At 59.9% G+C, this 57,671-nt stretch carries 35 protein-coding genes (1 of these 35 running past the window's edge); 21 read left to right on the top strand and 14 right to left on the bottom strand.

Going from position 1 to position 57,671, the window contains the following annotated elements; all coding sequences use genetic code 11:
• Nucleotides 1–228: 228 nt before the first annotated feature.
• A complete protein-coding gene (locus tag JNN07_04560) occupies nt 229–546 on the bottom strand; it encodes a heavy metal-binding domain-containing protein (protein ID MBL9166992.1) in 318 nt (105 codons plus the stop codon).
• Between the two features lie 180 nt (nt 547–726).
• Between JNN07_04560 and JNN07_04565 the strand changes: the two genes are divergently transcribed.
• Nucleotides 727–3,378 (top strand): HYR domain-containing protein, encoded by a 2,652-nt coding sequence (locus JNN07_04565; protein MBL9166993.1) that lies wholly within the window; start codon nt 727–729, stop codon nt 3,376–3,378.
• Between the two features lie 107 nt (nt 3,379–3,485).
• Here JNN07_04565 and JNN07_04570 read toward each other — a convergent pair whose 3' ends face one another.
• Genes JNN07_04570 through JNN07_04580 form a run of 3 tightly spaced genes read right to left on the bottom strand, consistent with a single transcriptional unit; the run spans nt 3,486 to nt 6,746 of the window.
• Nucleotides 3,486–4,439, bottom strand: coding sequence for an NAD(P)-dependent oxidoreductase (locus tag JNN07_04570; protein ID MBL9166994.1), 954 nt, complete (start codon nt 4,437–4,439; stop codon nt 3,486–3,488).
• A 13-nt stretch (nt 4,440–4,452) separates the two neighbouring features.
• Nucleotides 4,453–5,424, bottom strand: coding sequence for a C-terminal binding protein (locus JNN07_04575; GenBank protein ID MBL9166995.1), 972 nt, complete (start codon nt 5,422–5,424; stop codon nt 4,453–4,455).
• Nucleotides 5,421–6,746: an MFS transporter gene (locus JNN07_04580; protein ID MBL9166996.1), complete on the bottom strand. Its 1,326-nt coding sequence runs from the start codon at nt 6,744–6,746 to the stop codon at nt 5,421–5,423. The genes JNN07_04575 and JNN07_04580 overlap by 4 nt, the downstream gene beginning before the upstream one ends.
• Nucleotides 6,747–7,116: 370 nt before the next feature.
• Between JNN07_04580 and JNN07_04585 the strand changes: the two genes are divergently transcribed.
• Complete coding sequence (locus JNN07_04585; protein ID MBL9166997.1) at nt 7,117–11,337, top strand: DUF1592 domain-containing protein; 4,221 nt, start codon at nt 7,117–7,119, stop codon at nt 11,335–11,337.
• A 39-nt stretch (nt 11,338–11,376) separates the two neighbouring features.
• Nucleotides 11,377–12,681, top strand: a complete 1,305-nt coding sequence (locus JNN07_04590) for a DUF1552 domain-containing protein (protein MBL9166998.1) — start codon at nt 11,377–11,379, stop codon at nt 12,679–12,681.
• Nucleotides 12,682–12,996: 315 nt separating this feature from the next.
• Here the strand turns inward: JNN07_04590 and JNN07_04595 are convergent, their stop codons facing one another.
• The gene (locus tag JNN07_04595; GenBank protein MBL9166999.1) at nt 12,997–13,494 is read right to left on the bottom strand and encodes a hypothetical protein; all 498 of its coding nucleotides are present in this window, start codon (nt 13,492–13,494) and stop codon (nt 12,997–12,999) included.
• 826 nt (nt 13,495–14,320) lie between these two features.
• Here JNN07_04595 and JNN07_04600 point away from each other — a divergent pair.
• Nucleotides 14,321–16,975, top strand: a complete 2,655-nt coding sequence (locus JNN07_04600; protein MBL9167000.1) for an immunoglobulin domain-containing protein — start codon at nt 14,321–14,323, stop codon at nt 16,973–16,975.
• A gap of 119 nt (nt 16,976–17,094) precedes the next feature.
• Here JNN07_04600 and JNN07_04605 read toward each other — a convergent pair whose 3' ends face one another.
• Nucleotides 17,095–19,704: a hypothetical protein gene (locus JNN07_04605; protein MBL9167001.1), complete on the bottom strand. Its 2,610-nt coding sequence runs from the start codon at nt 19,702–19,704 to the stop codon at nt 17,095–17,097.
• Nucleotides 19,705–19,834: 130 nt separating this feature from the next.
• Here JNN07_04605 and JNN07_04610 point away from each other — a divergent pair, with 130 nt between their 5' ends.
• The 7 genes from JNN07_04610 (at nt 19,835) to JNN07_04640 (ending at nt 33,318) form a co-directional block, all read left to right on the top strand.
• On the top strand, nt 19,835–25,531 hold the full coding sequence (locus tag JNN07_04610; protein MBL9167002.1) for a CotH kinase family protein: 5,697 nt from the start codon (nt 19,835–19,837) through the stop codon (nt 25,529–25,531).
• Nucleotides 25,532–25,638: 107 nt separating this feature from the next.
• The gene (locus JNN07_04615; GenBank protein ID MBL9167003.1) at nt 25,639–26,163 is read left to right on the top strand and encodes a response regulator transcription factor; all 525 of its coding nucleotides are present in this window, start codon (nt 25,639–25,641) and stop codon (nt 26,161–26,163) included.
• Nucleotides 26,164–26,175: 12 nt separating this feature from the next.
• The gene (locus JNN07_04620; protein ID MBL9167004.1) at nt 26,176–28,434 is read left to right on the top strand and encodes a hypothetical protein; all 2,259 of its coding nucleotides are present in this window, start codon (nt 26,176–26,178) and stop codon (nt 28,432–28,434) included.
• Nucleotides 28,431–30,272 (top strand): hypothetical protein, encoded by a 1,842-nt coding sequence (locus tag JNN07_04625; protein MBL9167005.1) that lies wholly within the window; start codon nt 28,431–28,433, stop codon nt 30,270–30,272. The genes JNN07_04620 and JNN07_04625 overlap by 4 nt, the downstream gene beginning before the upstream one ends.
• Nucleotides 30,273–30,279: 7 nt before the next feature.
• Nucleotides 30,280–31,098: a hypothetical protein gene (locus tag JNN07_04630; protein ID MBL9167006.1), complete on the top strand. Its 819-nt coding sequence runs from the start codon at nt 30,280–30,282 to the stop codon at nt 31,096–31,098.
• A 1-nt stretch (nt 31,099) separates the two neighbouring features.
• On the top strand, nt 31,100–32,377 hold the full coding sequence (locus tag JNN07_04635) for a hypothetical protein (GenBank protein MBL9167007.1): 1,278 nt from the start codon (nt 31,100–31,102) through the stop codon (nt 32,375–32,377).
• A gap of 122 nt (nt 32,378–32,499) precedes the next feature.
• Nucleotides 32,500–33,318, top strand: a complete 819-nt coding sequence (locus JNN07_04640) for a sugar phosphate isomerase/epimerase (protein MBL9167008.1) — start codon at nt 32,500–32,502, stop codon at nt 33,316–33,318.
• A gap of 7 nt (nt 33,319–33,325) precedes the next feature.
• Here JNN07_04640 and lhgO read toward each other — a convergent pair whose 3' ends face one another.
• From lhgO to JNN07_04655, 3 genes are all read right to left on the bottom strand, one after another.
• On the bottom strand, nt 33,326–34,528 hold the full coding sequence (gene lhgO, locus JNN07_04645; protein ID MBL9167009.1) for an L-2-hydroxyglutarate oxidase: 1,203 nt from the start codon (nt 34,526–34,528) through the stop codon (nt 33,326–33,328).
• Nucleotides 34,529–34,626: 98 nt separating this feature from the next.
• Nucleotides 34,627–35,610: a hypothetical protein gene (locus JNN07_04650; GenBank protein MBL9167010.1), complete on the bottom strand. Its 984-nt coding sequence runs from the start codon at nt 35,608–35,610 to the stop codon at nt 34,627–34,629.
• Between the two features lie 98 nt (nt 35,611–35,708).
• Nucleotides 35,709–37,166, bottom strand: a complete 1,458-nt coding sequence (locus tag JNN07_04655; GenBank protein ID MBL9167011.1) for an MFS transporter — start codon at nt 37,164–37,166, stop codon at nt 35,709–35,711.
• Nucleotides 37,167–37,273: 107 nt separating this feature from the next.
• Between JNN07_04655 and JNN07_04660 the strand changes: the two genes are divergently transcribed.
• From JNN07_04660 to dnaN, 3 genes are all read left to right on the top strand, one after another.
• Nucleotides 37,274–37,921, top strand: coding sequence for a sulfite oxidase-like oxidoreductase (locus JNN07_04660; protein MBL9167012.1), 648 nt, complete (start codon nt 37,274–37,276; stop codon nt 37,919–37,921).
• Nucleotides 37,922–37,959: 38 nt separating this feature from the next.
• Nucleotides 37,960–39,123 carry a cysteine desulfurase gene (locus tag JNN07_04665; protein MBL9167013.1) on the top strand — a complete coding sequence of 388 codons (1,164 nt, stop codon included), beginning with the start codon at nt 37,960–37,962 and terminating at the stop codon, nt 39,121–39,123.
• Between the two features lie 210 nt (nt 39,124–39,333).
• Nucleotides 39,334–40,443, top strand: coding sequence for a DNA polymerase III subunit beta (gene dnaN / locus JNN07_04670; GenBank protein MBL9167014.1), 1,110 nt, complete (start codon nt 39,334–39,336; stop codon nt 40,441–40,443).
• A 169-nt stretch (nt 40,444–40,612) separates the two neighbouring features.
• Here the strand turns inward: dnaN and JNN07_04675 are convergent, their stop codons facing one another.
• Both JNN07_04675 and JNN07_04680 read right to left on the bottom strand, forming a co-directional pair.
• Nucleotides 40,613–41,218 carry a cupin domain-containing protein gene (locus JNN07_04675; GenBank protein ID MBL9167015.1) on the bottom strand — a complete coding sequence of 202 codons (606 nt, stop codon included), beginning with the start codon at nt 41,216–41,218 and terminating at the stop codon, nt 40,613–40,615.
• A gap of 9 nt (nt 41,219–41,227) precedes the next feature.
• Nucleotides 41,228–41,920 (bottom strand): sigma-70 family RNA polymerase sigma factor, encoded by a 693-nt coding sequence (locus tag JNN07_04680; protein ID MBL9167016.1) that lies wholly within the window; start codon nt 41,918–41,920, stop codon nt 41,228–41,230.
• A gap of 327 nt (nt 41,921–42,247) precedes the next feature.
• Here JNN07_04680 and JNN07_04685 point away from each other — a divergent pair, with 327 nt between their 5' ends.
• From JNN07_04685 to JNN07_04715, 7 genes are all read left to right on the top strand, one after another.
• A complete protein-coding gene (locus JNN07_04685) occupies nt 42,248–43,864 on the top strand; it encodes a DUF4331 domain-containing protein (protein MBL9167017.1) in 1,617 nt (538 codons plus the stop codon).
• A gap of 131 nt (nt 43,865–43,995) precedes the next feature.
• Nucleotides 43,996–45,285, top strand: a complete 1,290-nt coding sequence (locus JNN07_04690; GenBank protein ID MBL9167018.1) for a hypothetical protein — start codon at nt 43,996–43,998, stop codon at nt 45,283–45,285.
• A 53-nt stretch (nt 45,286–45,338) separates the two neighbouring features.
• Nucleotides 45,339–46,463 (top strand): HupE/UreJ family protein, encoded by a 1,125-nt coding sequence (locus JNN07_04695; protein MBL9167019.1) that lies wholly within the window; start codon nt 45,339–45,341, stop codon nt 46,461–46,463.
• A gap of 348 nt (nt 46,464–46,811) precedes the next feature.
• Entirely contained in the window at nt 46,812–48,038 is a 1,227-nt protein-coding gene (locus JNN07_04700) for a hypothetical protein (GenBank protein ID MBL9167020.1), read from the top strand.
• Between the two features lie 24 nt (nt 48,039–48,062).
• Nucleotides 48,063–48,626, top strand: coding sequence for a hypothetical protein (locus JNN07_04705; GenBank protein ID MBL9167021.1), 564 nt, complete (start codon nt 48,063–48,065; stop codon nt 48,624–48,626).
• Between the two features lie 3 nt (nt 48,627–48,629).
• Nucleotides 48,630–51,326 (top strand): hypothetical protein, encoded by a 2,697-nt coding sequence (locus tag JNN07_04710; GenBank protein ID MBL9167022.1) that lies wholly within the window; start codon nt 48,630–48,632, stop codon nt 51,324–51,326.
• 1 nt (nt 51,327) lies between these two features.
• Complete coding sequence (locus tag JNN07_04715; protein ID MBL9167023.1) at nt 51,328–52,176, top strand: hypothetical protein; 849 nt, start codon at nt 51,328–51,330, stop codon at nt 52,174–52,176.
• Between the two features lies 1 nt (nt 52,177).
• Here JNN07_04715 and JNN07_04720 read toward each other — a convergent pair whose 3' ends face one another.
• The 3 genes from JNN07_04720 to mnmG form a co-directional block, all read right to left on the bottom strand.
• Entirely contained in the window at nt 52,178–53,359 is a 1,182-nt protein-coding gene (locus JNN07_04720) for a Gfo/Idh/MocA family oxidoreductase (GenBank protein MBL9167024.1), read from the bottom strand.
• Between the two features lie 452 nt (nt 53,360–53,811).
• The gene (locus JNN07_04725) at nt 53,812–55,650 is read right to left on the bottom strand and encodes a Na+:solute symporter (GenBank protein MBL9167025.1); all 1,839 of its coding nucleotides are present in this window, start codon (nt 55,648–55,650) and stop codon (nt 53,812–53,814) included.
• A 713-nt stretch (nt 55,651–56,363) separates the two neighbouring features.
• Nucleotides 56,364–57,671, bottom strand: partial view of a tRNA uridine-5-carboxymethylaminomethyl(34) synthesis enzyme MnmG gene (gene mnmG, locus JNN07_04730; protein MBL9167026.1) — the 3' portion only. Its footprint extends 714 nt past the window's final position; the window shows 1,308 of its 2,022 coding nt (coding positions 715–2,022); its start codon lies beyond the right edge, outside the window; its stop codon occupies nt 56,364–56,366.

Consider the following 57,671-nt stretch of genomic DNA (forward strand, 5'->3'; position numbering starts at 1 on the left):
ATCCAATGGAGTTCAGAGTTCAGATCTCCTCCCATGTCCCACATCGCGTCCTTTGCGTCCTTTGCGTTTTAAAGTCCGGGCTCCCTCCCCCACGGCTGGAGTTTTCCTCCGTGTGGTCTGCGTGGTCCGCGGGCAACAACCTCTGTCTCCCTTCCCTCCGGAAAGCTTCGTGAGCTTCGTGCCTTTGTGAGAGGCAATCGGCCGTTCGCTTCGCGGTGTCCCCGCCACCTAAAACTTCACGGCGGTTCCGCTCGTGGTCACCATGAGCATGCCGTTCTGGGCACCGAGCACCTCGTAATCCAGGTCGATGCCCACCACGCCGTCAGCTCCCAGTTCCCGAGCCTGTCGTTCCATCTCTTCCATGGCAGCACGACGGGCGTCTCCCAACACCTTCTCGTAGGAACCCGAACGACCGCCCACGAAATCGCGGATCCCGGCAAAAATGTCCCGGAACACGTTGGCGCCAATAATCGCCTCACCAGTCACAATGCCCAAGTACTGGGTGACCGGTCGGCCTTCAATAGTCGGTGTCGTCGTTAATGTCATCACGAAGTCACAACCCACGCCCAACGCTGAAGGTTTCAAAAATCAGCAGCAGCTCGCCTCCTTGGTCGGAATGAAAATGTCGAGCCGTCGATTTTGGTGTAATGCCGGGGAGCGAATCTGTAGACACTCCATGTGGAAAGCTAGGTGGGTTCCATCACCCGGCCAATCCATCTCGAACCCATGAACCATCACCCAACCATCGGCCTGGCCTGGCGAGTCGCCGTCGCCCTACTGTTTGCAAGCCTCCTTCCTTCGAACGCGGCAGACCTGCCACCGTCAGGGACGAATCGCATCGACGGCTTCGTTCGCTTCACCAACGCCGACAGCGAAATCCGCGAACGCCTCGGCCCTCCCGGAAATGAAGGCATGTCCGACCTGGTCATCTTTGCCTACACCGAAGCGCCTCAGGCGTTGACGTCCACGAAATACTTCAGCAACACGGATCCGCTGAGCGAGCCCTACAGCCTGACCATCGCTGCCAACGATGTCCCACTCACCTACCAAGTCTATGCCGCACTCTCGCTCGACTCACAGACCGAGGAATACTGGACGTCACCCCGACCCAGCAGCCCGCTGATGAGCAATTCTCCTCCCGCAACGGTCGATCTCGACGAGTGCGTTGCCTTACTCGAAATCCGCTATGTCGACGCTGCGGGCACGCCAGTGGCCGCCCTCGGTGGTCGCGCCTTGGTCGTGGAAACCGGGCCGCCTTACTCCTGGCGCGCCCGCTATCTCTCCCAGCCGCCGGGACGAACCAGCAACTTTCTCGTGGTTCCCAGCGGGGTCGAACTGGAGGTGGCGGTGGAGGTCGATCTCGGCACTGACCTCTATCTCGACCGGATCACCTACTCCGAACGTCACGTGGTCACGTATGCGTGCGATGAGAAACCAGTGCTGACCATGACGCTCCCCGACACCGGTGCGTTAGGAAAACTGGTGGGCAACGTCAATATGGTGGGCGAAATCGAGCTACCCACCGATGGCTATGAAGAGCTGCTCGGGCGCCCCGTGGTCAAAGGCGCCGGTCCATCCGGCAACCAGCGCTATGCCAGCCTGAGTGCCGAATATCCGGGTCCCGACAGCACCCGAGCTTTTAGCCTGGAAAACCTCGTGCCCTCCGCCGTTGGCAAGAATTGGAACCTCTGGACTGAAATGCACCTTGGACAAGGCTATCGCTTTGAATCGTTCCGTTCCCCCGGCCTCGGGGAAGGAGAATCCAACGCAGGCGCAGTGGTGGATCCGGGAGCAACCACCGACATCGGTGATGCCTTTGTCATGACTCCAGCTTGGTTGACCGGAACCATCACACTGACCGGACCGCCCGAGCTGCCAGGCATCCAGTCGGGACTACGCGGACTGGTGCGTTCCTCCGACTACGACGCCGACACTGACAACATTCCCGATGCCGTCGGCGCGACCGGCATCAACGGCAGCTATGTGGTGGTCAAGGGGGTGGATGAACTGGCCCGCGGCTCGACTTACACCACCGCCGGAGGCCAAGCTGCTGCATCCTTCGAAGGTGCCTTCAACCCTCTGACGTCGACGTTCGAGGGAGACTACGAAGCCATCGTGGGCATGATTTATGATCAGCCAGGAATTTGGGCCATGGAGGGAATCAACCTTCGAATCGCTCACCCAGGCACCAACGGTGCTCCTTTCGTAGAACAGTTGCTCTACATCACGGAAGCCGATCCGTGGCGTGGCCTTCTGACACCCGGTGATCGTCAGGTTAATCCTCTGAACTACAACCTGGCGGAAGTCTGCCTGCGCATCCAATCGCCCGTGAAGTTCTACTATCCCCGGGTGATCAACAGCTACGGGGGCATCACCAATCTCGACTCTCACAACGTCTTCCGGTCTTACCAAGCAATCCTCAGCAATGCGTCGGGACAACCCTACTACGCCAGCGAAGCCACGAATGAAGCCGTGATCACCTTCTACGTGCCTGAAGGAAGCTACACGCTGCAGCCAGCGATCACGACTGTGGACCCCGATGGCAACGTGTCGGAAGTCGCGCTTCCGCATCTGGCAATTTCCGTGATCGCTGGCGAGCGCTACTGCCTGGTCGATTGTCTCACCCTCGCGATCACCCCGCCGATGTGCACCACCAACTTTGGATTCCTCGCTTCGGCTGAGGCGCAATCCTGTGATGGCACGCTGACCAACTTGAGTCTCACCGCCACTTCCCTTAAGGATCCAACCGTTCGGCTGGGCTATTCCGACATACGGATTTTGGTCGGATCCCGAACCAACCTCCAAACTGCCAACGGCCTCTTCCCCGAATTTGATGGATTCGACAAGAGCCTCTACGAGGATATTCTCTACACTGCGGTGGCTATGGATGCCAACGGCCGCACGGCGACGCGTCAAATCGTAGCCCACTATGACTTCACCGCTCCGACGATTGTCTGTCCCGCGGATATCGACGTCACTTCTCCCGATGGAGCGGGTGTGGTTGTGAATTTCGAAACTACGGCAACAGACGACCGTCCCGAACCAGTTCTCATCCGCTGCGATCCGCCCAGTGGCAGCGTGTTTCCGTTGGGAACCACGCTCGTGACCTGCTACGCCAGCGACCTCTGTCAGAACACCAACACGTGCAGCTTCCAAGTCACCGTGTCTCCACCCGGAGGCGAAACCTGTTTGCTGAGGATTGAGTCCGTCGACGGCTCTCCCACTCAACTGCAGATCACTTGGGATTGCACGGGGGTCCTGCAGTCGTCGCTCAGTGTGGATGGCCCCTGGACGGATGTAATAGATTCCGTGAGCCCGCATCTGGTGGATGCGACTGAGCCAGAACGGTACTACCGTGTGGTCGCCCCCACGCCTTGAACCGGGGATGACGACCTTCCGGATTGGGCTGCCGAAGCCTCGTGACCTCGTCTCCTACAAGATGAGGACTGTAGCAGCCGAGGTCACGAGGCCTCGGCTCGCAGGCTTCAACGGCTCATGCCCAAGCCGCCACGGCGATAAAACTTTAGCGTCTTCCTCATCCCCTCGAGCAGCGACGTCGTTTGCCAATCGGGGTAGAGCTCGGAAATGAATCGTGGTTGCGGAGGGGCGTGCGATGGGATCGTCCCTCCGCTCACCAAAATCCCTGCCCCCGCCTTCGGATCAATCTCCCGCAGCACCTCGATTATCTCCTCCACCGTAACGATCGGACCAGCCAGATCCACCACCGGGGCACCCCGAGGAGTCTCCAAGGCGCCGCGAACGAATGCCTCCGCCACGTCCTCCACGTAGTCGTATCCGACTCGACCCCGATATCCGATGGTGAACGGTTCGCCATGGGCCAACGCCCGAGCTGCCAACGAGGGCCCGGCGGTCAATCCCACATCGCGTTCCGGCCCGTAGGCGACTTGGGGACGGATGCCCACGGAGGCGATGTTGAAATGACGCCAATACTGCGCCGCGATGAGTTCCACCGACTTCTTGAACGCCCCGTAGAATGTCAGCGGCTGAAGCAACCCACCCGTCTCCCCCGAAGCATGATCCGGCTCATCGCCAAACACCGCCACGGAGCTTGCGTAGGAGAACCCAGCGATCCGGCCGGAGTGCTTTCGGATCGCCTCCAAAATCGCCATCGTACCCAAGATGTTTACCTGGCAGCCCTCCCAAGGATCGGATTGGCAAGCGGGCGTCAGGAGCGCGGCCAGATGAATGACGTGAGTGATGCCATGGGTGGCAAAGATGTGGTCCAGCCGACCGCGATCGAGCAATGACCCCTGCTCCAGCACCACGGGATCGGCGTCCTTACCGAGCACCCGGTCCCAGCGCGCCGGCCTGCTTCCCGGATCCAGAACCACGACCTTCAGTGATCGGTGCAGCGCTTCGCGTACCACCCAGGTGCCGATGAACCCGCATCCGCCCGTAATCAATACTGTGGATCTCACCCGATCTCCTTGGCTAGGGACGAACGCCATTCACCACGGTGGTCAACGCCTCACCACGAACCGCTGCCAGGGCAATGGTCGCAGCGGACTCGCGCAGCTTCTTCACGGCAGGCGTGCTGCACGACGCAATATGCGGAGCCAGAATCACATTCCCCAAGCTGCGCACCGGATGATCCACCGGGATCGGCTCCGGATCGAAGACATCCAGGGCTACCGCCCCCAGATGTCCGCTCTTTAAGGCTCGAGTCAATGCTTCGCTGTCGACCAGATCTCCTCGGCCGACGTTCACGAAGATCGCTCCGGGTCGGAGCAATGAAAACGTACGCTCGTTCATCAGCTGTCGCGTCTGCGCCATCGAGGGACAATGCAAGGTCAATACATCCGACGCCTGCAGCACTTCATCTAGCGTTCCCGCCCGCGCTCCCGCCTTCTCGATCTCCGAGGCTGGGACCATCGGATCGAACACCCGAACAGCGCACTTGAAGGCCAACAGCCGCCTCACCACCTCGCGGCCAATCCGGCCAAACCCGACGACCCCCACCGTGAGATCACGAAGAGCCTTCATGCCGGCGATCGGAGTCGCCAGACCCCACTGTCCCGCGCGCAAGTGCACCGCATGGCTGACCACCTGACGCGTGCAGGCCAGAATGAAGGCCAGAGTTTGGTCCGCGACTTCGTCGATGCAGTAGTCGGGGATATTGCAGACCGGGATGGAGCGGGCTTTGGCGGCGTCCAAGTCTACGTTGTCTACCCCGATCCCATAGCGAACGATCGCCTTGGCCTGCCGCATCTCTCCGATCACCGCCGCGTTGACCCGTGCGAACTGGGTGATGACGGCGTCGGCATAGCGGGACAGCTCGATGAGCTCGGCCTCAGTTTTGCATTGGTGTCCGATCAGTTCAACTCCCTGCGCGCGCAGCAGCTCTTGCTCAATCGAGAGGTCGGGGAAGGTCCAATCAGTGACGACGACAGTGGGAGTTTTCACGTGGTGGATGAAGGTGGGTTGATGGAATGGGGGCTAGTAGGCGGAGCGACCCGCTCCTGGGTGACAAAGCTGATTAGAATCCCGCCCAGCAAATAGCAGCCCGCCAGGAACAGCAGGCAGGTGCTCTCGCTGGCTTGATGGCCGCGCAGCCAGCCATTGATATGATTGCCCAGGTATCCGGCCAGGTTGGCACACATGTTGATGAAACCGATGGAAACCGCTGCTGCCGATGAGGTCAGAGTCAGCGTGGGCAAAGTCCAGAACGGCGAAGGCCAATAGTAAGCCGCGAGCCCAGTCAGGCAAAGCCAACCCATGATGAGCGGAAACGACTGGCCGGGTAGGGTGCTGCCAACCAGAAAGAAGGCAGTCGCCACCTGGCCGCCCACGCAATGCCACTTGTGCTGACCGCTGCGGTCCGACGACTGCCCCGAGACAAACACGCTCACCAGGCCACACGCGTAAAACAAGCAGCTATACCACAACGCCGACTGGTCGGATCCTCCCGAAAGGTTCTTCACCGTGGTTGGCAGCCAAAACGCCAGCGCATACCCGCCGGTGTTCGTTGCGAAGATCCCCAGGGCCAGCAGCCAGACATTGCGCAGACGAAGCGCCTGCCAAACCGTCGAGCGACCTTTCGCCTCTTTCACCCGGGCCTCTTCCGCCAATACCGCCTCCAGGTGATCTCGCTCCGCCGCCGTCAACCAGGCTGCATGACGGGGCCGGTCCGTCATGTAAAACAAGGTCACGAACCCCAGCACGACCGCGGGAAGCCCCTCGAGCAGAAACATCCACTTCCATCCGGCTAAGCCGAACCAGCTGACATCCAGCAGGAGCGCGGAGATGGGGGCGCCCAACGCCAGGCTGAAAGGAACCGCCATGACCAAACCCGAAAGTGCCCGCCCCCGATCCGCACTGGTGAACCAGTGGGTAAAATACACGATAATGCCTGGAAAGAAGCCAGCCTCCGCCACCCCGAGGACAAACCTCGCCACATAGAACTGCATGGGGGTCTCCACGAAGGCCGTCGCTGCGGAAACAAACCCCCACGAGATCAGAATTCGGGCGAACCACTTGCGGGCGCTCCAGCGCTCCACCAGCAGCGCCCCGGGAATCTCCAGCAACAAATACCCGATAAAGAAAATGCCGATGCCCAAGCCGAAAACCTCTTCCGAGAACTTCAGGTCACTGGCCATCCGCAGTTTGGCAAAGCCCACGTTGGCACGATCCAGGTAGGCGACGATATAGACCACAAAGACCAACGGGAGAACTCGCCAGGCGACTTTGCGTCGCAGCGCGGCCATGTCTATCGCTGTCTCGCTCACCGCTGGCCTTTCGGCCAGAGCTTAAAGCGCGTCCAATGTGGGCATAGGAGGGCCATGCAGGTTTTCAGTTGACGGTCTACCGTCGACTTTTAGGCTCTAGGCCATCCTAATGGCAAGCACCGTTCCTTGACCTGCGGATGTTCGGGCCTGATTTGAAGTCGGTGAGCATGGATCCCAGCTCCGCCGGGGGGACAAAAGCGGCAAAGGTCTGCCGCACTCCAAAACGTGAAGCAATATGGACTGCTGTAGCCCTCTACAGCTTTTCGGCACCGACGGAGTCGGAAATTCCTACCGGCTCGGAACCGCAGTCGAATAACCCGACCGGCTCCAGAGTCCATTTATTTATCTCTCATCGATGAACCTTTCTTTCATGACTGATCGCATCGTCGTCCCCATCGCCTTCCTCGCTTCCGCTTGGGTCGCCGTCGGCGCGGCCACGGACTCACCCAGCCTCCAAAAGCTAGACCAAGAATACGGTGCCGCCACCCATCCCATTCTCAAGCAGTTCTGTCTGGACTGCCATTCCACCGAGAAGCACAAGGGCGACCTCGATCTGGAGCGATTCAAGAGCTTCAACGACATTCTCAAGGATCCCAAGGTCTGGCAGGGAGTCATCGAGCAGATCTCTTTGAACGAGATGCCTCCCAAGGAAAAACCACAGCCCACCCCCGCTCAGCGAGAGCAGCTGCTCCGCTGGATCGGCGACGCATTGGATGAGGCGGCCAAGGCTCGGGCGGGGGATCCCGGACCGGTGGTGCTGCGTCGGCTCTCCAATGCCGAATACACCTACACGCTGCGCGATTTGACAGGGGTGAACTCTCTGGACCCAGCGAAGGAGTTTCCCGGCGACTCGGCCTCCGGCGAAGGGTTCATGAACGTCGGCAACTCCCTGGTGATGTCCCCCTCTCTGGTCACCAAATACCTGGATGCCGCCAAGGAGGTGGCTCGCCATGCGGTGCTGCTGCCCGACGGACTGCGATTCTCCCCCAGCACTTCCCAACGCGATTGGTCGGAGGAAGCCTTGGCGGCCATCCGCGCCTTTTATGCGCGGTTCTCGGATTCGGGGGGGGCCACCTCGGTCAACCTGCAGGGCATTCAATTCGACACGAACGCCGGTGGACGCCTGCCCTTGGAGAAGTATTTGCTCGCCACCTTGGCCGAGCGCGAGGCCCTGCGCAGTGGAAAGAAGACCCTGGCCCAAGTGGCAGCCGAACGGGGATTGGTAACGAAGTATCTCTCGCTGCTTTGGCAAGCGTTGGAGGGCACCGAAAGTTCCCTCCTGCTGGATGTCGTCCGCAGCCAGTGGAAAACCGGCGTCCCGGGCGATGCCGCTGCAATCACCAAGTCGATTGGGGAATGGCAGCAGGCGCTCTGGCGCTTTACCACTGTCGGCCATATTGGCAAGCGAGATGGTCCCAAAGCGTGGCAGATTCCGGTATCTCCGCTCTCCACCGGAAGGGAGATCCGACTCAAGCTGAACGCGCCAGCGGACCAAAAGGAGATCACCCTGTACCTCAGCACCTCCGATGCCGGCGATGGCAGCCAACACGACTACGCCGTCTGGGAAAACCCCCGGCTCTCGGTTCCAGGTCGCCCCGATCTCGCCTTGCGCGACCTGCGCGCAGCCACTCAAGTGCTGACTCGCGATCGCGAGCAGTTCTTCTCGAATGTTTCCCGCTGCCTGGCGGCGGCGGCCGATTGGGATGCGTCACCCAACAAGCTGCCCCTCGAGCAACAGGCGGCTAAGCATGGTGTCGATCCATCCCTGCTGGGGGCCTGGCTGGATGCGCTCGGAATCGGCAGCGCCGAGGCGACGATCGACAGCCATCTCAAATCCAAGATGGAGAGCGCCCAGGGTTACGACTTCATCAAAGGCTGGACCGGGGCGGATGCCCTCAGCGTGCTCGCCAACTCGTCCAGCCAACATGTGCGCGTTCCCGGCAACATGAAGCCGCACAGTGTAGTGGTCCATCCCTCTCCGAAACTTCGCGTCGCCGTGGGGTGGCGCAGCCCGGTGGCGGGCAAAGTCCACATCGAAGGACAGGTTCAACATGCTCATCCCGAGTGTGGCAACGGCGTGGCCTGGTCGCTCGAACTGCGACGTGGCCAAACCCGCCAACGCCTGGCCGTCGGCACGGCCCAAGGAGCCAAGGAAGTTAAGGTCGGTCCCATCGATGCCCTGCAGGTTCAACCTGGCGATCTGCTGTCCATGATCATCTCGCCGCGTGATGGCAATCATTCCTGCGACACGACGGCGGTTGACTTCACGATACGGGATGGGTCCAAAACCTGGGATCTGGGCCAGGAGGTGTCACCGAACATCCTCGCCGGAAATCCGCACTCGGACAGTCATGGTCATGATGCGGTCTGGCACTTCTACAGCGAGCCTGACAACGGCAAAGGGGCTGACTCCGTGCTGCCAACCGGCTCGCTGCTCGCCCGATGGCAGACGGCCCCCGACACCCTCACCAAAAACCAACTGGCTGCCGAAGTGCAAACTCTTCTGCAGAGCGGCGGAGCCGGCGTTGCGAAGGATTCGCCCGACAGCCAACTTTACCGCCAGCTGACCTCGCTCAGTGGCCCGCTGATCTCAGTGGCCCGCAAAGCCCTCATCACCCAGAATTCTGATCCCAGCCCGCTCACCGCGGGCTACGGACTTGATCCGAACCTGTTCGGAAAACATCCCACGGGTGGAACCCTCAAGCCGACCAGCCTCAGCGTAAAAGCTCCTTCGGTGCTGGAAGTTAAGCTGCCCGCCGATCTGGTGGCTGGATGCGAGTTCGTAGCGACCGGCACACTGGACCCGGTGGCGGGAATCGATGGCAGCGTCCAGATGCAAGCCTCTCTCACCAAACCCAGCCTGCGCGCCGGCCCGGCGGCCAGCTCCGCGAAGGAGCAAGGCGCCAAGAGCACCTGGTCGGAAGGCGATCGTCCGCTGGTCTTCGACTCCCCCATCTTGGTCGCCGAAGGCGGCCAGGCCAGAGAAAGGATCGAACGAGACTTCAGTTCGTTCCGCGACCTCTTCCCCATTGCGCTGTGCTACACCAAAATCGTGCCGGTGGATGAGGTGGTCACCCTGACCCTCTATTATCGGGAGGATGAAGCCTTGCGCCGTCTTCTGCTCGACGACCAGCAAGCGGCGGAACTGGATCGCCTGTGGGACGAGCTGCACTATGTCAGTCATGATGCCCTCAAGCTGGTCGATGCCTTCGAGCAGCTCTGGCAATTCGCCACCCAGGACGCTGATCCGAGCGCCTTCACACCCATGCGTGAGCCCATCCAGAAGCGGGCGGCCGAATTTAAAAAGCGGCTCGTCGAAACCGAGCCAAAACATCTCGAGGCGGTCGTCCGCTTCGCCGAATCAGCCTATCGCCGACCCCTGGCCGAAGCGGAGGGTCAAGAGCTGCGGGAGCTGTATGGAAAGCTCCGTCAGCAAGAGCTGCCCCACGATGAGGCCGTGCGCTTCACGCTGGCCCGCCTGCTCGTATCACCCGCCTTTCTCTATCGCACCGAGAAGCCAGGGCCCGGAACCGAGCCGGGTCCCGTCGGGAATGACGAGCTGGCGACGCGGTTGAGCTACTTTTTGTGGGCCTCGGCCCCGGATGCGACCCTACGCGAGGCGGCCGCCCGGAAGCGGCTGCAATCCCCCGAAGCGCTCGTCGCCGAAATGCGGCGCATGATAAAGGATCCGCGGGTGCGTCGGCTGGCCACCGAGTTCGCTTGCGCGTGGCTGCACGTGTATGACTTCGACCAATTGAGCGAGAAGAGCGAGCGGCACTTCCCCACCTTCAACGGGCTGCGGGGAGCCATGTACGAGGAGACGATTCGTTTCTTCACGGACCTGTTTCAGCGGGGAGGATCGGTCCTGGAAATCCTGGATGCTGATCACGCCTTTCTCAATGGTGAACTCGCGAAACATTACGGGGTTCCGGCCGACAAGTTTGGATCGGGCAGCGACTGGCGCCGGGTCGACGGCATGAAGGCGTACGCCCGGGGAGGTATTCTCGGACAAGCCACCACGCTGGCCAAGATGTCGGGCGCCTCCCGTACGAGCCCGATTCTGCGCGGGAACTGGGTTGCCGAGGTGCTGCTGGGCGACAAGCTACCCAAACCTCCCAAGAATGTGCCACAGCTACCCGAGGACGAAGCTACGGAGACACTGACCATGCGCCAGCTGACAGAAAAGCATAGCAGCGATCCGAAGTGCATCGGCTGTCACCGTCGCATCGATCCCTACGGCTACTCGTTGGAAGGCTTTGACACCATCGGCCGCCATCGCGACCGTGATCTCGGCGGCCGGGCGCTGGATACTTCCGTCAAAACCATGGAGGGTGCCGCCTTTGAAGGCGTGGAGGGACTCCGGTCCTACCTGCTGAACCAGCGTCGGGACGGGTTCCTTAAACAGTTTTGCCGCAAGCTCCTGGGCTATTCTCTCGGGCGCAGCGTGATGCTGTCGGACACCCCCTTGATCAATGAGATGCGGCAGCAGTTGAAGGCCAATGATTACCGCGTTAGCGCCGCGCTGGAAACGATCGTCAAGAGCCGGCAGTTCCGTGAAATCCGGGGTCGGGAAGCGGCTTATGAAGAGTGACAAATCCGCCGAATTCGCTATTATTGGGGTTAACCATCTATGAGCACACATTCCTTTTCACGACGGACCTTCCTTCGCGGCGTCGGCGTTACCATGGCGCTCCCCTGGATGGAATCCCTGACGGTCTGGGGCGACACTCCCACGCAGTCCAAGCCTTCTAGCGAAGCGCCGGTGCGACTCGCCGTGCTCTTCTCCGGGAATGGGTTTCATTCCAAGGAATGGTGGGCTCGGGGCGAAGGCAAACAGATGGAGCTCGGCAAGGTGCTGGCGCCGCTGCAGGACTTTCGCGAAAAGATGATTCTGGTCCGCGGCCTCTACAACGAGGAAGCGCTCAAGGGGAACATTCACAGTTCCCAGACGGGGAATCTGCTCTCCGGCGCGCCGCTCGCTTCCGGTGGTGAAATCCGTTCCGGAACCAGCATCGACCAGCTCCTGGCCCAGCGCTATGGGCACTCCACCAAGGTGCCCAGCCTCGTGCTGGGCTGCGAGAAGTCCAATCCCTCGGTGCATAAGAATTACTCGATGCTTTATAGCTCCCACATTTCCTGGAGCTCCCCCACCACTCCCACACCGCTGGAAGTGTACCCGGCCCTCGCGTTCGACCGCCTGTTCAAGGATGAGGTGAGCAAAGGCGACAAGAGCGTGCTCGATGCCGTAATCTCGGATGCCAAGGACCTGCGACGGCAGATCAGCGTCAACGACCAGCGCAAACTCGACGAGTATTTGGATTCCGTTCGCGACGTCGAACAACGTATCGAGAACGCCGGCAAGAAGGGCGAGCTGCAAGGCTGGCGCCCCACTCTCAGCGCTCCCAACATGGCTCGCCCGGCCGATGGTATTCCGCAGGACATCGGCGAGCACATGCGCTTGATGTGCGACATCATGGTTCTGGGTTTCCAGACCGACACGACTCGAATCTGCACCCTCAAGCTCAACAACGACCACAGCTCGTTGCGCTTCCCGAACTTGGGGGTTGATTACATGATTCACCATCTGCTGTCGCACTCCGACACTGCCGACTGGCTGAAGGTGAACCAGTTCTTTCTCCAGCAGCTGGGTTACATCGCGGGGAAACTCGACGCGATTCAAGAGGGCTCGCGTACAGCGCTGGATAACACCATGTTGATGTACTGCTCGTCCATGATGACCGGTGGGCACGACGCCACCCAGTTGCCCGTGGTTCTGTTGGGTGGGGCCGGCGGCCGGCTCAAAGGCGGCCGCGTTTTGGACTACAAAGAGAAGCCCGAGCGGCAGATGTGCCGATTGTATCTCTCCATGATGGACAAGATGAACGTCCGCCTGCCGAAGTTCGGCGACGCCACCAAGCCTCTGGAAGAGGTTTAAGGTGTGGTCGGAATCGGAGTCGTAAGCGATTTCAAACCCCATGGGCCGAGACGGCCCACGCTCCTTTCTAACGGACATTGATTTACAATGCCTTAGCACTCAAATCGGCTTGTAAAATCAGGTTTTGATGAGCCGTCAGCAAGAACAATTCGCTATTACTCGCTAGCCACTGAGACCAACTCCCGGACTGCGCTGTTGCTGGCAAAACCGCTGGCACATCTGAACGCAGGTGAGATACCTCCGGGTGGCTAACAGCATATGGTTCGATTCCAACAGTTAGCACAAGCCAGCCAACACCTGATCTCTAGCTGGCAGTCATTCTCGACTTGGCACTATCCACAAGATGTCACCTGCTTCTAACCGGGTTTCGAATAGTTCTCGCGCCGCTGGACCAGGATCACTTCGGTCGATGTATAAAGGGCCCTGAATTATCTTGAACCTCTTAAATACACGCACCTGAAAACGATTTAGTTTAGATCGTCCAATTCCATGCTGTGTCAGGATTCCCAAAACTGTGTTAGTGTTAATATTAGAGGAAAGTGTCACCTCACCTTGCATGGCGGAAAGCGTGGACATTATGTGAACGCTATTTTGCTTTATCCCCTTGATCACCTCTAAGTATGCACCACTTACGTCGCGCAAATCATTAATACGCTCTCTGAGGATTTGAGGAGCGAGGGCATTAACTGCGGCCACAGCATCATTGGAGGAGGGTGGATTTGCTCCGTCTCTTTCGGCCGCGGAAGACTCGGTGTAGAGCAAGGAGCAAAGCAGCGAATACAACACGATCTTTATTGCAGTGCGTTTTAACATGTGAATTGTTCGGCTTTTTGAGGTTTAATGGACCGTTGGAAACACTGGCACTTGTTCCCCATGATAATAGCTCCGTGGTGGAAGACCCAAATCCCAACGGATAGGGTTCTCGGTATAAAAAACGTTTTCTGGATCATCATAGTCTGGTGCGGCGTGCCCCAGTTCGTGCCCAATCAAGACAGCTGCGCCATCATCGCCGTCCGGTGGACTTTCCAACAACACATCCGTTTCACTTCTTTCCTCGGGCCCGAGCCCGTGCGGATTGTTCGCATTTAGCTGCACCGAACCGGGACATTCATCGCATAAAGTTCCTCCACCCGCGCTGCTGCCAGGCTTTATCGTGATTACCTTTCCAGGACACTTTCTTATCAGATTAGCTCCAGCGGGAGTTTGCAGTAATGCCATCAACGCTCTTCGCCAGCGCTCTATAAAATCCATAGAAGAATCAGCGTCAAACTGTATACTGAATAGATCCAACAAATCGATTTTATTGATGGGACTGTTTTTAAAGGATTGGTATAAATTATCACCTCCCTTAGGGCCGAGACGGCCCACACTACACTGTAGCGTCGTCCATGCTGGACGATTCCCCGGCCCCCCGAGCGCAGCGGGCTTAGACCTTCACCCTTTCCCTCCTCCCGACACCCCGTGGGCCGAGACGGCCCACACTACCTGTAGCGTCGTCCATGCTGGGCGATTCGCTTGCCCGGCGTCTCCACCCTTGACTCCAGCGTTCCTTCCTCCAAGACTTGAGGCGTACCCCAACGCAACGCTGCTGAGCAGCGACTGTGTTTTGCTCCCATTCAAATCAAGACCTCACAAACCTATGAAGAAGGCTACCTTCCTCCTCATGACGGCCGGTCTGTGTTCGCTCGCGAACCCAGCCGGAGCAGCCATCACCGATACACTAGTCGGCCATTGGCGTTTCGATGAAACAGGCGACAGCACGGCTAAAGACTCCTCGAGTAGCGCCAACGATGGCGCGGTGGGAAACGCGCTGGGCGACTCGCCCCTGTGGGGACCCGGCAAGATCGGCAATGCGCTGACCTTCCGCGGACCCATTGAAGGGAATGACTATGTGTCCGTGCCTAACTTTCCACGCTTTCTCTCCGTGTTCTCCGCGTCGGCCTGGGTGTGGGCTGACCCTCGGGATGGTACCTGGCCCCAAAGCACGATTCTCGAGAACGGCCTCGGCAGCGGCGGCCCGCTCGGCTTGGTCATCCGCAGCAAGAATCGGGATCAACAGTTCGGTCCCCTGGGCAATACCAGCTCCGACGGCGCGGGCCGTGTGGTCGTGAACGAAGCCGTTGGGTTCCCTACCGACAGCTGGCAACACGTCGGCGTGACCGCTGACGGCACAAAGATCCGTGTCTACCGCAACGGCATTGAGATAGCCTCGGCGGACTATGATGGAACCCTGCTCGAATCATCCGCCGCTGCCCTCGGCATCGGGGCGACCCTGGACGATTCCGGGGCACCGAACGGAGCCTATTGGCAGGGCAAAATCGACGACGTCGGGGTGTGGAGCGAGGCGCTCAGCGCCAGCCAAATGGCGGCGGTCTATAGTGCAGGCCTGACCGGCAAGGACCTCACGCAAGCCGATGGGTTCCTGAACCTGCCACCCACCATCGCCACCCAGCCGCAGGGCGTGACCCGCTTCGTCGGGGAATCCGTCTCGTTCTCGGTCAAAGCGGCCGGCAATGAGCCGCTCACGTACCAATGGATGCTCAACTCCAAACCGATCCCGGGAGCCACTGCGGCCACCTACACCATCGCCAGCGTGCGAAGTTCCGACGCTGGTCAATACATTGTCGTCGTCTCAAACCCGGGCGGTAACGTCGACAGCCTTCCCGCCAGCCTCACCGTAAACGCGGCCGGGCTCAATACCGGCCTCATCGGGTATTGGAAGTTTGATGAAACAACGGGCGACAGCGCAGCCGACTCCTCCTCAGGAAACCATGCCGGCACTCTAGGGAATTCCGCCGGCGATGATTCTCAATGGGTCGAAGGTCAAATCGGCGGCGCTCTGCAGTTGGGCGGGCCGTCCACGCGCCAATATGTGCTGGTGAACGACTACGCCAAACCGGCCTCGACCCTCACCGTCTCTGCCTGGGTTTTCGCCGATGCCTTGGGCAGCTGGGCGTCGTTTGTGAAGAACTGGGGTGGCTCGGATGCCGGCCAGTTTCACTTCGGCATCTTCGCAGACGGACAACATCAGAACATTTACATCAAGCAAACCGACGGAAAGACTCCGAACGTCAGCGACCCGGATCCATTCCCCATCGGCGAGTGGCAACACGTGGCGGTCGTGTGCGATGGCTCCAAGGTTAGGCTGTATCGCGGCGGGATCGAAGTCGCCTCCACCGATTACGACGGTACCTTGGTGATGCCCCCGATGAACTGCATCGGCATCGGCTCCAAGCTGAGCAATGATTGCAGTGGTGCCGACACCGGAGCCCCGGGATTCTGGCAAGGCAAGATGGACGACGTGGGGATCTGGAATCGTGGGCTGAGCCCGCAAGAGATTCAGGCCATCTTCAAGCGCGGCCAAGCCGGCAAAGCCTTGGATGACATCGTCATCACGGACGGTCTGATCGGATACTTCCCTCTCGACGAGACCACCGGGCTCACCGCCGCCGACTCCTCGCCGGACAATCACCCCGGCACCCTGGGCGGCTTCGGCGAAGACGACTCGCAATGGGTCGAGGGACGGATCGGCGGCTCGCTCCAGTTCGGCGGACCTTCTTCAAAGCAGTTCGTGCAGGTCGAAGATTATGCCAAACCGACCTCCACCCTGACCGTTTCCCTCTGGGCCTTTGCCGATCAGCTGGGCAGCTGGGCATCGTTTGTAAAAAACTGGGGCGGTTCCGATGCGGGCCAGTTTCACTTCGGGATTTTCGCCGACGGCCAGCATCAGAACATTTATATCAAGCAGGCCGACGGGAAGACACCCAACGTCAGTGATCCAGACCCGTTCCCGATCGGAGAATGGCAGCATGCTGCCGTTGTTTGCGACGGCTCGAAGGTCCGACTCTATCGCAACGGTATCGAGGTCGCGTCCACCGACTATGATGGCACGCTGGTCTTGCCGCCCATGAACTGCATCGGCATCGGAGCCAAACTCAACAACGGATGCACAGGAGCGGACACCGGAGCCCCCGGATTCTGGCACGGCAAGATGGACGATATCGGTATCTGGAATCGTGGGCTCTCACCGGCTGAGATCCAGGCCATCTACGAGGCCGGCCAAGCAGGTAGCCCACTGGTGCAAGCTGTCGTTGTGAGCCGCGCCCGGCTGGCATTCACCCGCGCCGCCAACGATTTGGTGCTGTCCTGGGCTCAAGCCGGCTATGTGCTCCAGGAGAATACCGACATCAGCAAAGCCGATGGCTGGACCGACACCCAAGGCGGTGGTGCCAGCCCGGTGACCGTGCCGATCGCGAACGCCGGTGGTAAATTCTACCGGCTACACAAACCCTGAGCACAAGCTCCTCGGTTAACTCCTCCTAGATCAAGAGGCGACCAGGTGAAACCCCTGGCCGCCTCTTTCATTTGTGGGCATTCCGCCCAGTGGGTGAAACCACCCTGAAGGTTCGGATGCTATTTTCGGAGGCGAAAGAATCGGCTGCCCGTGGTCGGGGCCAAGGACATCGAGCGAGTCTGACCGGAGGTGGTCACCGTCCCGGCTACGGGTTGCCAATCGGGACCGGACAGCGAGCCCGTGGCCTCCAGCACGAAGCCTTGTGCGGCGAGCGGCCACGAGACCACGAGCGATCCCTCCAAACGGACAATCTCAAGCGACGGGTTTTCGACCGACAGCACCGCGCCTTGATAGTGTCGCAGAACCAATTCTTCCGCCTTGGCGGCGACGGCCACGAAGCTAGTCAAACCGCTGAAGTCGTAGATCGCCAACTCGTCAATGCGTCCCTCGAACCCATCCCCCGCGGCAAATTGGGGTGCTGAAGTACCTACGACCAGCCGGGAGTCGAGGACAAGGGAGGAAGCAAAACCGGCCCGAACGCTCGAGCTGGTCTTCACCCCGTCGAGGAACACGTCCAAGCCGTCCCCCACGCCCGCAGCCCCGTTGCCGTAATACACGAAAGCGACGTGGTGCCACGCCGCGTCGGCCACCACGGGACCTGCACCCGACCGTGGACCCGCAAAGACTTCCAAGCCGTTCCGCGGTTGCGCCGCCCCTACATAATCGTAAAGGAAGGCTGGCTGATTGCCTCCGCCTCCCCCGAAGTTGATCAGATAGTCATTGCGCAACGTGGTCAGCGAGCCCTGGACCTGAACCCAAAACTCTACCATCCAAGGAGCGTTCAGTGATGCTGAGGAGGCGTTCAAATCCTGCGCCACAAAGTAGCTCGAGCCGTTGAAATTCGCCGCGCTACCCAAATCGAGCCCACTTCCCATCTCAGCATGGCTCACGCGATCCGCGCCCACGGAGATCAGGTCGTTGTCCACCAAACGATCGACCGACGGCTTGATCTGCTGCAGGGCATTGCCGTCGGCCTCATCGAAATTCCAATACAACAAGGGCGCATCCGCCTGAACAACTGCCCCATAATTCCCTGCTGGATTTGATGCGGCGGCGAAGTGGGTCGCGGCTAACGTTGTCGCCCTAGCCTCAACGGCAGCCTCGGTGGTCGACGAAGCGAAGTCGTAGATGGCCACCTCGTCCATCCGACCGGTAAATGCGTCAGCAACCACCGGCGACGAGCCCACAATGAACTGGCTGGAGAGGTTCAAGCTTTGACGGTACGTGTTGCGAAACGACTGATGGTCGCTCACGCCATCGACATACATCTCGAGCCGGTCGGAAACCCCATTGGTTTCGGTACCGTAAAAGACGACCAGGATGTGGTGCCAGCCCTCGTCGTTCACGGTGGACCCGGGAAGGGAGCGCCCCGCGTTGGCTCCGCAGCATTGGAAAAGCTCAAACTGCTCCGAGGCCCCATTTCCGACGTAGTCATAGATGAGGGCGGGCTCGTTGCCTCCGCTCTCTCCCATGCTGAGGACATACTCGTTCCGCAGGATGCCCTCGTTCTCGCCGAGGACTTGGATCCAGAACTCAATCGCATAGGGGGGCGGCAGCGAGTTGGTCGGAATGTTAAGATCGGCAGCACGCATGTAGGAAGCTCCATCCAACTCAATCGCATTCCCCAGCTTGAGTCCGCTGCTAATCAGATCGTGCCCCACTCGCGTCACATTCCCCCGCGGGATCAGATCGTTCTCCTCACCCGTGGTTTGACTGCCAGCCCCCCGGCCCGTTTGTTCCAAGGCCGGACCTTCCGCCTCGTCGAAGGTCCAATACACAAAGGGCCCATCCGCTTTGACGACATCCGCATAGGCGGCACCTCCCGCCGAGGCGGCGGTGAAGTGAGACGCAATTTGTTCGGCTTTGGAGGTGACCTCGGATTCATCGGTGAGGGATTCCAGATGATAAATCGCCAGCTCATCGATACGGCCTTCGAAGCTATCACCGCCAGCAAACTGCGGAGCGGAAGATCCCACCACAAACCGGCTGTCGACCGTCAGAGAAGCGCTGAAGCCACCACGAATTCCGCCGGCTGCCAAGGATCCGTCCACATAAATGTCCGCCCGGTCGGCGACTCCCGTGAGGCCGTCGCCATAATAGACGATCACGACATGATGCCAGAGCTCATCCGCTAGCTCGGGTCCCACATCCGTTCGCGGCCCCGCGAAGAGTTCCAGGCCGTTGTCAGGTGTGGCACTGCCCACATAGTCATACAGCACAGCGGGTTGATTCCCCGGTCCTCCCCCGAAATTGAGCAAGTAGTCATTTCTCCGACCCTCGTTGGCTCCCAGGACCTGGATCCAGAACTCGATGATATACGGTCCCGCCAGGAGGTTGGTTCCCGTCTGCAGAGAGCTTGCCATGAAGTAAGCGCTGCCGTTCAACCCCGCGGCATTTCCCAGCTTCAACCCGGAGCCGAGAATGTCGTGACTGACCCGCTCGGCACCGAACGGGACGAGATCGTTCGAGGTGAAGACGGTTGGAGGGGCAGTGTCGATCTGTTGCAGCGCGGGAGTGGTGGAAGCCTCGTCAAAGTTCCAATACAGGACCGGCTGATCCTGCTTGATCAGGTCGGAATAACGTGTGGCCGCCGGCAGCGCCGCGGCGAATGCCCACAGTAGCAGAGCTACCAGGGAGAGAGGTTGGGTGGTGAGAGTCGTTGGTTTCATAAGGTGAATACTCTGAAAGATGGTCCGCAAATTATGATACCCACGAAACGATCTCAAGTGACGCATCTGCGTCATGCGGGCCGCCTTTACTTATGCGCGAAGGCCTCTAGTCTTAGCCAAGACTTGTGTTATGCGAACCCTGCGTTGCATCCTCTGCGCTATCGTCTCACGCTTTTCGCTCCGCTTTCCAGATTCCCAGTCAACCTGTCTCGCCCTGCTCGGGATCTTCGCACTTTTGCCCCTTCCATCCCCCGCGCAGGACATAGTGATCAGCGAAGTCATGGCGGAGAACCGGCACGGCCTCATCGATGGATCAGGTCTCAGACAGGATTGGCTGGAGCTGGAAAATCGGTCGGGTACCGATTTGAACCTGACCGGCTGGCATTTGACCGACGACCCTCGACAGTTGGACAAATGGACCTTTCCGCCTCGCACGCTGCGGGCCAAGGAGCGGCTCGTTGTCTTTGCATCGGGCCGGAACCAGACGGACGCAGCCGGACATTTACACACCAACTTTCGCCTGAGCAGCTCCGGCGAATACCTCGCCCTGACACGGCCCGATCGCAGCATCGCGAGCGAGTTTAGCCCCAGTTTTCCGGAGCAGTTGCCGGATGTTGCATTCGGGCTCGGCCCGACTGTCTCCACTCGAACCGTGGTATCCGCTGGCTCGTCGGCCCTGGCACTCGTGCACGCCCAAGGCGTCCTACCCCCGGATTGGACACAACCAAACTACGATGCCTCCGCCTGGAATGCCAACCTGGCCCGCGCCGGCAGCGGACAGATCGTCATCAGCGAACTGGCGTTGGATTCGCCTCGCTTCGTGGAGATCCAGAATGTCTCAGCCGCATCGGTAAACTTGGAAGGATGGCGCCTGATCATCAACGAGTCCGCCACGGGAGATATCGACGAAGTCTCTACGTCCCGCTGGATTCTCTCGGGTGTCTTGGCTCCGGGCGGTACGGACTATCGCGGCGACTTTCCTGTCCCGCGAGCCTGGGGCGCTCCGCTGGGATGGTCCTCGGAGGGTCCGGGCTGGGTCATGCTCCTAGGCCCGGAGCATCAGGTAGTGGATTTTGTGAGCTGGGGATACTCGACAGCACAGCTCCAGGCGTTCGGGATTCTCATCGAAGGACAGCCGATTGGGGGAGGACGTCTGGTGGACTCATTCGACTACCGCGACAGCGCCGGGCTGACGTCGGTTTGGACGGGCCCAGTCCTGGGCGGGCTCCGGGCCACCAACATCACCTTCGGAATCACCGAAGGCGAACTCCAAATCCGGGATATTAGGGACGCATCGGCTTCGAGCGGCACGGCAATGACGGTCTTCACACGAATGCTTCCCACGCCTCTCACCGGGGACTTCAGAGCGACCTTGTCGTTCAGCTGGGATTGCCCCGATCCAGGGTTCTTGGGTGGGCTCTTTCTAGAAGCCTGGCGCACCGGAGGCATTCTCGCGTCGGGCGGTTGGCAGGATGACAACGCCGCCGGTCCGGCCGGATTTGGTTTTCGCTATGGTCAAATTGGGGGGCGCAGCACGTTTGTCTCCGCCACCGGTTCTTCCGATCCCAACCTGAGCCCCGAAACCATGACGGGAGCCCAGGCCTCGAGCCATCGAGGAAACACTCTCGCGAGCAGCGGAGCCCTGTCGATCCTGACTGCAAGCGCCACCCCGGCCAAAGGCAGTGCCATTCTCGAGCTTTCCCGAAGGGGCCGGATTTCCCGAGTTCGTTGGATGGAGCCGGACCGTGTCTGGGACCTGGTGGAACTCCAAAACTCGAATACCAATCCCCTCACCTCCCTCCGAATAGCAGCCAATCACTGGCGCTATCAAGGCGCTCCTTTCCCAGTCCTCTCGATCGATGAGGTCATTGTGGAATCGGACGCGCGCGGAGCCAGCGTGCCGTGGAAGGGCCCGTCGCTCGCTCACTCCTTGGCCAATTCAGGGTTGAGCTGGCAACGAGTGGGTGATCGCGACCAAGACGGCGCCGAGGATTTCGTCGCTCAGGTTCGCAGCCCTGGCTCGCTCAATCAGAACCTTCAATCCAAGTTCGCAGTTCCACCGGTCCGCCTCCCCTTGGGATACGACCGGAGCCTGGGCGGCGCGCCTGCACCCGGCACTGATGTCGAACCAGCCCTGTGGAATCGCAATGCTTCACTGCTGGTGCGCATCCCTTTTGAAGTGACCGAGGACGGTATGCTCGCCTCGCTCCTCAAGGTGACCCACGATGCCGGATTCGTGGCCTATATCAACGGCCGCGAGATGGCGCGTCAAAATGCCCCAGACTTACTGAATTGGAACTCCACCGCCAGCGGCCCGGCGGAGATGTCCCGCGGACTTCTTTCGTTTGAGTCGGACCTCTTTGGCCAACAGCTGGCTCTGCCCAAAGGGACGAATGTTCTCGCCATTCATGTTTTGAACGAGACCGCTCGCGATAGCACTCTCTGGATCTCGGCCGAACTGGAAGTGGCTCGGCCTACCGGAGGTGCAAGCGCGCTCCGATACCTGCCCTACCCCACCCCGGGTAGTCCCAACTCGGTCGGGTCACCCGGTGTGTCCGCTGAACCTTCGACCTCGATTCCGAGCGGCGCCTACCAGGATCCCCTGAGCGTCGCCCTCTCCATACCGGCTGACGGTGAGATCCGCTACACGCTCGATGGATCCGCCCCAACCCCGCGCTCTGCTCTGTACCGTCAACCACTCCTCATCACCGACACCACGCTGCTTCGGGCACGCACCTTTACGCCCGGATTGCTTCCCAGCCGGGGAATCGAACGTACGTATGTCTTTGTCGATTCCTCCATGGATTCACGGGAATCGAATGTGCCCTTGCTTCTCCTCTCGACCGGTGGCCGTCAGATTGCCGGCACCGCAGATGCCCAGCTCACTCGTATCCATGCGGTAGGCATCGACGTGCAGGGAACCAACCGCGCCACCTGGCGCAGCTCTCCCGATTTCATCGGCCGTGCTGGACTGCGCGTCCGGGGGTCGAGCTCCGCCAACTGGCCCAAGCAAAGTTACGCCTTCGAGACCCAAAACGCCGATGGAGAGGATGAATCCGTGGCGCTCTTCGGCCTGCCGGCGGATAGCGACTGGGTGCTCCACGCCTCTTACCTGGACCGCACCCTGCTCCGGGATTCACTTGCCTATGAACTCAGCCGGCAAATCGGACGCTATGCGGCCCGCACACGCCCCGTTGAAGTGTATCTCAACACCAACGGAAGGAAGGTTTCTGCGGCCGACTACCTGGGCGTCTACCTCCTAGTGGAGAGGATCAAGCGCAGCGAGGAGCGCATCCCTCTCCAGGAACTAGGCCCCCTCGACAATCAGGAACCCGAAGTGACCGGTGGCTATCTGGTGAAGAAGGATCGTCTGGATCCCGGGGACAATGGATTCCTCACACTCAGGGCCGACCGACTGGGCTTTGTCGATCCGGAAGAGAGCGCGCTGTCGGGAGCTCAACGAGCGTGGATCAGCAACTATTTCCGACAGTTTGAGACGGTCTTGTACTCCGCCGCCTACACCAACGCCGAAACCGGCTATGCCCAGTTCATCGATGTCGATGCTTGGATCGACCATCACCTCTTGATCGAAATGACGTTCAACATCGACGGGTTCTACCTCAGCACGCACCTCCAAAAGGAAAGGGGAGGCAAGCTGGTGATCGGGCCAGTTTGGGATTTCGATCGCTCGATGGGCAACACCACGCAAATCGGTGCGGACAAGCCGACTGGCTGGTATGTAGATGCCTTGAACGGATTCTTTGGTGTGGGCTCGACATTCTATCCCTGGTGGCCGCGTCTTTTCCAAGACCCCGCCTTCAAACAACGCTCGATCGACCGCTGGCAACAATTGCGCCACGGGCCCTTTGCCGACACCAACATCATCGCTTGGATCGATCGGCTGGCCCAGGAGCGCCTCGAGGCTCAAGAGCGAAACTTTGCGAAATGGCCGGTGCTAGCCCAGCCACTCGATGTCAGCCCGTTGGGCTTTCCAACCTATGCCCAACATGTCGCGCACCTCAAAAGTTGGATGGCCGCCCGGTTGGCTTGGATCGACAGCCAGTTTCTGCCCCTACCCCGGTTCGGCGCTGCCCGCCCTGATCCGGAGGGACGGATCACCGTTCGTCTCGATGTTCCAAATCTTCCCAGCCTGGACTCTTCCCTCCAGCTCTACTACACCACCAATGGCCTGGATCCACGATCTCCTGCCGGTGGCATCGAAGTCTCAGCGGTGGCCGCCCCCGCTCCGCCGTCAACGCCCGTGGTGCTGCCAGAGGCGCCACTGCGTTTTCTCATACCGACGACGACCAACGGCGGCAGCCTGCTTGGAACCAATTGGGTATGGCCTGGCTTTGACGATCAGAATTGGACGTCCGGAACGACCGGGGCGGGATACGATCGTCTGGGCGTCTTCACACCCTTGATCCGAACCGATCTCAATGCCCAAATGTTCGGCGTCAATCGGAGCGCCTTCCTTCGCATCCCCTTTTCGGTTCCGTCTCCGATTCCCGCCGGACAGCTGTTCCTGCGGATGAAATACGATGACGGTTACGTTGCTTTTCTTAACGGTGGGAGAGTCTCGCTGCGATCCGCGCCCGCCACGGTAAATTGGAATTCCGGTGCCTCAGCGAATCGGCCGAAATCAGCTGCTACCGTGTATGAGGACACCAACCTGGGCTCCGCCGAAAGTTGGCTGCGCCCGGGCGAAAACCTCCTGGCCGTTCAAGGCCTGAACGACGCTGCCACCAGCACTGAGTTTCTGATACTTCCCGAACTCGGCATTGCCGCCGGACCCCAAAGCGTGATCACGTTCGAGGGTCCGACACGTTTGATGGCCAGAACCTACCAGTCCGGGCGATGGAGCGGGTTGGCGGAAATCGCGCTGGGCTTCGCGGTGCCGCGACTACGCATCACCGAGGTCATGTATCACCCCGCCAATCCTCCTTCCGGTTCCCCCTACCTCGAGGAGGATTTCGAGTTCATCGAGATTCAAAACGCGACCGAAGTCTGTCTGCCGCTGCGCGACGTTCGGGTTACCGGCGGAATTGATTTCACCTTTTCAAGCCGGGAGACCTACCTGGCACCGGGGGAATACGTGGTGCTGGCAAAGAATCGTACCGCCTTCGTCTCCCGCTACGGCGACTTGAAACTGCGCATGGCGAGTGGGTTTGAAGGCAAGCTCTCCAATGGCAGTGACAGCCTGACGTTACAGGACTCCACCGGCATCGTCCGGCACTCATTCACTTATGACGATGCCTGGCAGCCAACCACTGATGGCGGGGGCTACTCCCTGACGCTCCAGGATCCGTTCGCCGATCGGGTTGAGTGGTCCGATCCCAAGTATTGGAAGGCGAGTTCTTCCCGCGGAGGATCGCCGGGGCGGGATGATTCTGGAATCCTCCCTACCTGGGATGCGGACCGAGACACGCTTCCCGACCGCTGGGAGCAGGACTTCCTGGGCGGCTCGGTCGCTGAGGAGGACGACTCTGATGGTGATGGTTTCTCCAACCTGCACGAATATATCGTGGGGACCGATCCTGCGGATCCCGGTGAGCGCTTCCGGATCACCGTCGAGGCGGACCAGGGGATCGTGTGGGTCCACATCCCAACTCGACTCGCGAGCTCCAGATACCATCCCGGTCTCGTGCGCTTCTATGCCTTGGAAGAGCGTCAGGATCTTGAGGAATCGCAGTCCTCGTGGATGATCTCGTCGCAAATGGCGAAACAGCCGGCCACCGGAGGAATTCTCCAGCTCCAGATTCCCGGAGGGCTTGCTTCCAGTCGGTTTTTTCGCGCTCGGGTATGGCTGGACTGCCCGAATCCCTAGCGAAGTGTCTCACCCGATCGATTGACGTGAATGCGTCACTAGGATCGAGGCAGTGATCGACTACAGTGAATCCGCGTGCTGAAACTACGGGTGCATGAACATTTGAGATGATTTGGTTGATTGAACCCCCCTCGCCGAAACGCTCGAAGCGGCGCTCACTCCAGCGTGAGCCAATCCCCTGGCTAACCCGCTTCGAGAAGCTCGCCGAAGCCATCGAAGCCATCAGCCACGGCGAGATTCCCTCGCTCATCTTTCTGGCTCAGGCTCCGGCGCGGAGCGTTGCCACCGCGGTGCGCCGTTTACAAGCCGCAGCGCCGGGAGCATTCATCATCACATTGCGGGCGTGGGGCAAGGATGCAACCGTCAGCGCCTGCCTCCGGCGGCTTATTTTGGCGAGCACCATGCCCGTGGCTCCCACCACCCATCCGCCCGGGGACATCTACAAGATCTCGCACCGAGAACGGGAAGTCCTCCGGTGCATGGTGTCCGGCCTGATCAAGAAGGAGATCGCCGAGTTTCTATCCCTAAGTTATCACACCGTGGACAACCACGAGCGACACCTCTTTCACAAACTCAAGGTTCATACCAGGACCGCGGCCGTGGCCAAAGCGGTCATGGAAAAGCTCTGTTAGAACAACCCCTCCATGAAGCCTTCTTCGATAAGCTCCCCACCGACAACCAGCCTCTCGAACCGAGCAGCTGTCGCCCTGAACCGATCCGCCGTCCTCTTTGTGCTCGGAACACTAGCCTTGCTATGGCACGGCATACCGACAGCCGGGGCGGCCATCAGCCTGGCCTGCGCCAGGGACAATGACTTGTTCCGGACGCTCCGGGCCAGCGGGGCGTCCCCGACGCGCTACGATGACGCAGCCACGGCGGTCCGGAAGGCCCCGGTCGGCAGCGCCGTTCTGCTGCTGGCCGATAACTATCCGCGCGCGCCGCTGCAGGTAACCGAGGAGCTCTACGCGCAAGCCCGCCAGAAGCGGCTCCGCATGTTGGTGGAGTTCCCCTCGCTGATTCCGGGGATTCCTAGCACTAAGCCCCGCAAGACCGAGTGGGAACGTTTCGTCGTGAGTACGGATCAATGGGCTCCAGTGCTTCCCAAGCATCGCCTGTTGATGGCCCACGATTGCCACCTGGTTCCTGTCAGGGCGACGAACGCTTGGGTCGTCGTCGCCCGGGTTGCCGGTTACGATCAGGCCGTCTACGGCATCCCGCCACAGGCGGACCCCATCCTTTTTCCCATCGAGGACGGCTCCATCCTGATCGCCACCACAAAGCTCAGCAACTTCATTACCGGCCGGTACGCACCGACGCTGGAATGGACGGAGTTGTGGCACCGGATCCTCACCACTCTTACAAACGCGAAGATACCAAACCTTCGATGGCAACCGCTCGTCGCGGCCAGCTATGGTCCGACGGATCCGCTGCCATCACGGCTGGAGAAGGAGAGCTTCCGCCGCTCGGTGAGCTGGGTGGAGAACTCCCGTTTGCTGGTTTCTGAAGCTCGCTGGCCAGCGCTGTCCAACCTCATGATACGCGGGCTGGAACTGGGAGCGATGCCGGACTCGCCCGACCGCACCGCGGATGGGCGGCGTGGCATTCTCGAGGGGTATGGGTCGGCGATCGAGCATGACGGCGAGCAGCCTCAGCGGTTGCCGATTCGGGCTGATTGCCAGGCCGAATCGGCCATGGGATTGGCGCTCGACGGCCACCTCTATCGAAATCGTCGTCATTCCCAAATTGCATCGAACCTTCTCGATTTCCTGTACTTCACCTCCGATCTATGCGGCGGATCCCGCGGGGATCCTGAGCACCCGGCGTTTGGCCTGATCAGCTGGGGAAGCACCATGCCTACATGGATGGTTGCTAATTACGGGGACGATAACGCTCGGACGATGCTGGCCACGATTCTAACCGCGAGCGCGCTCAAGTCGAGCCGATGGGATGAGGCGCTGCTTCGCTCACTAGTAGCCAATGAGCGGACCACCGGAGAACTGGGCTTCCGGGGAGACCGGGTCGACATGGGCCCGCTCGAGGTCCACGGCTGGAGCCATTACCGAACCAGCCGGACCATCAACTACTCGCCGCATTTCGAAGCCTATAGCTGGGCCTGTTTCCTCTGGGCTTACGACCGCACCGGTGCCCGGGAGTTCCTCGATCGCACCAAGACCGCGATTCGTATGACCATGGAGGCTTTCCCGCACCAGTGGCGCTGGGATGACAATATGGAACGAGCCCACATGCTGCTGTGCTTGGCCTGGTTGGTACGCATCGAGGACACCCCAGAGCATCGCGCGTGGCTTCGCCGCGTCAGCCTGGATCTGATCTCCGTCCAACAACCGAACGGTGCCTTGCTGGAGAGGTTCCGAGCGACGAAGGGCAGCCACTACCAGATTCCGGCCTCCAACGAGGCTTACGGAACCGGCGAGACGCCGCTGCTTCACCATCCGGGCGATCCAGTGACGGATCAGCTTTACGTTGGAGGGTTCGCTCTCCTGGGACTACATGAGGCGGTGGCGGTTCTCCAGGACCCGGAGCTCCAGGCAGCCGAGGATCGGCTGGCGACTTTCCTGTGTCGGATCCAGATTCGGTCCCCGAAGCTCCCTTACCTGGATGGCACGTGGTTCCGCGCTTTCGATATCCAGCGCTGGGAAGCCTGGGCTAGTTCAGGCGATGCTGGATGGGGGGCGTGGTCGATCGAAGCCGGTTGGGCGCAAGCATGGACCACCGCGGTGCTGGGACTTCGATCCATGCAGACCACGCTGTGGGACCTTTCCCGCGACACTCGGATCAAGGACTGCCTGCCACGGGTGCGGGAGCAGATGTCCAGAAACCAAGGGGGACCTTGGAAGCCCCCGACCCCCGCACACACGGGGTCCGTGCCGCCCTCACAACCATGAGTTGGCAACAGCTCGATCTTTTCGTGGTGGTGGGTTACCTCGCGCTCATGCTGGGAATCGCACTCCGCTATCGCAAGTTCGCCAGCCAAAGCTTGGATAACTTTTTTCTCGGCGGGCGCAAGGTACGCGGGTGGATGAATGGGGTCTCCTATACCGCTGCTCTGATCAGCCCCGATGCCGCGACGGCTTACGGTGGGCTGGCCGCAACCACCGGCATCTTCATCTGTTGGTGGTATCTGAGCCGCTTCGGCCTCGCTCTCTTTATTGGGGCCATTCTCTTCGCCGTCTTCTGGCGTCGATTGAACTTGTTTACGAGCCTGGAGTTCTACGACCACCGATTTACGCCGCGAGTCGCCAACGCCATGCGCTTATGGATAGGCCTCCGGACCTCATTGATCGCTATGCCTGCCTGGACGGGCATCACGCTGCTGGCCTCCTACAAGATTCTCCAGCCGGCACTGGACCTCACCAAAACCCAGACGCTGGCCTTGCTTCTCCCGGTGTCGTTTCTCTACGTCCTCTTCGCGGGTTATCGCGGGGTGGTGCTGTCGAACCTCATTCAAATGGCGGTGTTCTTGGTTGGCACCCTGACTTTGGCCCTGCTAACCCAAATTCACTTGGGTGGCCCAACCGCCCTGGCAGCCGCACTCGAGCAATCGGGCGCGGCGGGCGCAGGAATGCTCCGGAGCCTGCCGCCGACGGAACACGCGGTCTTCCCGATGGCCGCAGCCCTGGCCTGGCTGATCGGACAAAGTATTGGGTACGGCGGAGATGCGGCGCCGATGGGCGGCGCGATGGAAGGACAGCGTATCCTCTCGACCCGCAGTCCTCGCGAGGCAGTCACCATGTATATCGTGACAGCCATCACCACCTTCCTGCTGCTTCTCGTGGTGACATTGCCCTGCATCAGCTCCTCGCTCCTATGGACAGACCTCGGGGCCGATCGAGAACTCGTTTATGGGCGCCTCATGAAGCTCTTGCTGCCCGCCGGTGCTATGGGGCTCATGGTCGCCGCGATGCTCGCCGCCGCCATGTCAACCATCGCCGACAACCTGAATTTTGGGAGCCAGATTCTGGTGAGCGACTTTTATCGCCGTTGGATGGTGCGGGGTGCGAGCGAGCAGCACTACCTCATCGCCGGAAAAGTGGCAATGGCCCTGGTGCTCGCCCTGGCTCTGGTGATTATGTTTCACGTCCAAATCATCTTCGAGGTTGCTGTCTTCATGCTCCAGCTGAGTGCAGCGGAGCTTCCCGCCAATTGGGCTCAATGGTGGTGGTGGCGGTTCAACGGGCCCGCGCGGTTGGCCGCCTCGTTCGGAGGCGCAGCCGTTTTCTGCCTGGTGGTGCTGGTGCCGAAGGGACTGGTCGCCCTCGGCTTCACCTGGGCAACTGCTCTTGTGCTCCCGTGGTGGTGGCAGACCTTCGCCGTCATGGGGTTGACCACGGTGCTTTGGGTGGCCGTCGCATTGCTAACCCCACCCGATCCTCAGCAGCTGCTCCGATCGTTTCATCATCGGGCAGCGCCCTTGGGATGGTGGGGTCCATTCCAATCGGAAGGCCAAGGACACTTCCAATCCACCCACCCGATCATGCCACTGCTGCGAGGCGGCGGAGTGGCATTGCTGGGAGCCATCGCGACAAGTCTGCTCATCCTGGGCCTCTCCCACGCCTGGTTCGGCCGCTTTGCGCTCTCGGGGTTGGAGCTGGCCGCCAGCGCAGTCACTTTTTGGGGGTTCCGTCGAGCAACGAACTCTTTCGTGGATGGACTCAAACCGGGCTCATCGGAACCCGATTCAGCCTCCAGCCTACCTACTGGCCCTTCGCAACTTGAAACCTAAACTCATTATGAAACGAACCACAGCACGCAAGCGGGACCATGTCCTCTACCTCGGGGATTGGGTATTCCACGTCGGCCCGATTTTTATCGAAACACCCTTCGGGACGGAAACAAAAGACGCAGACCTGCATTTCTACGGATCCAAACTGGTGGAAGCGATCGACCGCATCGTCGAAACGACCTCCATGGCCAATTGGGAGCTGTACCGGATGAACCCAGGAAGGCTCGAACAAATCCTCTCTCGATCGGAAGCTCTCATCATCAGCGATGTCGAAGCCCGATGCTTCCACCTCTACCCCAGCTTTTTTGATCGGTCACGACGAGAGAATCAGGTGGTCTCCTTCCCGGACCGCCTGGATAGTGTCCGCCACTGGATTGCCAATGGAGGTGGTCTTATGATGCTCGGAGGTTGGCTCTCCTTTACGGGCGTTCAAGGGCGCGGAGGATGGGGCCGAAGCCGACTGGCTAAGATTCTCCCAGTGAACTGCCTTCCTTATGAGGATTTGGTCGAATCGTCGGAGGGCTTTCATGTGGAAGTGATGCAGCCCAAGCATCCGGTCGTCAAAGGCCTGCCCTGGAAATCCTTTCCCCCGATTCTTGGCTACAATGAAGTAGCAGCGACGGATGAGTCTCAGGTCCTTGTGCGGGTCAAGGAAACCGGTCATCCCTTGGTCGTGGTGGGCACCCACGGCAAAGGCAGGATTCTCACTTATATGTCGGATCCCGCGCCGCACTGGGGACTTAACTTCGAGCTCTGGGAGGGGTATGGCGCGTTCTGGCGGCAGGCTCTGACCTGGGTGAAGGCAGGGGGGAAGGGCAAGGGTTAAGGTGAGCCGACAAACCCATGGCGTGGAGGTGCCGAAGCTTCGAGTAGGCACGGCCCAGCTGGACATCTCCCCCCCGCTGGAGGTGGGACTCCTGATGTCTTCGGTCGAATGCCGCTGGGCGCCCTTCGTAGGGCGTCGCGCTCCCCTACGCGCTCGAGCCCTGGTTCTGGAACAAGGGGGCCAACGCTGGGCGCTGCTCTCGCTGGACCTGCTGGGCCTGAGCAGCAAGGCCGTGGGAGGATGGGCCAAGTTCAAGCGAACAATCGGGCGGAAAGCGGGTGCCGGATGGTCATCGGATCGCTTCGTCATCACCTGCACTCACACGCACTCCGCGCCAGATTCTTTGGCTCTCAGCACGCTTTATCAGCAACGTGCCTTCAAGCAATGGATCCATAGCTTGTCGGACAAACTTGCCACGGTGTTGAGGGGCGCCTCAGCCGTCAATCGTCCCTGCACTCTCGAGTTCGCGTCGACAACCCTGCCGGGCTATTGGATGCAACGGCGTATTCCGACCGCCACGGGCATCGCTCTTTCCGATCAGTTTCAGCCAATTCCTCCCTCCTGGCTGGATCGAAAGCCGGTCGACCGAAGAGTCCGTACTCTAAGGTTTCGCGAAAGTTCCGGTGAGATCCTGGCAACCGTGGTTCATGCGGCCTGTCATCCCGTGAACGAAATGTGCCTGCCCTATATCTCCCCAGACTATCCAGGAACCCTCTGTGACGCCTTATCGAGCGAAGACAATCATGGCTTGGTCATGTTCCTAAATGGTGCCTCGGCCGATCTCAACCCGCTGACGGTGTCCGAGGGTCGTGGAGGATCGGTTCGGCAAGGCAGCGCGCTCGCCGCCGCCGTCCGCGATTCCCTGTCCCGAGCACAAGCGATCCCCAACCGGGCCGCAAGCTGGGGACAGATGGCGAGGCTGCTTCCGACGAGAACACTGGCCGGAGCCGCCTCTCAGCGTCCGTGTCGCGCCCGGCTCAACGTATGGGCCATGGGGTCCGTAGCGCTCCTGTTCCTACCGGGCGAGATCTTCGTCGAGACCGGACGATCGATCGAAGAGCGCTCGCCCTTCGAACAGACCCTCGTTGTCAGTTATGCCGAGGACAGCGTGGGATACGTGTGCCCTCCACACGTGCTGCGCGAAGGAGGCTACGAAGCAGGGCCGGGTCGATGGGCCTACCTCGCAAAGGATGCGGAGCCTCAGCTCCGAAAGGCGGCACGCAAAATCCTGGAGCAGGCAAGCCGAGGACCCGGAGCGCGCTCGACAAGGCGCACTTGAACCCCTTCCCTCCTGCCACACCCCCTGGGCCGAGACGGCCCACACTACATTGTAGCGTCGTCCATGCTGGACGATTCCACTTCCCACTTGTTCTCGAGTTCGTGACCAGGGAAACTTCGGGCATGCAATTCGGCATCTGCAGCGAAATCTTCCAGGGCTGGAAACTCGACGAGGCCATGCGCTTCGCCGCCCAAACGGGCTATGACGTCATCGAAATCGCCCCGTTCACTCTGGCCAAATATGTGACCGAACTGTCAGCCTCCGACCGCCAACGCATTCGGGAGGACGCCCAGAAGACAGGGATCAAGATCTCAGGAATCCATTGGGTTCTCGCCCACACCGAGGGGCTCCACGTCAACCATCCCGATGCCGAGATCCGTTCGCGGACCGCACGATACTTTTGCGACCTCGTTGATTTCTGCGCCGATATCGGAGGCCAGAGCATGGTGATTGGCTCCCCCAAACAACGGCAGATCCTCGACGGCGTCACCCCTCAACAGGCGTGGGCCTGGGCTCGCGAAACCTTTCGCGATGCCGTTAAGCGCGCGGAGTCGCGCGCGGTCACCCTCTGTTTCGAACCACTGGCTCCGAGCGAAACGAATTTCATCAACACTGCCGCCGAGGCCATCCGGTTTGTGAAGGAGATCCCGAGCCCGAATTTCAAAATTATCTTGGACGTGAAGGCCATGAGCTCGGAAACCAAGACGATCCCGGAGATCATTCGCGAATCAGCCAACCAGTTCGGGTATTTCCACGCCAACGATCGCAATCTCAAGGGACCCGGATTTGGTGATGTTGATTTTGTTCCGATCGCCAGCGCTCTGCGCGAGGTCGATTACCAGGGTGTAGTCTCCGTGGAAGTCTTCTCATTCGAGGAAGGCCCGGAGGTCATCGCGAAGCAGAGCCTGGCCTACCTGCACAAGTGCTTCCGACGCAGCTGAGCAAAGTTTACCCGGGGAAGCTCGCCGGGATTTGATCCGCGATGTAGCGCCCGATTTCAATCGAGGCGGTGGCGGCAGGTGAGGGAGCGTTGCAGACATGCAGTGAGTTGCGCCCCTGCACCACCAGGAAATCGTCAACCAGCTGGCCGCTCGGCAAGAGGGCCTGAGCACGAACCCCCGCCGCGCAGGGCCGCAGATCCGCGTCTTGAACCTCCGGTATCAGCTCCTGGAGGCTGCGCAAAAAGGCCGCGCGACTCCACGATCGCCACATCTCGCGACTTCCCTCCCGCCAGTGCTTGGCTGCCATCCTCCAGAACCCGCCAAACGTCAACGTGTCCGCCAGATCCCCGAAGTTGAGGTCCGTCTTGTGATAGCCTTCACGTCGAAACGCTAACACCGCGTTAGGGCCGGCGTGCACCGAGCCGTCGATCATGCGCGTGAAGTGCACCCCCAGAAATGGAAAGTCTGGGTTCGGCACTGGATAGATGAGCCCTTTCACCAGCGACCGACGTTCCGGAACCAGCTCATAATACTCCCCGCGAAACGGCACGATCCTCGCCGGAGCACGCTCCCCGGCTCGCTCAGTGATCCGATCACTGTGAAGCCCGGCGCAATTGATGAGAAAGCGGGCATCAACAGTCGCCGATGCGGTTTCGATCCGATGCCGTCCGCCCTCGTCACGGATGCCATTGACCCCAGCCCCGAAGCAGATCTCTCCCCCCTGGGCGCGTATCAGCTCAGCATACTTTAGGCTCACCTGCCGATAGTTGACGATGCCGGTGGCGCGCACCTGGAGAGCCGCCACACAGCGCACATGCGGTTCAATCTCCCGCACCGCCTCGGGTGAAACGCGCTCGACTTCGAGTTCGTTCTGACGGCCTCGCTGGAGCAGCGCCTCGAGCCCTGGCACCTCGGTCTCGCGGGTGGCGACAATCAGCTTGCCGCAAACCTCGTGAGCAATTCCATGCTCACGGCAGAAGTGCACCATGGATTGGCTCCCCGCCCGGGCAAAGCGGGCTTTAAAGCTGCCTGGCTTGTAGTAGATACCGGAATGAATGACCCCGCTGTTGCGGCCGGTTTGATGGAGAGCCAGGTCGGCTTCCTTTTCGAGCACGGCAACCGAGGCTTTCTGAAAACGGCGCCCAATCGACAGGGCAGTGGCCAGCCCGACAATACCGCCACCGATCACGGCGAAATCAACACGCGTCATTGAGATGAGCCGATCCGCAGAGAAGCGGATCGGCAGGGCACGGCCGGGGCGACCAAAGCAGGAGGAAGAGCCAGATCAGCGGCATCAGGCCGCCTCCTTTACTTCTTCTCCTCTTTCTTTTCGTCCTTTTTCTCTTCTTTTTTCTCTTCCTTCTTGGCGAGCACAGTCATGTCGATACCCCGGTTCGGCTTGAGACCAGGCAAAGATTTCTGCAGCTCGGCCACCCCCGCGTCGGTGGCTTTGCTTTGCCACAGGTAGAGCGCCTTCAGGTTCTTCAATTCCTTGAGGTTCGCCAACCCCGCATCACCCACGGCGGTGTTATAGAGATTCAGGTACTCCAACTTGGCCAGGCCTTTCAAGTGGGCCAATCCGGCGTCGGTCACTGCCGTCCCGGACAGGTTCAGCGAGATGAGATTGCCCAGGCCTTTCAGGTTTGCCAGACCGGCGTCGGTGATCTTGGTGTTCCTCAGGTTCAGATGGACGAGTCCCTTGATGTCCTTGAACTGCGCTAAGGTGGAATCGGTGACATTGGTGCCCAAGAGGCTGAGATTCGCGTCACGCCAGTTCTGATTCATGGCGACAGGCATCACGGTGATTCCAGCCGCCTGCAATTTCTCAATCGCCTGGAGTTCCGCCGGCTCTGGTTTGTGCTCACCCAATGCCTCAACCCCGGTCTTGGGCTTGGCCGGCGCAGTTGCGCCGCCGCCGATGGTGACGCCAGCAGGCCATTCGGCACCCTCGGTCAACCAGGCACGCAGCACGTCGACCTGCGCCTTGGGCAACGGGTCGCCTTCCGGCGGCATGGCGTCATCATGACCTTTCGGGAGGGTCACGCGGTGCAGTAGATCGCTCTTGTCCGCGTTGCCCGGAACAATGATGCCCTCTTTCTTGAAAGCAGCTTCCTTCGAATCCAAACGAAGCTTGCCCTTCTGCTTCTCGGCCCCGTGGCACTTCACGCAGGACTGCTCGAGAATCGGCTTCACCTCCTTGGTGAAGTCCACTTTGGCCTGAACCTGTTGGAAAGGAACAAGGCCGCTCAAACCAAGAACCAGCGTCAGCGATGAGAGAGCAGAGGATTTCATAGGGCAATTAGTGTCGGCATTTCGCCAGGTCATCAATGATTATGCAAGAGACAGACGTAAGAAACTGCAATTCCTTCGGAGAAAATTCAGGGAATCATTCATTCCTCAGAACCTGACGAAGCCTTGGGTTCCGGTAGCCAATGGGTGATGATGGCACCCACGACCGCAAACAGGCCGGCCACCACGGCCGCGGTCAACGCAATTTTGGCCGGACTAGGCGGGCTGGCTGCCGAGAAGGTGAAAGTGAACCAGGCGGCGGAGGTGCCTAGCACACGGCCCCCGATGTTCGCCGCAAAACTTTCCCCGGTGCCGCGCAGGTGGACTGGATACACGAGCGGAAGGTAGTTGCCCCAGAAACTAAAGGTGCCCACCACCAGGAAGCCCGCCACGGCAACCAACCACTTCACGGTCTCCAAATTTCCCTCAGTGCCGAGATTCTTGCTGATGTAGTAGAAGAACAGGGGCACAAAGAAGAGCGCCGGGAGGTGGAACAAACGGAGGAGCGTCCGACGGCTAAGAATCCTGACCGCCAGGACCGCCAGCGCGAAACGTCCTAACAAGCCCCCAACCTCCTGCCACTTCTGGACTTTGGCCGCCACCCCCTCCTCCACCGCCTTGCCTGCCCCGATCAACGCCTTCGGGGCGGGCTTGGCCTTACCCTCCGTCTCGGCTTTCTTCACAAGGTCATCCTGCCGCTGCTTGACCATGGCTTTCACGTCCGCCATACCCGGGACAATCTGCGGAAGATGCTGAATGGCACCAAAGGCCAGACCATAGCAGGAAGCGAAGAGCACCGTGGATACCACGGTCGCCCGGCGCAGCTCGGGAGTGAACAGCTCCGCGAAGGTGGGCCGGCGCAATTGGCCGGCCGCCTTTTTCTTGAGCCAAGCCGGCGACTCCGGAAGAAATGGACGAATCAGAATCAGGGGGATCGCCGGGATGAGCCCGGAGATGAGGGTGTAGCGCCAAGCCTCATGCGCGCCATGGATGGCCGGAAGCGACGCGGAAAACGACACCGCCAGCTCATTCGCACCGGCCACCAGCAGCCCGCCAATGGACGAAAAAGCCTGCGTGTAACCCAACACCTTTTCACGGCGGTGCGGATCCGGAAACAGCTCGGCCAGCCACGCCACCGCCGCCACAAACTCAACGCAGACTCCGATGAACACCAGGCAGCGCAACACCAGCAATTGCGTCAGCGTCGTGGCATAGCCGGCGGCAAAGGCCGAGCCCGCATAGAGCAGGATACTGGCAGTCAGCACTCGTCGGCGCCCCAGCACATCGGTCAAATATCCCCCAATGAGCCCAAACACGCCGCCCGCAATCGCCGGAATGAAAAACAATGCGCGCGCCCAACTGATATAGGCCTCGGTGCCCGGCACCAAAAGCGGCACCCCTTCCGCCGACATGCCGCCCAAGGAGGCGAGTGCTGGCTTCACAATCAGGGGGAGCATCAGCAGCTCGTAGATATCAAAGGCAAACCCAATCGAAGCGATGATGCAGATCAGCCACTGGGTACGCGTAAGGGGGATCTTGGCCCCGGCCGGAGAATTCATACAACTACCTATGACATTGACCCGAAAGCGCCCACAATAGGAAAATCAACGAAACGATTTGGGAGTTTGCGGCCAGGCCGCGTTCGACTACCTTTCAAAGGACCATGATGAAGGATGACTACATCGCCCGAAAAGAGCGGTGGGCGAGAAAACAGGCCGGCCAGGCCCCGCCTACAGAGCGCTCGGTCGAACGGCTCCCGCCCGGCCAACGCCAGGTCCATAATTTTCCCACGCTCGACCTCGGCATCCAACCCGAGATCCCTCCGGAGAAGTGGGAGCTCAAAATCCATGGCCAAGTCGAAAACCCCGTCACACTGAGCTGGCAGGACTTCCTGGCGTTGCCCCAGTTTGCCGATGTGAGCGACTTTCACTGCGTTACTACCTGGAGCCAATTCGACATGGCCTGGAAAGGGGTCGCCTTTTTTACCCTGGCAGACCTCGTGCGGCCCAAACCCGCCGCAACTCACGTCTTTTTCAAAAGCTACGATGGCTACTCCACCAACAACCCGCTCGAAGCCTGCCTCGATGACGATGTGCTGGTCGCTCATACATGGAATGACCGTCCTCTGTCCAAGGAGCATGGGGGTCCCGCCCGGGTCATCCTGCCGAAAAGATATGCCTGGAAAGGCGCAAAATGGGTGCGGGAGATCACCTTCTTAGACCGCGACATCCTCGGGTTCTGGGAACTGCGCGGCTACTCCAACACTGCTGATCCCTGGACCGATGATCGCTTCTCCGCACCCCCGACCGAATAAGTTCCCCACCGTCATCAAAACCTCAAGATCGAATACAAATGGGGTCGCTGCGCACTATTTATCTCGATTATAACGCCACTACTCCGCTCGACCCGGGTGTGCGCGACGCCATGCTTCCCTTCCTGGACTCGGTGTTCGGGAACCCGTCCAGCGTGCATCACGTCGGCCGACAAGCCCGCTCCGTACTGGATGACTCGCGCGATCGCCTTGCCAAACTGTTCTCCTGCAAGCCCAGTGAAATCGTCTTCACGAGCGGTGGAACTGAGAGCAACAACCTGGCAATTCTCGGCACGGCTCGACTCCTGAAATCAAAAGGCCGCCATCTCATCACTTCCCAAGTCGAGCACCATGCGGTACTCCATCCCATGGACTATCTCGAACGGCATGAGGGATTCGAGATCACCCGGCTTCAGGTGGACTCCGAAGGTCGCGTGGACCCTGAGCGACTCGCGGCGTCCATTCGATCCGATACCATCCTGGTCTCCATCCAGGCCGCCAATAACGAGATCGGCACCCTTCAACCGGTCGCGGCTCTCGGGACCCTTTGTCGCGGGAAAGGTGTTCTTTTCCATACCGATGCCGTCCAGTGGATGGGCAAATGTCCCTTTTCCTCCATCGCAGACTTCGGGGCCGACCTGGTTTCCGTCTGTTCCCACAAGTTCCATGGCCCCAAGGGAGTAGGACTCCTTTACATCCGCTCACCGCTCCTGCCCGACCCCATCCTCTTCGGTGGAGCGCACGAGAATGAGCGCCGAGCGGGAACGGAAAACCTGCCCGGGATAGTTGGCTTGGTGCAGGCACTGGAGCAGTTTGTGCCGGTTCCGGTATTCGATCCTGCACGTTTGTGCCCGTTGACCGACCGCTTGCGGACCACCGTCGCCGAGCTTGGTCACCTCGGAGTCGTGCTGCGCAGCCCACGAACCGGTTGTCTGCCCAATACAGTGGCCTTCACCGTCCCGCAGGCCGATAGCATGACTTTGATGGCCAATTTGGATTTAGAAGGCATTTGCGCGTCGAGCGGGTCAGCCTGTTCCGCTGGTTCCTTGGAGCCATCACATGTGATTCGTGCCATCGCCGACCCAGGATCGCTCCAGGACGGTCTCGTCCGGTTCTCACTTGGCCGTGAAACTGCTAGCTCTGACATCGACTGGGTGACCGAGCGTCTTTCCAGCCTAATCGAACGTTCACAACTCTCTGAGTAGCCTCTGAGTTAGTCGTGAATAACTTGATTATTTCCTCCGGGAGCCTACCAATCGGACGGTCATTGGGATCGTCACAGCAGGTTGTTCACACGATTACTTTTTTCGCAAGTGGTTGTGGCGACCTTGACAGGGTTCGGGATAATCCCTTATTCACACCCCTTAATACTGTGAGATTCTTTGATCTAAAGGATCTATTCACTAAAGACTCTAATGAATCTGTCCATCGCGAAGGATCAGTTGCTCGCTGGCCTGCAGTCGGTCCAGAACATCGTGAGCACCCGCACCACGTTGCCGGTGCTCTCTAACGTCCTGCTCCGTGCGGAGCAAGATCGGCTGGCTCTCACCGCTACCGATCTGGACGTCACGATCTCTTGTGCCGTTGCCGCCACCGTGAAAGTCCCCGGCTCCACCACAGTGCCGGTGAAGAAGCTTTTCACCATCGTCCGCGAGCTCAGTGCATCTGAGATCGAGCTTGAGACCGACGATAAGCACACGACCAGCGTTCGTTCAGGGGCTTCTTTCTTCAAGATCCGTGGACTGGGTGCCGAAGAGTTCCCCGCCATGCCGAAATTCCAGGAGGATCGCAAAGTCGAAATCGCTCAGGACAAGCTGCGCACGATGCTGAAGCGAACCTCCTTTGCCACCTCCTCGGATGAAAGCCGCTACGTCCTCAACGGAATCTTCTTCAGTCTCAAGGAGCAGAAGCTGACGTTGGTCGCTACAGATGGACGCCGCTTGGCCATGGCCGAGGAAGAGGCCGAGGTCGGCGAACGCAGCCAGGGTGACTTCATCGTGCCTAGCAAAGCCGTCAATGAGCTGGGCCGGTTGCTCCAGGAGCAGGGACAGGTGGTCCTGTTCATCGGAGAAAATCAGGCCTGCTTCACCTTGAAGGATGACAAGGGCTCCAGCGCCACCATCATCACCAAGCTGATCGAAGGCAACTACCCGAACTATCGCCAAGTGATCCCCGGCGAGGCCAAGGAGCGAATCGCACTCGGACGAGAAGACTTCCTGCATGCGTTGCGTCGCGCGGAGATCATGACGAGCGAGAAGCAGAACTCCGTGAAGCTGGCCTTCACCAAGAACAACCTCGCCATCAGTGCCAATTCTCCGGACATCGGCGAAGCCCAAGAATCGATGGCCATCAACTACAAAGGTCGCGATATCAGCATCGCGTTCAATCCAGGCTATCTCATCGATCCCCTGAATGCCTTGAACAACGACGAGGTCTTTTTGGATCTGATCGATGAACTCAGCCCTGGAGTGGTCAAAATCAACGGGCCGTTTCTCTATGTGGTGATGCCCATGCGGCTCAGCTGATCGGCTGGGGAAGGGTCAGTCGGTCTGGTCGGTTCTGCCAGTCGCTCGATGCGACGCCGGACATCGCGACGGCAGGAGCCCTGGATTCGAGCTGGGTGCCTGGTACCTGCGGCAACGGCAGCCCAGGGGATACCAGGGTAGCCGGGAGCAGGTGCGGGGCCGTTAGCGGCTACTCACGATCGACGGTCAACTGCGGGAGCCCTAGCGAATCGGCTGGCACGAGGAGCAAGGCGGTGCAGCCGCTCAACGACAGGGTTTCCTCGTGGTGGCTATCGCGGTCCGCGTGATGGAAGTCACCCGCTTGCAACGTAACTCCATTAACCCGCAGATCGCCGGTCAGCACATAGATCTCCTCACCCGCAGAATGATGATGAGATGGGTAGCCGACTCCAGCCTCGATCTCAGCGTAGAGCAGGGCGTAATTGCGAGCCGGATCCAGCGAGAGAAGCTTTATTCGCAATCCCGGGGCCGGCGTGGGAAGCCAGGCGCCTTCGCCCTTCCGCAGGTATCGCAACGATGGGCGGATGTCGCGCTCTGGGGGGTGAGCCTCAGCCCCGGCCCGGGCGAGTATCCGGTCCTTCAGCGTGGCCGCGGGCGATCGGGGTGGGCATTGGGCGATCGCCAAGGCGGCCAGAGTCTGGCGATTGGCTGCCAACTCCCGCCAGGCAATCGGGTTGCCTTCCTCCAGCAGCCGAGCCCACAACATGGCGTCAGGGCACTCGAGCGACCCCGTGGCGCTGAGGGCGGCAAGTTCTTGAATGCGTTCTGGCATCATGGCTTGGTTCTACTTGGTTTGGTCGAGCCCGCTCGGCTGAGATTCTGCCCCCATTCCCCAGTTCTGCTCCGTGGCTTGCCATTCCGGCGGCAGATGGTGGCGCAGGCTCAACATCCCGCGTCGAATCCGCGCCTTGATGGTTCCCAGCGGCTCGTTGAGCTCCGCTGCAATTTCCGACTGCGACAGCCCTCCGAGGAAGGCCATCTCTATCGCCTGGCGCTGGTCCTGGGGAAGCCGCTTCAAAGCCTCTTGCATCGCCAGCGCCGTCTCCTGCGTAATGGCTGATCGCGAGGGGGAGGGTGCCTCTGTCCGATGGATCGCCTCGTCATCCAGGCGGAGCAGCTCCAGAATCCGACTCCGACGCGTCACGCTCCGCAGCCGGTCAGCCGCTCGGTTGCGGGTCAGCGTGATTAACCAGGCGACCGGGGTCCCCAGTCGCGCATCATAAACCACGGCTTTCTCCCACACTTTCAGGAAAACATCCTGCAACACGTCCTCCGCCTCCGCTTCCTCGTTGAGCATTCGATACGCCAGACCGAACAAAATGGGTGCGAAGCGATCATACAGCTCCGCCAGCGCATCGCTATCTTGGCGACCGATGCGCTCCAGCAGGATAATTTCGCGTTGGACGGTTTCGGACACGGTGGCTGCCAACGAAGCCGGCTTTGGTTCGCCAGGTTTAGCCTCAGACCGGCATCGCATGACGTGAGTACCTGGTTTTCTCTGCAGCCGCAAGGAGGTTTCGTTTACCGGCGGGGTCCCGCACGGCCCCCACCACTTGATGCGTATCGTTGCCACCTCTTCCCTTACGCCTGGGCGAGCCGATCGGATGCATCGTTGTGTTTGAAATATACCCGCCACCGCGTCCTTCAGCCCTCCCCGGTGGCCAGGTTCATGCACGTGGATCACCACCAAAAAACTGGGATGCATCCAAGCCCCTGTCTCATGCGTATAGCCAATGTTCATGCCGCTTCAGGATGGAAAATCTCTGATCTGGGCCGGCCAAACGAACCACATCTACACAAGACCATGAAACCAACCACACTACCGCTACTGCTCACTTCGGCCGGACTCAGTCTGGCTGCCGTCTCGAGTTCGGTTCTCGCGTCGAGCCATCGCGAAGCGCCGACGATCACGAGCACCCCCAAAATGGATTGCACCGATTTCTACGCCTTCAACAGCTATGAAGCGGGACGTTCCAACTACGTCACCCTGATCGCCAATTACATCCCCTTGCAAGATGCCTATGGCGGGCCCAACTACTTCAGCATGGCCACCAACGCCATCTACGAGATCCATATCGACAACACTGGCGACGCCGTTGAGGACATCACCTTCCAGTTTAGCTTCAATCAGCGATACAACGCCATCAGCCTGCCGATCGGCCCTGAAGGAAATCGCCGCACCAATGCCATCCCATTGATCATCGCCGGCCAAGTGACCAAGGACAGTCTCGGCGCCATCAACGTTCAGGAGCAGTACACCATGGTTCTGGTGCGCGGCCCTCGGCGCGAGCCGGTTTCCTGGTTCCCGGTGTTCAACCCGCGCACCGGGCGGCTCGATTTCGACAAGCCTCTCGACAATATCGGAAATAAAACCCTCCCCGATTATGACAGCTACGCCAACCAATACATCTATGAGTTCGCGATCCCCGGCTGCCCCGACAAGGGCCGGGTGTTCGTTGGACAGCGCAAGGATCCCTTCGTGGTCAACCTGGGAGAGACCTTCGATTTGATCAATATCTCGACGAGCCCGCTTGGCCCGGTCGACGCCAATAAGGACAGTCTCGCCGACAAGAATGTCACGTCCATCTGCCTCGAGATTCCCAAGAGCTGCCTCGTCGTGGGCGACAAGCCCACCATCGGAGCTTGGACCACTTCCAGCTTCATTACCACGGGCGGAAAATTTACTCAGGTCTCCCGCCTGGGCATGCCCCTCGTGAATGAGGTCGTCATCGGGCTGCCCGATAAGGATCGCTTCAACACGAGTGAGCCCAAAAATGATCTCCAATTCATCGATTACGTGACCCACCCAACCCTCCCCGCCCTGATCGAGCTGCTCTATGGCGCAGCGGGAGCGAAGGCCCCGGCCGTGCCTCGCACCGATCTGGTTGCGGCCTTCGCGACGGGCTTGGACGGCCTGAACGCCAATGGGAGTGTTGGCGAGATGCAGCGACTCAACACCTCGGTGCCGGCAAAGCCGGCAGCTGAGCAGAAGAACTTGGCGGCCCTCGCCGGAGACATCGCCGGTTTCCCCAACGGCCGTCGCCCGGGTGATGATGTCGTTGATATCGCGCTGCGCGTCGTCATGGGCGCTCTCGTTCCGGATGCTCCCAACCAGGCCGTTCCCTTCACCGATGGAGCCTATGTGGACGCCACGTTCTTCGACGAGAAGTTCCCTTACCTGCGCACTCCGCTCAAGGGCTCGCCGAATGACCCGACCATCAACATTCTTCTCAAGGCCGCGGCAAAAGTGAACGGCCCGTTTGAGAACGCCAAGGGTGCCAAGTGGGATGAGGCCAGCCAAACCTTGTCTGCCGACAAACTCCCCACCGCCGAGGGTTTTTACAAACTCCAAGCGGACGGTAAGGTTAGCGTTGGAACCGTCGAGGTCGATGGTGACAAGGTTAAGCTCGGTCTGAAATGACAAGTAGCGTTCGGTGACTATGAGCTAAGTCAATATTCCCAATCCGGCGGACTCCGGTCTCCCGCTTCCCGCTATAGAAGCCATCCACAGACCGGGGTCCGCCTCCTGGATCCGACCTAACAGCTCCTGCCATGAACCCTCCTCGAACTGGTCCCTGCCGCGGCCTCCTTCGTTCCGTTGTAGCGCACGCCGTCCCGGCGTGTTCCCGTTCCCTCGTCCTTCTCTTTCCCCGATCGTTCTTCCGCTCCGGCACTTGGATTGCCGCCTCGATGGGGTGCCTGCTCCTGTCTGACGGCCCGGTCGATGCGGTTCCGCGCATACCCCGTCACAACGATGAGGTCTTGGAGAAGCTTCCCACTACCCAGAATTACCTCCGTCGACGCTCCCCGGATCCAAGCCAATCCCCGTCGACGCTCCCCCTTGGCGAAGCCGTCGGCGAAGCCAGACGACTGGTGGATCTGGCGCGCACCGAATCCGACCCGCGCTACCTAGGTCGAGCCCAGGCGGTATTGGCCCCCTGGTATCAACTTTCCGACCCCCCATCCGAGGTTCGACTGCTCCGGGCGATTGTCCGTCAGAGTAACCATGATTTTGAAGGTGCTCTTCGTGACCTCCAAGTCTGCCTCGAAGAGTCGCCATCGAATGCCCAGGCTTGGTTGGTTAAAGCCACCATCCATACCGTTCGCGGTGAATGGCAGGCTGCCCGTGATGCTGCCCTGGCGTTGACCCCCTTGACGGAGCGACTGGTCAGCGCGTCACTGGCCGCTTCCATCGCCTCTCTGAACGGCCAAGCCGAAGAAGCCTGCCGGCTGCTGGAGAGCACCTTGTCGGGAGACCGTGTCAAATCCCCTAGCCTGCGGCTCTGGGCTCACACTCTTCTTGCTGAAACCTATTCCCGACGCGGCCAATCCGCCGTTGCTGAGTCTCACTTTAAAGCGGCGATGCGCCTCGGGATTCGGGACGCCTACCTGCGTGGGGCGTATGCTGATTTCTTGCTGGCCGAAGGACGCCCTGCCGAGGTGCTTTCCCTCTTGAACGAGACGACCCCGCCTGACGGATTGTTGCTTCGCCTGGCGTTGGCTGAGCACCGGATCCATCCGGGTTCTGCCTCCGTAGCCGCTCGCATCACCTCCCTCGCCCAACGATTCGAAGCGGCCCACCGACGGGGAGAGGCGGTCCATCAGCGAGAGGAAGCCATGTTTGAACTGCATCTCCGTAATCGTCCTCAGCGCGCCTGGGAACTGGCCAAGGCCAATTGGGCGGTGCAGCGGGAACCGGCCGATGTCAAAATCTTCCTCGAATCCGCTCTCGCCGTCGGACATAGTCCTACCGTGAATCATTTGCGACACTGGCTGGCGGAGAGTGGATTGGAGGACGTCCATATCAGCCGACTGCTCACTCGGGAACAAGCCCGGCCATGAGGCGGCACTCACTGGCAATTCTCCGGCCCGGGCGAACTCATTCATTCGGGTGGATGTGGCTTTGGGCTCTGCTGAGCTGGGTCTGCTCCGTCCCTTCCGCGGTCGCCCATCAGGCCAGCGACTCGTACCTGAGCCTCACCTGGACCAATCAAACCTGGGTCGGTCGCCTCGATCTCGCCATCCGGGACCTCGACGCCGTCTTCGGTCTCGATCTGGACGTCAATGGCTCGGTCACGTGGGGTGAGCTGAAAGCCGGCGAACCGGACCTTGCCGACTATGTGCTCACCAATGTGACCTTCGTCGCCGACGGCCGAAGCCTCGTGCCGCCGGCTTTGGAACTGATGGTCGATGACCACGATGGCGCGGGATTCGCCGTGTGGAGCTTTGTCCTGCCGTTAAAGGAAGTGCCCAAGAACCTCGACGTGCGTTACGTTTGCATTTTTGAGGTCGACGCCCTCCATCGGGCCTTTGTGAAGGTCGACCGCGAGGGAACCATCTCGACCGCGATGCTGAGCCCGGCCGAGAACACCCACCGATTCGAGTTCCCTGCTGGGGCCGGCAGTGAGGCGGGGGTGAGTGACCGGTCCGCAGGCTTTGTTCGCGAGGGTGTGTTCCACATCTGGACGGGATATGACCATGTTCTCTTCCTTCTCGCGCTGCTGATTCCTGCCGTGTTGCAGCGTTCGGACGGCCGGTGGCAGCCCGTGCCTGCCTTGCGGCCTGCCTTCTGGAGCGTGTTCAAAACCGTGACCGCCTTCACCGTGGCTCACTCGATCACTCTCACCCTGGCGGCCTTCGGTCTGATTCATTTGTCCCCCCGACTGGTGGAGCCCATCATCGCCGCGAGCGTGGTTTTGGCCGCGGCCAATAATCTTTATCCGGTGTTCCATGAACGGGGGTGGATCGTGGCCTTTGCGTTCGGTTTGATCCACGGTTTTGGCTTTGCGGGTGTCTTGGAAGGATTAGACCTTTCAGGAATGTCGCTGGCCTGGCCTTTGCTCGGGTTCAATCTCGGCGTGGAGCTGGGTCAGGCTGCCATTGTGCTCTTGTTCGTTCCCCTGGCGTTTGCTCTGCGGCACACCGGCTGGTACCGCTGGATAGGTCTACGCCTCGGATCCGCTGCGATCGTTTTGTTGGCTTCGATCTGGTTCGTGCAACGGGTGACCGGGGGTCCTTAGCTGGGCCGCAGTTCCCTCCCAACCTCCATTGTAGCGTGGGCCGTGTCGGCCCCTTGGGGCGACGCAACGGGACAGGATGAATAAGGTGGGTCGCGTTTTCACGTCTCGGCCGGGATGCCCCGAAAAGCTGTAGAGAGGGCTACAGCACTCCAAAAGGCATGCCTGCCTCGCGAAGCGTCTTGGAGTGCTGTAGCCCTCTACAGCTTTTCCCTGCCGACGGAGTCGCCGAATCTCCGCCAGCACGGAAACGCCCTCACCAGGGTTGGTTCACCCGCCCCCCTCCCTGCTCCAAGCTTGCCTCCTCCCGCTCAATCAGGTAACGCAAAGGAGTATCGATCGCCCGTTTTGATGAAAGTTCCGCCGCAGACATTTTTTACCTTTTGCTCGAATCATGTCGCCCTCCTGCGCGCCTTGGCGGACAAGGGTGGCGAGATCTCGGAAGCGGAGGCTCTGCGCTGCATCCGTACCTGTCCCGGCCTGGCTGACGAACTTCCCGAGACGCCCTGGCGACGGCTTCGCGAGCTGCAAATCCTGGTTCCCACCGAACCGGGTAGCGATCTCTACCTGATGGCCGAGCCGGTCTCCCGCCTGCTCACCTATCTGTTCAACGAGGCCAATCCCGCCACACCGGAGATGATCCGTGGGTACGTGCTGTCATTGGAAACCTGCGGACGCCAGCTTTCCCGCGCGCTCGAGGGTGAGGATGTCCCGGGAGTTGGGCTCGCGTTCGCCGAGATCACCCAAACCTTGCGCCGCGTCTACGCCGATCTCGAGGAAACTCATCATGCCATCTTGCTCGAGGTCGCGCGCTACAAGTCAGAGCGCGAGCGCGTTTCCATTCGCGACAAGTTCCGCCGCATCGTTCACTGGATGGAGCGCTACGTGGAACCCATGATCGAAATCGTGCGCGCGGACGGATCGCTCCGGGCGGTCTTCGATGACACCGAGCGTCTCTTGTGTCTGGCTCGCGACAACGCGCTCTTCCACGACCATCCGGCGCTCCTGCGCAATCTTCGCTACCTGCGTCTCCTGGGGGCTCATGCGTTGCGAATCTTTGTGCAGTGTCGCAAAGAGATTCAGCCGTTGTACGATTCGCTCCGCCGTTCCAGCTTGATTGCCGAGGGTGCTGCTCGCGCTCTGGAAGCCCTGCAGAACGAGGGGCTGGAGGCGTGGGGCACTGCCCCCATGGTGGGCGTTTGTTCCCTGCGATTTCAGAGCGTTCCGGGCGATGCCGCGTTGGAGCATTCCGTCCGACGCGTGTTTCAGCATCCACCCGAACCTGCGCCGATCCTGGAGTTCTCCACCGAAGAATCGGCTCCTGCCGGCTTGATTCGCCGCTACTGGCTCAACTCCCTCCCCGGGCGCATTCGTCCGGCCATGCCGGTGAATGATCTGCTGGGTTGGATTGTCCAGGAACACCCGGACAAAGAAATCGGCGACGTGCTCGCCGGGTTCACCGAGCTTCTCTTTCACGAAGGATTCACCGCCCGATTTGTCGATGCCGACCCCCGTGAGTATCAGGCCAATGGCGGGGTCCTGGCCGGCACCCCGGTCGAGCTTGCTGTCTTGCGCTGACCCTCCATTTTCTTATCGCCTATCATGCTTCCTCACCTTGCTGACATTTTCGACCACTTGAAACGAGGCTGCCACCTGGGGCCCGATGATGAGCCCGCCTTCTCCGCTCTGTGCGCCCGCTACGAGGAATATGCGGCTTACTTCGCTCCGCTGGGACTGCGGCTCGTCCGACATGATCGCGAGTTCTTTTACTTCGAGCCTGATAACCCCGAGAGCGTCCCGGATACGCTGCCTCGGATCGCGGTGTTCTCCTTCATACTGATCGATCATGCCGCCAACCAAGGTCGACCCATTGAGGAGTTCATTTTCGGTCAGAATTTTCTGATGAGCAGCCTGCCGCATTTTACGCTCGATCGATACACGGCTCTTTTGCGCCAGGTCGAAGTCCACGACGCTAAAGGATTGGAGTCCGTTCTGAAACACATGGAGCGCATCGGCTGGGTCAAATCCGTGGGACCCGAGGAGTTCCGCTTTCTTCGCCCGTTCCACCGAATCTTTTCCAAGTGTCTGGAGCTGGCTCAGAATCCTCCGTCACCTCCCGCACCCAACCCCGCTCAGACCCAGGACACTGCCGCCTCCGCCTCCTGACCTATGCCTACTGGCCCCCAGAAAATCATCCTGATTGGCTCCGGTCGCTATATGTACGCGGAGGTCGAGTTGACCGGCGCTTTGCAGATCGTCGGCCCTAACAACACCGGCAAGACGACGCTGATCAACACGCTCCAGTTCCTGTATCTGGATGATCGGCGGAATATGGATTTCGGCTCCTACACCCCGGAGCAAACGCGGGACTTTTACTTTCCTTCGCAATACAGCTACGTCCTGTTTGAATGCCTGGGTGCTCAAGGGGTCTGCGTGATTGGATGGCGTGGACAGAGTAAAACGCATGGCGGAGATCCCGAACGATTCTGCTATCTCGGGGCTTATGAGGAATCCGACTTTCTGGACGAGAAACGGCAGGTGCGTGAACCTCAAGACGTTAATGCTCGCCTCGCATTCAAGCAGTTCAAATCGATCCGCAGTGCTCAGGAACATCGGGAGCTGCTGTTGTCTTCCACGGGTGCCGGCACGCGCGGCCTAGGAATTGTCAGCCTCCGTGATCCTGACAAGTATCCCCAGTTTCGGGAGACGCTCAAGAATCTGCTCACCCTCAATGCCATCACTCAGGAGCAAATGCGGGATCGCCTGCTGATGCTGGCGGACATCCCGCCGGATCGAACCGCTCTCGATGCCCGGGAACTGTTTGGCGAGGATTACGACCGCATTCGCGAGCGACGTGAACGTCTGCTGCGGTTCAAAAAGCACCAAGGCCTCGTCGAACGGCTGGTGGAACAATCCACGGCGCGAGACCTCTGCCGCGGCGAGCTGATGTATCGTTGGACCGACCTGCGTGGGAAGCGGCAGGAATTTGAGAAGGAACACGAGAAACAGTTGGCCGGGCTGCGGGAGACTCAGACGCGGCATGAACATCGCCTTCGCGAGATGGACGCCGAATTGCTCGATCGACGTACCGACGTCAATCGGTTCTCCGAACAGAAGGGCGGGTTCCAGGTTCAGCTGGAGCAGCTAGCGCGGCTCGACAAGGAATTCTCCGACTATGTCCAGGAGCTCGAACATGCGGCGATCGCCAATTTGGGGGAATCCATTCGTCTGCTCACCAACCAGCTTGCGGATGCTCAGGGTGAATCCCGCGAGAAGGCGCGGCAGAAGCTCGACTTCTTTTCCGAGCAAGTTCGACACAAGGAGCAGACGATCCAAAGCTTCCACAACGTCGCGGTTACTGCGCTGCGCAAGCACTTCACCGACGATGAGCTGAATCGTCTCTTCCGACTCTTCAACCGGAACCTCCTCGAATACCCGATGGGACCCGAGGGCATCAACGTGGTGCGCGAGAAGGAGGTCCTGCGGATGCTCCGAGCTTTGCTCGAACAGCTTTCCGATGACGGACTCCAAGATCCGGCCTTTGCCATCCGATTCCGCGGCAGTGAACTTCCATTGGCCGGGCTCGAGAACATCGAGGCGGTGCAGGAGCGGCTGGAGGAGGATCGGGACAAATTGGCATATTGGCAGAATGTTCTCCGCGCGATCGAAGAGCGCGAGAAGCTGGAGCAAGAGCTTCAAGCGCGGCGTCACGAACTCACTCTCAAGAACACTCGCCAGGTGCGGTACGAAGAGTATCAGAAGGCCAAGGCTAACGAGCCGCGCTGGTCTTCCGAACTCAAGGCCATCACCGACGGGATCACAGCCGCTCAGAACCGGATCGCCAAATTGGTGAAAGAGCAGACCGTGGCGCTGCGGTCACGGGAGGAGGCCGAGGATCTGATCCGCAAAACGGAAGACACCTTCAATCGGGTGATGGGTAACTTCGGCCTGTGTGTGTTCCCTGAGTTCGAAGTAGGTCCGCGGGTCGTGACCGATACCCCTAACGACTTTGATGCCGCCATTGCACTGTTCTTGCGTCAGCAGGACCAGCAGAACCGCGCGAGCGATGAAATCCGAAGGATCCTGGTGGATGTTGAGCGCTGGTTCGGTGAGGAGTTTCGTGGCGATACGGAGGATCAAACGGTCCAGCGATTACGTGAAGAATTGGAAGCGCTCGGTGAGCGGGAGGAGGCGTTGACTCGCGATTGGAACGCGCATCTCCACGCCATCCGTGCCACCTTCGACCGGATCCTAAAGGAGCTTGGCCATGTCTATAGCGCGCGTGATGATCTGAACCGCGCGTTCGCTAAAGTTCAGGTCTCCAATCTGAAATCGCTCCGCATGGATGTGAAGGAGCAGAGCGATCTGGTGGCTTGGATTCGCAGCCTGGCCGACGCCGAGCAGCCTGGACTTTTCGACGACGACACCAGCCTGTCCTCCACCATGAAGAACTTCCGGCACAAGCTGGAAGGTAATCCGGTGGTGCGCTTCGCCGATCTCTTCACTCTCGGTTTCACTGTCGTCGGTGCCGACGATCGCAAACACAGTTATCACGATCTGCGCCAGATCGAATCCCATGGCACCACCATCACCATCAAGGTGCTGTTCAATCTGTTGCTCCTGAAGAGCCAACTGCGGCGTGAGGACTGTCAGGTGCCGTTCTTCTTGGACGAGATTCAGATTCTGGATCCTGCCAACCGGCACGCGATTCTGGCAACGGCCCGCAAACTCGGTTTCCTCGCCATCACCGCAGCTCCGGAAGCTGTCAGCGAAGTGGATGCCCTGTATTTCCTGCAAGCGAACAAAGGCTGGATCGTGTTGCGGCAGAAGCATCGGATTGGAGTCAAAGGGCGAGCGGCCTCCTGACATGGCTCGAGACGAACAGATCCGGAAATTGCTCTTTACTCTGCAGGAGCAGGGATTTCTTCCGGGATCCAGGTGCAGCCAGTCCTTTCGCGAATGCGTTCAACCTTTGATCGACTCCGAGATCCTGGTCGAGGAGCGTAGCGGGAGCGGCCGCCGCTGGGTGGTCCGGGATAAAGGCGCGCTTGCCAGCTTCGTGACCAGCCTGTTTCCAGCAACCTCGGTGGCCGACGATGCTTCAGCGCGCGTGAACAGCGTGGCTCAGTTTCGTCGCAGCAAGGCGCTGGCGAATGATTTGCCCGAGATCGTAACGCTCCGTGCTTGGGAGCCTGGCGCTACGCTTCTCGTCGATGGGGTTCAGACCTCCGCTTCCGAATGCACACGGGAGCATGGCGCCTTCTCCTGCGTTCTCTCCAAACCCTCTCGCTATTCGCTGCGCGGGCCTTGTGCGCTGGTGGAGAACCCGGCAGTGTTCCTGCAGTTCGAGCGGCTAGCGTTGCCGGTGGGTCTCGCTGTGTATGCGCGCGGCATCTGTTCCGATCGGCTGCTAAGCTGGATCGCGGATCAGACGGCCGATGACTTTCGTCTGCTCCACCTCCCCGATTACGATCCCATTGGCTTGAGCGAGTACCTGAGGCTAAAAGACCGATTGGGAGATCGGTTGGAGCTGTATCGTCCCTCCCGACTCCCTGAGCTGTTCGCCCGGTTTTCGGATCGAGGTCTGCTTGAAAATCCGGTGGCTATCGCTTCCCTTGCGCGGCTGCGGGGCAGCTCGAGGCCGGAGGTGCGCGAGATCGTCGCTTTGATCGACGCGCATAACGCCGGCCTCGAGCAAGAGGCCCTGCTGTTGTAGGCTACACTTTTACCCAGCTCTTCGCGCGACTGCTGCGCAGGATGGCTTCGCAGAGGCGAACCTCGTGATGGCCATCCGCTGCAGTAGCGAACAGGACCGGGGTCTTGCGTCCGCTGGCGATGTGCTCATACACCGCGCGGTAGTGCATCTTGTGACTGTCCGGAAACCCTTCCGGATGCCCGCCTGGATAATCGGTGAATCCGGCCACGTCTTCGCTGAATCCGGCGGTGCCCCGCTGCAGGATCTGATTAGGCTCGTCACGACGGCCAACGACCATTTCGTTCGGCTGCTGGAGATCCCAACGCAGACTCCCCTTAGTCCCATAAATCCCGAACGCCAGGCTGCACTTCCAGCCTGCGGCCACTTGGGAGATCGACGCGTTCGCGTGCACACCATCCGCAAAGCCGTGCTTCGCCCGCCCGAACTTCAACAGCAAGCTGCCGAAATCTTCGGTGTCCACTTTGTAGGATACCATGGTCTTGGGATCGACCTTGGCGAAGGTCTTCACCTCGCCCTTGGGACGAAGTCGGGTTTTGTGGAAGGTTTCCAAATGAGCGAAGGTCGACTCGACCTTGGCGCCCAAGATGAACGAGACGGCGTCGATCCAATGCGTGCCGATGTCACCTACCGCTCGTAGCTTGCCGCCTTCACTGGCGAGCAGCCGCCAGTTGTAATCGGTCTCCTGCAGCAGCCAGTCTTGGAAGAAATGCCCTTGCACATGGATGATCTTCCCCAAGTCGCCGCGCTGAACCATCGCTCGCGCCTGCAGGACTGCAGGAAAGAAACGGCACATGTAATTGACGGCAAACACCGGTCCGCGCTTGCCCGCCTTCTCCACCACCTCTACGAGCTTCCCGGTTTCCCGAGTGTTCATGCCCAGGGGCTTCTCGCAGACCACATGTTTGCCGGCGGCAAGTGCGGCCAGAGATTGTTTCACGTGCACTTTGTTCGGCGAGGTAATGTGAACTACATCCACATTGGGCGACCGATACATCGCCCGATAGTCGTAATCACCATAGACTTCCGGTATTCCCCACCTCTTGGCCGTGGCAGTGGCCGAGGCAGTGGAGCCGCAGATGGCCGTCACCTGGACCCCGAGGCGTTTAAGGGCTTCGATGTGGACTGGGCCGATAAACCCAGTGCCGATGACTCCGGCACGCAGGGTGTGTAGCGAGTTGCTCATGCCCCGCAGCATGCCGCCGGATGTATCCCGACTCAAACCGAAAGTCGGTGCCGAGGAAAGACGGGTGTGATTAAACGTGGGTGAGGCGGGGAACTATCTAACTTGGGAACCAACGATCCTTTTGCGCATGGAGTTCCGCCTTCAGGCGGAAAAGGCGTAAATATTGGCCCACCAGTATAGGATTTAGCGTTTCCATGATTATCAAGCCCCTGGGGACCGCCTTTAGCCCAATCCATGCAGTCGTTCAGCACGCGTTTGCTTGATCTTTTTGCGAAATCCTTCGTTGTTCGTCGCTTACGTATTTCGCTCAACACACTCGCTCCTCACGCCTCGGTTTTCGCAAAAACCTGTTGCGCAACCGCATGCCGCCCTACTGCATGGATTGGGCTAAAGGCGGAACTACGTACAAAAACCAAGCCTCACCCAGACACAATCGCGCCCGGGAAGACTCGCTACTGTTTCTGGCGCGCTTCCGCCCCCTCCTCCCTCGCCCACAATCGATTCACCACCCACAACAATAGCGAACCTGTGACTAAGAACACCGCTGTCAATGTCCAGGCCAGGAGCATTCTTCCGTATAAAAAATTCCCGACTGCAAACAGCGACGACCAAATCATGGCACACCCGGCCGAGCAGCCCAACAGCGCCAGAGGAATGTTCTCGCCGCGCGCGGCGCCCTCGGCTTCGGTCATACCAGCCTCACGGCGAATCGTATTCCACCCCGGACCCGCCGGCCGGACCTTGCGGTAGAACTTGACCAACGTTTCTCGATCCGTCTTGGGCCCGACATAGGCCGTCAGCACCCAGCAGAACGTGGTGATCACGATCGTGGCGATCAGCGCTCCGTGAGTGCTCATTTCCCACTGATACTGCTTCTTGAGAATCAGCAGCGCGACGGAGGTGCCGAAGGAGCTGATCATGGCCACCACCTCACACCAGGCGGTGATTCGCCACCAAAACCAGCGCAACAAATAGAGCAACCCCGTCCCCGCACCGATTTGCAACATGATGTCGAAGGAGTCCTTGGCGGAATCGAGCAGGTAGACCACCGCTGAGGATGCCAGGAATAGCCCAAGGGTGGTGATGCGTCCGATCAGCACATAGTGGCCCTCAGTGCCATCCCGTTTCATGAAGCGTCGGTAGAAGTCATGGACCAGGTAGGAGCCTCCCCAGTTGAGGTGGGTCAGAATGGTGGACGAGTTGGCGGCAATCAGGCCTCCCACCATCAAGCCGATGAAGCCAGCGGGTAAGAGGGTCAACATGGCCGGGTAGGCGATGTCGTGTCCCAGTAGCGATGGGTCCAGGTTCGGGAACGCCTTTTGAATGTCGGACAGTTGGGGATAGACAATCAGGGAGCAGAGCCCAACCAGAATCCAGGGCCAGGGCCTCAACACATAGTGCGCGAGATTGAAAAACAGCACAGATCCCAGCGAATCCTTTTCCGACTTGGATGCCAGCATGCGCTGAGCCATGTAGCTGCCGCCTCCCGGCTCCGCGCCGGGATACCAGGTCGCCCACCATTGGATCGCGATCGGCATGATAAAGATCGCCAAAGCCAGATCTGCGTTGTTGGTGAAATCCGGGAGCACGTTGAGGTACTCGAGGGTGGTCTTGCCGTCCGGAGCTAGCATCGGGGCCGACAGCTTCTGCACCATGACGTCCAGCCCGCCGACGTGCTTAACTGCGAAATACGCTGCTGCGATCACCGCCGTCATCTTGATGAAGAACTGGATCATATCGATGACCAGCACCCCCCAGAGGCCAGAGTGGGCTGCGAAAGCCACGTTCAAGACCCCACAGGCCAGCAGCGTTTGCCAGCGTGGCATCCCGAACAACAGATTCGCGATCTTACAGGCCGCCAAGTTCACCGACGCCATGATCATGCAGTTGAAGAACAGCCCGAGATAAATGGACCGGAAACCTCGCACCACACTCGCCGCCTTACCCGAGTAACGGAGTTCGTAAAACTCCAGATCCGTCATCACTTCCGACCGCCGCCACAGCCGAGCGTAGAGAAATACCGTCGCCATCCCCGTCAGGACATATGCCCACCAAACCCAGTTTCCAGCGACCCCCTGACGCCGAACGATGTCCGTGACCAAGTTGGGAGTGTCACTGCTGAATGTCGTGGCGACCATCGACAGACCAGCCAGCCACCAGGGCACGGATCGCCCCGACGCGAAAAACTCTGAGGTGCTTTTGCCGGCGCGTTTGCCGAAGAACAGAGCGGGAACGAAGCAGATCAGTAGGGACCCCGCCACTATCAGCCAGTCGATCAATTGTAGTTTCATGCCGTGATCGCAACCCGGCCAAGCGCGCAGGAACCTGAACAAGGGAACCACTGTCCGGATCGACCGGGAGGTGCGTGGCCGCAGACCTTAGCGATGTCGATCTAGATTGGCTACCAATTGTCACTCATCGACCAAACCTACCTCACCCCCCGGTGGTGCACCTATTCACCGCCAAGCGAGGTCTGTCCCCATCTGCGGCAGCGTGGCCTGTCCCCTTTTCGGTTTCGCGGTCCTTACCCAAACCGTAGCCGCCAAAAATATCATAAAAGACTGATGTACAACGTGTTATGATCTACTGATTGCTGCTTAGACAGTTGTGCAGGCAAAACTCTCCCTATGCATTGTGGGCGAGGGAATCGTCCAACACGGACGATGCTACATTGTAGCGTGGGCCGTCTCGGCCCATTGGGGGCGTGGGAGGGGACGGCCGAATGCATCACACAAAGCCACGAAGCCACAAAGCTCTCGGAGGGAGGGGAGAAAGACGTTGAGACGTTGTTGCCCGCGGATGACGCAGACCACACTGAGGAAGCAGTCGGATCAGACGGGGAAGGGAACTGGGTTTGTTTTTTCCTCCCTTACGGCCCGGACCTAGGTTCATAGGCTCGGGAATCTTCGTGGCTTTGTGGCTTAGTGCGAGACCCTCGGGTCCCGCTGCGCTTGGGGAATTGTCCGTGGACGGACAACACTAAACACCCCCCCCTGCCCCTCCATCAAAGGTCCCCGCAGCAACTATTGTGGGCGCTCGGCTCATCGCCATGCTCCTCCGCCCCACAGTGGCGTTCTTCTGCGTTGGCAACTTCGGATGACGTCTTCACATCGGCCGTTGCCGGCTCCGCCTGTGCCCGCGGCACCCCCTTCTTGAGATGCACCAGCAACAGACTCATATCCGCCGGACTTACACCGCTGATCCGACTCGCCTGGCCGATGGTTTGCGGACGAATCTTGGCGAGCTTCTGCCGAGCCTCCTTGCGCAAGCTGTGCACCTTATCGTAATCGATACACTCCGGAATCTGCTTATCCTCCAACGTTCGGAATCGCTCCACTTCCGCCTCCTGGCGATCAATGTAGGACTCGTACTTCAGGGCGATTTGAACTTGCTCCACCACCTCTTGAGGCAAATCACTGCGCCGCTGCGGCAGGTCAGCGTAGGTCATCTCTGGCCGCCGGAGTAACTTCGCCAAAGTGTCGTGACCTTCCCTTGTCGACTCCAACCTTTCTGTTTCCAACCGGATCAACTCGCGCTTGTGGTAAAACTGTCGGTAGTTTCGTTCCGGAAGCAGCCCAATCTCCCAGGCCACATCACAGAGCCGAGCATCCGCGTTGTCCTGTCGCAACAGCAGCCGGTACTCGGCCCGACTCGTAAACATCCGGTAGGGCTCCGTCGTTCCTTTGGTCACTAAGTCATCGATCAGCACCCCGATGTAGGCCTGATCCCTCCCTAACACCACCGGTGCCTTCTGCTGGACTCTCCTGGCTGCGTTGATGCCCGCCATTAAACCCTGAGCCCCTGCTTCCTCATAACCCGACGTCCCGTTGATCTGTCCGGCCAGGAATAGGTTCGCGCATGCCTTCGTCTCTAAGGAAGGCTGCAACTGCGTGGGGAATGCGAAGTCATACTCCACGGCATAGGCCGGACGCATAATCTCAGCGTTCTCACACCCTATCACCGTGCGCACCATTTCGATCTGCACCTCGAACGGAAGACTCGTCGAAAACCCATTTACATAGATCTCATCCGTCGTCGTCCCCTCCGGCTCCAGAAAGATCTGGTGACGCTCCTTCTCCGCGAACTTCACAATCTTATCCTCAATCGATGGACAATACCGCGGCCCAATCCCCTCGATCACCCCCGAATACATCGGCGAGAGATGGAGATTCGCCCGGATGATCTCCGCCGTCCGATGCGTCGTATAGGTTATATAACAGTCCATCTGGCCGTTCAGCCGATCCAGCATCGAGCCAGGTGGGTACTTTCCCGCTGAATGCCCTAGCTCCGATGGCGATATCCCGGATTGTTC

This window comes from Verrucomicrobiales bacterium (assembly GCA_016793885.1).
In the GTDB taxonomy this organism is placed as follows: Bacteria; Verrucomicrobiota; Verrucomicrobiia; order Limisphaerales; family UBA11320; genus UBA11320.

Bases quoted from the DNA above. Each gene is read 5' to 3' on its own strand.
- JNN07_04560 (MBL9166992.1), bottom strand. From the start codon at position 546: ATGACATTAACGACGACACCGACTATTGAAGGCCGACCGGTCACCCAG.
- JNN07_04565 (MBL9166993.1), top strand. From the start codon at position 727: ATGAACCATCACCCAACCATCGGCCTGGCCTGGCGAGTCGCCGTCGCC.
- JNN07_04585 (MBL9166997.1), top strand. From the start codon at position 7,117: ATGACTGATCGCATCGTCGTCCCCATCGCCTTCCTCGCTTCCGCTTGG.
- JNN07_04590 (MBL9166998.1), top strand. From the start codon at position 11,377: ATGAGCACACATTCCTTTTCACGACGGACCTTCCTTCGCGGCGTCGGC.
- JNN07_04595 (MBL9166999.1), bottom strand. From the start codon at position 13,494: ATGTTAAAACGCACTGCAATAAAGATCGTGTTGTATTCGCTGCTTTGC.
- JNN07_04600 (MBL9167000.1), top strand. From the start codon at position 14,321: ATGAAGAAGGCTACCTTCCTCCTCATGACGGCCGGTCTGTGTTCGCTC.
- JNN07_04605 (MBL9167001.1), bottom strand. From the start codon at position 19,704: ATGAAACCAACGACTCTCACCACCCAACCTCTCTCCCTGGTAGCTCTG.
- JNN07_04610 (MBL9167002.1), top strand. From the start codon at position 19,835: ATGCGAACCCTGCGTTGCATCCTCTGCGCTATCGTCTCACGCTTTTCG.
- JNN07_04615 (MBL9167003.1), top strand. From the start codon at position 25,639: ATGATTTGGTTGATTGAACCCCCCTCGCCGAAACGCTCGAAGCGGCGC.
- JNN07_04620 (MBL9167004.1), top strand. From the start codon at position 26,176: ATGAAGCCTTCTTCGATAAGCTCCCCACCGACAACCAGCCTCTCGAAC.
- JNN07_04625 (MBL9167005.1), top strand. From the start codon at position 28,431: ATGAGTTGGCAACAGCTCGATCTTTTCGTGGTGGTGGGTTACCTCGCG.
- JNN07_04630 (MBL9167006.1), top strand. From the start codon at position 30,280: ATGAAACGAACCACAGCACGCAAGCGGGACCATGTCCTCTACCTCGGG.
- JNN07_04640 (MBL9167008.1), top strand. From the start codon at position 32,500: ATGCAATTCGGCATCTGCAGCGAAATCTTCCAGGGCTGGAAACTCGAC.
- lhgO (MBL9167009.1), bottom strand. From the start codon at position 34,528: ATGACGCGTGTTGATTTCGCCGTGATCGGTGGCGGTATTGTCGGGCTG.
- JNN07_04650 (MBL9167010.1), bottom strand. From the start codon at position 35,610: ATGAAATCCTCTGCTCTCTCATCGCTGACGCTGGTTCTTGGTTTGAGC.
- JNN07_04655 (MBL9167011.1), bottom strand. From the start codon at position 37,166: ATGAATTCTCCGGCCGGGGCCAAGATCCCCCTTACGCGTACCCAGTGG.
- JNN07_04660 (MBL9167012.1), top strand. From the start codon at position 37,274: ATGAAGGATGACTACATCGCCCGAAAAGAGCGGTGGGCGAGAAAACAG.
- JNN07_04665 (MBL9167013.1), top strand. From the start codon at position 37,960: ATGGGGTCGCTGCGCACTATTTATCTCGATTATAACGCCACTACTCCG.
- dnaN (MBL9167014.1), top strand. From the start codon at position 39,334: ATGAATCTGTCCATCGCGAAGGATCAGTTGCTCGCTGGCCTGCAGTCG.
- JNN07_04675 (MBL9167015.1), bottom strand. From the start codon at position 41,218: ATGATGCCAGAACGCATTCAAGAACTTGCCGCCCTCAGCGCCACGGGG.
- JNN07_04680 (MBL9167016.1), bottom strand. From the start codon at position 41,920: ATGCGATGCCGGTCTGAGGCTAAACCTGGCGAACCAAAGCCGGCTTCG.
- JNN07_04685 (MBL9167017.1), top strand. From the start codon at position 42,248: ATGAAACCAACCACACTACCGCTACTGCTCACTTCGGCCGGACTCAGT.
- JNN07_04690 (MBL9167018.1), top strand. From the start codon at position 43,996: ATGAACCCTCCTCGAACTGGTCCCTGCCGCGGCCTCCTTCGTTCCGTT.
- JNN07_04695 (MBL9167019.1), top strand. From the start codon at position 45,339: ATGTGGCTTTGGGCTCTGCTGAGCTGGGTCTGCTCCGTCCCTTCCGCG.
- JNN07_04700 (MBL9167020.1), top strand. From the start codon at position 46,812: ATGAAAGTTCCGCCGCAGACATTTTTTACCTTTTGCTCGAATCATGTC.
- JNN07_04705 (MBL9167021.1), top strand. From the start codon at position 48,063: ATGCTTCCTCACCTTGCTGACATTTTCGACCACTTGAAACGAGGCTGC.
- JNN07_04710 (MBL9167022.1), top strand. From the start codon at position 48,630: ATGCCTACTGGCCCCCAGAAAATCATCCTGATTGGCTCCGGTCGCTAT.
- JNN07_04715 (MBL9167023.1), top strand. From the start codon at position 51,328: ATGGCTCGAGACGAACAGATCCGGAAATTGCTCTTTACTCTGCAGGAG.
- JNN07_04720 (MBL9167024.1), bottom strand. From the start codon at position 53,359: ATGAGCAACTCGCTACACACCCTGCGTGCCGGAGTCATCGGCACTGGG.
- JNN07_04725 (MBL9167025.1), bottom strand. From the start codon at position 55,650: ATGAAACTACAATTGATCGACTGGCTGATAGTGGCGGGGTCCCTACTG.